Annotated in this window: 54 protein-coding genes and 2 pseudogenes (1 of these 56 running past the window's edge); 33 read left to right on the top strand and 23 right to left on the bottom strand. The window is 40.3% G+C overall.

Annotated features, from left to right (window positions below; translation table 11 throughout):
- The 4 genes in view from CH377_RS16720 to CH377_RS16705 are tightly spaced (at most 39 nt apart) and all read left to right on the top strand, a layout consistent with a single transcriptional unit that may run on beyond the window.
- Positions 1 to 418 carry the end of an aspartate kinase gene (locus tag CH377_RS16720; RefSeq protein WP_100724892.1) on the top strand. It extends 806 nt beyond the left edge of the window, so only the last 418 of its 1,224 coding nucleotides appear in the window; its start codon lies off the left edge, out of view; it ends in the stop codon at positions 416 to 418.
- Positions 419 to 448: 30 nt separating this feature from the next.
- Positions 449 to 1,504: a putative peptidyl-prolyl cis-trans isomerase gene (locus CH377_RS16715; RefSeq protein WP_100724891.1), complete on the top strand. Its 1,056-nt coding sequence runs from the start codon at positions 449 to 451 to the stop codon at positions 1,502 to 1,504.
- 39 nt (positions 1,505 to 1,543) lie between these two features.
- Positions 1,544 to 3,103: a spiro-SPASM protein gene (locus tag CH377_RS16710; RefSeq protein WP_100724890.1), complete on the top strand. Its 1,560-nt coding sequence runs from the start codon at positions 1,544 to 1,546 to the stop codon at positions 3,101 to 3,103.
- Complete coding sequence (locus CH377_RS16705) at positions 3,078 to 4,658, top strand: cytidylyltransferase domain-containing protein (protein WP_100724913.1); 1,581 nt, start codon at positions 3,078 to 3,080, stop codon at positions 4,656 to 4,658. The genes CH377_RS16710 and CH377_RS16705 overlap by 26 nt, the downstream gene beginning before the upstream one ends.
- Positions 4,659 to 4,702: 44 nt before the next feature.
- Here CH377_RS16705 and CH377_RS16700 read toward each other — a convergent pair whose 3' ends face one another.
- Positions 4,703 to 7,045, bottom strand: coding sequence for a S8 family serine peptidase (locus CH377_RS16700; protein WP_100724889.1), 2,343 nt, complete (start codon positions 7,043 to 7,045; stop codon positions 4,703 to 4,705).
- Positions 7,046 to 7,618: 573 nt separating this feature from the next.
- Between CH377_RS16700 and CH377_RS16695 the strand changes: the two genes are divergently transcribed.
- From CH377_RS16695 to prfB, 6 genes are all read left to right on the top strand, one after another.
- Complete coding sequence (locus CH377_RS16695) at positions 7,619 to 8,356, top strand: TetR/AcrR family transcriptional regulator (protein WP_100724888.1); 738 nt, start codon at positions 7,619 to 7,621, stop codon at positions 8,354 to 8,356.
- Between the two features lie 32 nt (positions 8,357 to 8,388).
- The gene (locus CH377_RS16690; protein WP_100724887.1) at positions 8,389 to 8,769 is read left to right on the top strand and encodes an iron chaperone; all 381 of its coding nucleotides are present in this window, start codon (positions 8,389 to 8,391) and stop codon (positions 8,767 to 8,769) included.
- 160 nt (positions 8,770 to 8,929) lie between these two features.
- Positions 8,930 to 11,578, top strand: coding sequence for a valine--tRNA ligase (locus CH377_RS16685; RefSeq protein WP_100724886.1), 2,649 nt, complete (start codon positions 8,930 to 8,932; stop codon positions 11,576 to 11,578).
- Positions 11,579 to 11,607: 29 nt separating this feature from the next.
- A complete protein-coding gene (purD, locus tag CH377_RS16680; protein ID WP_100724885.1) occupies positions 11,608 to 12,879 on the top strand; it encodes a phosphoribosylamine--glycine ligase in 1,272 nt (423 codons plus the stop codon).
- Between the two features lie 4 nt (positions 12,880 to 12,883).
- Complete coding sequence (locus tag CH377_RS16675; protein WP_100706428.1) at positions 12,884 to 13,729, top strand: hypothetical protein; 846 nt, start codon at positions 12,884 to 12,886, stop codon at positions 13,727 to 13,729.
- An 81-nt stretch (positions 13,730 to 13,810) separates the two neighbouring features.
- Entirely contained in the window at positions 13,811 to 14,914 is a 1,104-nt protein-coding gene (gene prfB, locus CH377_RS16670; RefSeq protein WP_086447133.1) for a peptide chain release factor 2, read from the top strand.
- Here prfB and CH377_RS16665 read toward each other — a convergent pair.
- The 4 genes from CH377_RS16665 to CH377_RS16650 are packed head-to-tail and all read right to left on the bottom strand — an operon-like array spanning position 14,911 to position 18,211.
- Complete coding sequence (locus CH377_RS16665) at positions 14,911 to 15,474, bottom strand: TetR/AcrR family transcriptional regulator (protein WP_100724884.1); 564 nt, start codon at positions 15,472 to 15,474, stop codon at positions 14,911 to 14,913. The genes prfB and CH377_RS16665 overlap by 4 nt on opposite strands.
- Positions 15,471 to 16,145 (bottom strand): ABC transporter ATP-binding protein, encoded by a 675-nt coding sequence (locus tag CH377_RS16660; protein WP_100724883.1) that lies wholly within the window; start codon positions 16,143 to 16,145, stop codon positions 15,471 to 15,473. The genes CH377_RS16665 and CH377_RS16660 overlap by 4 nt, the downstream gene beginning before the upstream one ends.
- Positions 16,145 to 17,392 carry an ABC transporter permease gene (locus CH377_RS16655; RefSeq protein ID WP_100724882.1) on the bottom strand — a complete coding sequence of 416 codons (1,248 nt, stop codon included), beginning with the start codon at positions 17,390 to 17,392 and terminating at the stop codon, positions 16,145 to 16,147. Before CH377_RS16655 ends, CH377_RS16660 begins: the two co-directional genes overlap by 1 nt.
- Positions 17,393 to 18,211, bottom strand: coding sequence for an efflux RND transporter periplasmic adaptor subunit (locus CH377_RS16650; RefSeq protein WP_100724881.1), 819 nt, complete (start codon positions 18,209 to 18,211; stop codon positions 17,393 to 17,395).
- A gap of 216 nt (positions 18,212 to 18,427) precedes the next feature.
- Between CH377_RS16650 and CH377_RS16645 the strand changes: the two genes are divergently transcribed.
- A complete protein-coding gene (locus tag CH377_RS16645) occupies positions 18,428 to 18,799 on the top strand; it encodes a DoxX family protein (RefSeq protein ID WP_100724880.1) in 372 nt (123 codons plus the stop codon).
- A 294-nt stretch (positions 18,800 to 19,093) separates the two neighbouring features.
- On the opposite strand, the gene CH377_RS16640 is transcribed toward CH377_RS16645, so the two are convergent.
- The 4 genes from CH377_RS16640 to add form a co-directional block, all read right to left on the bottom strand.
- Positions 19,094 to 20,452, bottom strand: coding sequence for an adenylate/guanylate cyclase domain-containing protein (locus CH377_RS16640; RefSeq protein WP_100724879.1), 1,359 nt, complete (start codon positions 20,450 to 20,452; stop codon positions 19,094 to 19,096).
- Positions 20,453 to 20,540: 88 nt separating this feature from the next.
- Positions 20,541 to 21,902 (bottom strand): SRPBCC family protein, encoded by a 1,362-nt coding sequence (locus tag CH377_RS16635; RefSeq protein ID WP_100724878.1) that lies wholly within the window; start codon positions 21,900 to 21,902, stop codon positions 20,541 to 20,543.
- Positions 21,903 to 21,910: 8 nt separating this feature from the next.
- Positions 21,911 to 22,471 (bottom strand): GyrI-like domain-containing protein, encoded by a 561-nt coding sequence (locus CH377_RS16630; RefSeq protein ID WP_165780487.1) that lies wholly within the window; start codon positions 22,469 to 22,471, stop codon positions 21,911 to 21,913.
- A gap of 63 nt (positions 22,472 to 22,534) precedes the next feature.
- Positions 22,535 to 23,869, bottom strand: a complete 1,335-nt coding sequence (gene add, locus CH377_RS16625; protein WP_100724876.1) for an adenosine deaminase — start codon at positions 23,867 to 23,869, stop codon at positions 22,535 to 22,537.
- Positions 23,870 to 23,988: 119 nt separating this feature from the next.
- On the opposite strand from add, the gene CH377_RS16620 reads away from it, so the two are divergent.
- The 3 genes and pseudogenes from CH377_RS16620 to CH377_RS16610 all read left to right on the top strand — a co-directional run bounded on the left by CH377_RS16620 (position 23,989) and on the right by CH377_RS16610 (position 25,709).
- Positions 23,989 to 25,185, top strand: a complete 1,197-nt coding sequence (locus CH377_RS16620; RefSeq protein WP_100724875.1) for a DegT/DnrJ/EryC1/StrS family aminotransferase — start codon at positions 23,989 to 23,991, stop codon at positions 25,183 to 25,185.
- Positions 25,186 to 25,321: 136 nt separating this feature from the next.
- Positions 25,322 to 25,453 (top strand): annotated as a pseudogene (locus CH377_RS16615) (DUF4160 domain-containing protein); the annotation flags it as partial.
- On the top strand, positions 25,431 to 25,709 hold the full coding sequence (locus CH377_RS16610; protein WP_100724874.1) for a DUF2442 domain-containing protein: 279 nt from the start codon (positions 25,431 to 25,433) through the stop codon (positions 25,707 to 25,709). The pseudogene CH377_RS16615 and the gene CH377_RS16610, both read left to right, overlap by 23 nt.
- Here the strand turns inward: CH377_RS16610 and CH377_RS16605 are convergent.
- Positions 25,702 to 26,301, bottom strand: coding sequence for a hypothetical protein (locus CH377_RS16605; RefSeq protein ID WP_100724873.1), 600 nt, complete (start codon positions 26,299 to 26,301; stop codon positions 25,702 to 25,704). The genes CH377_RS16610 and CH377_RS16605 overlap by 8 nt on opposite strands.
- Positions 26,302 to 26,395: 94 nt before the next feature.
- On the opposite strand from CH377_RS16605, the gene CH377_RS16600 reads away from it, so the two are divergent.
- Entirely contained in the window at positions 26,396 to 27,208 is an 813-nt protein-coding gene (locus CH377_RS16600; protein ID WP_100724872.1) for a carbon-nitrogen hydrolase family protein, read from the top strand.
- A 54-nt stretch (positions 27,209 to 27,262) separates the two neighbouring features.
- Here the strand turns inward: CH377_RS16600 and CH377_RS16595 are convergent, their stop codons facing one another.
- The gene (locus CH377_RS16595; RefSeq protein WP_100724871.1) at positions 27,263 to 28,228 is read right to left on the bottom strand and encodes an MBL fold metallo-hydrolase; all 966 of its coding nucleotides are present in this window, start codon (positions 28,226 to 28,228) and stop codon (positions 27,263 to 27,265) included.
- 2 nt (positions 28,229 to 28,230) lie between these two features.
- Complete coding sequence (locus CH377_RS16590) at positions 28,231 to 28,806, bottom strand: TetR/AcrR family transcriptional regulator (protein ID WP_100724870.1); 576 nt, start codon at positions 28,804 to 28,806, stop codon at positions 28,231 to 28,233.
- A gap of 180 nt (positions 28,807 to 28,986) precedes the next feature.
- Between CH377_RS16590 and CH377_RS16585 the strand changes: the two genes are divergently transcribed.
- Positions 28,987 to 29,523, top strand: a complete 537-nt coding sequence (locus CH377_RS16585) for an inorganic diphosphatase (protein ID WP_024864077.1) — start codon at positions 28,987 to 28,989, stop codon at positions 29,521 to 29,523.
- A gap of 1 nt (position 29,524) precedes the next feature.
- Here the strand turns inward: CH377_RS16585 and CH377_RS16580 are convergent, their stop codons facing one another.
- Complete coding sequence (locus tag CH377_RS16580) at positions 29,525 to 31,432, bottom strand: adenylate/guanylate cyclase domain-containing protein (protein ID WP_100724869.1); 1,908 nt, start codon at positions 31,430 to 31,432, stop codon at positions 29,525 to 29,527.
- A gap of 233 nt (positions 31,433 to 31,665) precedes the next feature.
- Complete coding sequence (locus CH377_RS16575) at positions 31,666 to 32,487, bottom strand: alpha/beta fold hydrolase (protein WP_100724868.1); 822 nt, start codon at positions 32,485 to 32,487, stop codon at positions 31,666 to 31,668.
- Between the two features lie 64 nt (positions 32,488 to 32,551).
- On the opposite strand from CH377_RS16575, the gene CH377_RS16570 reads away from it, so the two are divergent.
- From CH377_RS16570 to CH377_RS16560, 3 genes are all read left to right on the top strand, one after another.
- Complete coding sequence (locus tag CH377_RS16570) at positions 32,552 to 33,502, top strand: helix-turn-helix transcriptional regulator (protein WP_100724867.1); 951 nt, start codon at positions 32,552 to 32,554, stop codon at positions 33,500 to 33,502.
- Between the two features lie 88 nt (positions 33,503 to 33,590).
- On the top strand, positions 33,591 to 34,433 hold the full coding sequence (locus CH377_RS16565; RefSeq protein ID WP_100724866.1) for a GGDEF domain-containing protein: 843 nt from the start codon (positions 33,591 to 33,593) through the stop codon (positions 34,431 to 34,433).
- Positions 34,434 to 35,105: a class I SAM-dependent methyltransferase gene (locus CH377_RS16560; protein ID WP_100724865.1), complete on the top strand. Its 672-nt coding sequence runs from the start codon at positions 34,434 to 34,436 to the stop codon at positions 35,103 to 35,105. It abuts the gene before it with no gap.
- Between the two features lie 7 nt (positions 35,106 to 35,112).
- Here CH377_RS16560 and CH377_RS16555 read toward each other — a convergent pair whose 3' ends face one another.
- Positions 35,113 to 35,652 (bottom strand): DUF4442 domain-containing protein, encoded by a 540-nt coding sequence (locus CH377_RS16555; protein WP_100724864.1) that lies wholly within the window; start codon positions 35,650 to 35,652, stop codon positions 35,113 to 35,115.
- Between the two features lie 284 nt (positions 35,653 to 35,936).
- Between CH377_RS16555 and CH377_RS16550 the strand changes: the two genes are divergently transcribed.
- Positions 35,937 to 37,871 (top strand): ricin-type beta-trefoil lectin domain protein, encoded by a 1,935-nt coding sequence (locus CH377_RS16550; protein ID WP_207797625.1) that lies wholly within the window; start codon positions 35,937 to 35,939, stop codon positions 37,869 to 37,871.
- Between the two features lie 18 nt (positions 37,872 to 37,889).
- Here the strand turns inward: CH377_RS16550 and CH377_RS16545 are convergent, their stop codons facing one another.
- Both CH377_RS16545 and CH377_RS19725 read right to left on the bottom strand, forming a co-directional pair.
- Entirely contained in the window at positions 37,890 to 39,095 is a 1,206-nt protein-coding gene (locus CH377_RS16545; RefSeq protein WP_100724862.1) for an FAD-dependent oxidoreductase, read from the bottom strand.
- A gap of 1 nt (position 39,096) precedes the next feature.
- A complete protein-coding gene (locus CH377_RS19725; protein WP_165780483.1) occupies positions 39,097 to 39,261 on the bottom strand; it encodes a hypothetical protein in 165 nt (54 codons plus the stop codon).
- A 125-nt stretch (positions 39,262 to 39,386) separates the two neighbouring features.
- Between CH377_RS19725 and CH377_RS16540 the strand changes: the two genes are divergently transcribed.
- From CH377_RS16540 to CH377_RS16520, 5 genes are all read left to right on the top strand, one after another.
- Positions 39,387 to 39,830, top strand: coding sequence for a MarR family transcriptional regulator (locus CH377_RS16540; RefSeq protein ID WP_243402064.1), 444 nt, complete (start codon positions 39,387 to 39,389; stop codon positions 39,828 to 39,830).
- 155 nt (positions 39,831 to 39,985) lie between these two features.
- Positions 39,986 to 40,726, top strand: coding sequence for an SDR family NAD(P)-dependent oxidoreductase (locus CH377_RS16535; RefSeq protein ID WP_100724860.1), 741 nt, complete (start codon positions 39,986 to 39,988; stop codon positions 40,724 to 40,726).
- 7 nt (positions 40,727 to 40,733) lie between these two features.
- Positions 40,734 to 41,453 (top strand): MIP/aquaporin family protein, encoded by a 720-nt coding sequence (locus tag CH377_RS16530; protein WP_100724859.1) that lies wholly within the window; start codon positions 40,734 to 40,736, stop codon positions 41,451 to 41,453.
- A 19-nt stretch (positions 41,454 to 41,472) separates the two neighbouring features.
- A complete protein-coding gene (locus CH377_RS16525) occupies positions 41,473 to 42,429 on the top strand; it encodes a glycerophosphodiester phosphodiesterase (protein ID WP_100724858.1) in 957 nt (318 codons plus the stop codon).
- Between the two features lie 33 nt (positions 42,430 to 42,462).
- Positions 42,463 to 44,502: a PP2C family protein-serine/threonine phosphatase gene (locus tag CH377_RS16520; protein WP_100724857.1), complete on the top strand. Its 2,040-nt coding sequence runs from the start codon at positions 42,463 to 42,465 to the stop codon at positions 44,500 to 44,502.
- On the opposite strand, the gene CH377_RS16515 is transcribed toward CH377_RS16520, so the two are convergent.
- A complete protein-coding gene (locus CH377_RS16515) occupies positions 44,503 to 44,964 on the bottom strand; it encodes a GNAT family N-acetyltransferase (protein WP_100724856.1) in 462 nt (153 codons plus the stop codon).
- A 35-nt stretch (positions 44,965 to 44,999) separates the two neighbouring features.
- On the opposite strand from CH377_RS16515, the gene CH377_RS16510 reads away from it, so the two are divergent.
- Positions 45,000 to 46,241: a TCR/Tet family MFS transporter gene (locus CH377_RS16510; protein WP_100724855.1), complete on the top strand. Its 1,242-nt coding sequence runs from the start codon at positions 45,000 to 45,002 to the stop codon at positions 46,239 to 46,241.
- Between the two features lies 1 nt (position 46,242).
- Here CH377_RS16510 and CH377_RS16505 read toward each other — a convergent pair whose 3' ends face one another.
- On the bottom strand, positions 46,243 to 46,890 hold the full coding sequence (locus CH377_RS16505; RefSeq protein WP_100724854.1) for a hypothetical protein: 648 nt from the start codon (positions 46,888 to 46,890) through the stop codon (positions 46,243 to 46,245).
- Between the two features lie 142 nt (positions 46,891 to 47,032).
- Between CH377_RS16505 and CH377_RS16500 the strand changes: the two genes are divergently transcribed.
- The 6 genes from CH377_RS16500 (at position 47,033) to CH377_RS16475 (ending at position 53,889) form a co-directional block, all read left to right on the top strand.
- The gene (locus CH377_RS16500) at positions 47,033 to 48,034 is read left to right on the top strand and encodes a hypothetical protein (protein ID WP_100724853.1); all 1,002 of its coding nucleotides are present in this window, start codon (positions 47,033 to 47,035) and stop codon (positions 48,032 to 48,034) included.
- Between the two features lie 337 nt (positions 48,035 to 48,371).
- Positions 48,372 to 49,679 carry an imelysin family protein gene (locus CH377_RS16495; protein ID WP_100724852.1) on the top strand — a complete coding sequence of 436 codons (1,308 nt, stop codon included), beginning with the start codon at positions 48,372 to 48,374 and terminating at the stop codon, positions 49,677 to 49,679.
- A gap of 52 nt (positions 49,680 to 49,731) precedes the next feature.
- A complete protein-coding gene (locus CH377_RS16490; RefSeq protein WP_100724912.1) occupies positions 49,732 to 51,330 on the top strand; it encodes a di-heme oxidoreductase family protein in 1,599 nt (532 codons plus the stop codon).
- 11 nt (positions 51,331 to 51,341) lie between these two features.
- Positions 51,342 to 52,580 carry an imelysin family protein gene (locus CH377_RS16485; RefSeq protein WP_243402063.1) on the top strand — a complete coding sequence of 413 codons (1,239 nt, stop codon included), beginning with the start codon at positions 51,342 to 51,344 and terminating at the stop codon, positions 52,578 to 52,580.
- Between the two features lie 119 nt (positions 52,581 to 52,699).
- Positions 52,700 to 53,116, top strand: coding sequence for an MAPEG family protein (locus CH377_RS16480; RefSeq protein WP_100724851.1), 417 nt, complete (start codon positions 52,700 to 52,702; stop codon positions 53,114 to 53,116).
- A 53-nt stretch (positions 53,117 to 53,169) separates the two neighbouring features.
- Positions 53,170 to 53,889: a phosphate signaling complex PhoU family protein gene (locus CH377_RS16475; RefSeq protein ID WP_100724850.1), complete on the top strand. Its 720-nt coding sequence runs from the start codon at positions 53,170 to 53,172 to the stop codon at positions 53,887 to 53,889.
- 20 nt (positions 53,890 to 53,909) lie between these two features.
- Here CH377_RS16475 and CH377_RS16470 read toward each other — a convergent pair whose 3' ends face one another.
- The 3 genes from CH377_RS16470 to CH377_RS16460 are packed head-to-tail and all read right to left on the bottom strand — an operon-like array spanning position 53,910 to position 56,262.
- Positions 53,910 to 54,848, bottom strand: a complete 939-nt coding sequence (locus tag CH377_RS16470) for a DUF1554 domain-containing protein (RefSeq protein ID WP_100724849.1) — start codon at positions 54,846 to 54,848, stop codon at positions 53,910 to 53,912.
- Between the two features lie 5 nt (positions 54,849 to 54,853).
- Positions 54,854 to 55,567, bottom strand: coding sequence for a hypothetical protein (locus tag CH377_RS16465; protein ID WP_100724848.1), 714 nt, complete (start codon positions 55,565 to 55,567; stop codon positions 54,854 to 54,856).
- Positions 55,564 to 56,262, bottom strand: coding sequence for an alpha/beta hydrolase (locus tag CH377_RS16460; protein ID WP_165780482.1), 699 nt, complete (start codon positions 56,260 to 56,262; stop codon positions 55,564 to 55,566). Before CH377_RS16460 ends, CH377_RS16465 begins: the two co-directional genes overlap by 4 nt.
- Positions 56,263 to 56,427: 165 nt before the next feature.
- On the opposite strand from CH377_RS16460, the gene CH377_RS16455 reads away from it, so the two are divergent.
- Positions 56,428 to 57,201: a LamG domain-containing protein gene (locus tag CH377_RS16455; RefSeq protein ID WP_100724846.1), complete on the top strand. Its 774-nt coding sequence runs from the start codon at positions 56,428 to 56,430 to the stop codon at positions 57,199 to 57,201.
- Positions 57,202 to 57,245: 44 nt separating this feature from the next.
- Here the strand turns inward: CH377_RS16455 and CH377_RS16450 are convergent.
- Positions 57,246 to 57,671, bottom strand: a pseudogene (locus tag CH377_RS16450) (hydrolase); the annotation flags it as partial.

The raw sequence follows: 57,671 nt of genomic DNA, 5'->3' as shown, positions 1-57,671 counted from the left end.
TGTTCCTGACAAACCAGGACTCGCAGCAGTTCTATTTGGAGACTTAAGCTCTAAAGATATCTTAGTAGATGTGATCGTTCAGTCTTCTCCTTATAATGGAAGAAACACTATCTCTTTCACAGTCCCTAAAAAAGACCTGGTTCAGGCTCTTCCGATCTTGGAATCTTTTTCTAATTCTCAGGGAGCTAAAAAGCCGGAAATCAATGAGGAAATTTCTATCGTTTCTGCGGTAGGGATCGGAATGAAATCCCATGTAGGGGTAGCCGCTCAAATGTTCAAAGCTTTAGCGGAAAAAGAGATCAATATTGAAATGATCTCCACTTCAGAGATCAAAATATCCTGCGTAATCCCAAGAATTCACGCAGAAACTGCCGTAAACAAGATCCACGAAACATTCGGGCTTTCGAAAAACGGTTGAACAAGAGAGGATCGGGAACATCCTTTCCCTGTGTTAGGAATTTTTCCCGAATCCTCAGCCTCATTTTCGCGTAAACTCGCCTTATTCTCCGGTATACTTTCTCTAAGTATATTTACTTCAGAGATCCGTCCCGCCGAGTCCCTAGATAAGATTATCGCTACCGTCGGAAGCCAATCCATTAGCGATTTGGATTTTGATGACGCTCAGGAAAAATACCAAAAACTAACCAAGTACCTCAAAAACGAGGACATGAGAAAATCTCTACGCACTCGTATCATAGATTTTTTGATAGATAGAGCTGTCGTGGATTCAATTGCAGAAGATGAATCCATCCAAGTGAATGAAAAAAGATTAGAGAGTGAGATCGAAAAAAGAATGGAGTTTATGGGGATTACTTCCCGTAAACAATTCGAAAAAGCGGTTGAGTCCAGCTCCGGAATGTCTTACGAACTTTGGTATACGGAACTTCCTTACCAGATCAAAAAAACTCAGTTAATGCAATACAAGGTGCCGAACCATCCGCCTTCCGATAAGGATATCCGCTCCTGGTACGCTCAGAATAGAGAGAAGGTGGGATTCGAAGTTCAATACAGACAGATCGCAATTTCTCCTACTAATGATTCCATCACGGAAGAATCCAGGATCCACAAAGAAGCAACCGAGATCAAAAAGAATGTTCTATCTGATCCAGCATCCTTCAGTTTAATTGCCGGTTCTCCTAGAAATACGGATACAAACTTAAGAGCCAGAAAAGGACTTATGGATTGGGTCTCTTCTTTCGAATTATATAAAACGAATCGTTCCGTTGCTGTGGCATTGTCTAGTGTCCCTGTCGGTTCAGTTTCGGAAGTATTCAGGGACGAAAGAAAACGTTATTGTATCGTTAAGGTAGAAGGTAAAAGGCCGACTCCTTTAGAAAACGTACGCCAAGGGATTATAAATCTTCTTGGTCGTGAAAAAGAAGACGAAAATTTTATAAAATGGGTAAGAGAATCCAGGTCCACTGTGCCGATACAGATCTTCGACGAAGTTTATAAAAAAGAGAATAAGATCCCGGACCAACAAGAAACCTTGAACTTGGATTAAGTCCGGAAATCCAAAACGGAACGGATCCAAGATTAAAATATGAAATATCCTCCCCAAGCTATCGTATTTTATCTAAAAGAAGATCTTATTTCCGTAAAAGGAAATATAGATCAACCGAATCAACTTCGTTATTTAGAACTTACACTTAAGAAACTATCTTCCGTTTTAAAAGGAATCCCTGTATATTCCAATAGAAGAATCTGGACTCCAGAAGAATCCGAAAAGATCGGCACCCAATTAGAATATTCTGATTTTATAATTATAGAATCCGGATCAGAAGCCGAATTTTTCTCCAAGATCTGCGACATTCTTCCTTCTTCCAGAACAGGAGATCCAGAATGGGACGAAACCTGTTTTTTGGTTTTCGATGGATTTGCACCCATGATGGATCCGACACTTACGAAAGAATTGATCCTTCGTCATGAAAAGTATTTGGCCCAGTATTCTTATTCTGAAAATCTTCCTCCTGGTATTGTGCCCAGAGTTCTTTCCAGAGAATTTGTAAGAAGTTTACCTGCAGAATACTCGGGCGGAACCCAAGACTTCTTAGCAAAAAATATAAACCAATTTGATACTGAAATTTTTTATACTTCTCCGGACCTCAGACAATGGAGATTGGACTTCTCTGCAAACAATCCTAGATCTTTCAGACTCTTATCTTCTTTTTTAAAGGAAAAAGAAAACTGGAAGTATGATGAGATCCAATCCTTCCTAATTTCTCGTCCTGAAATATTCCGCTCCGCTCCAAGCTACTACGAGGTAGAATTATACAGAGGTTGCGAATACGAATGTATTTTTTGCCCAAGGCAAAACCTGAAACCGGAAGAAGATAATATAAAATTAGATCCTCAAATTTTAGATAAACTTTTATCTCAGGCGGAAAATCTAGGGCTCCCTTATAGTGTATGTTTTGGTGGATTAGGAGAACCTACACTCCATCCGCAATTTACCGAGCTTGTCCGAAAAACTTTAGCATCCTCCAATCTAAAGGAACTGTTCATAGAATCCGCTTTATACAGTGACCTTTCCGACTTTATCAAATTACTCTCTTCTTTAAAGGAAGAAGAAAAGAAGAAGGTCAGCTTGATCGTAAACCTGACTACCAGAGATAAAAAGGTTTATTCGGCGCTCTATGGAAAGGACAATATGGACAAGGTTTTACAAAATCTGTCGGCGGTTTCCCAAGTATTACCAAAATCATCCATCCATCTTCAATTCCTAAAAATCCAAGAAGTGGATCCTGAATTGGATTCCTGGTACGAGCAGGCCCAAAAAGAGGGATATGAAATCATTTTACAAAAATATAATTCTTATTCGGATGTTCTTCCTCAGCGCAGAGCCTCCGATCTGACACCTTTGGGCAGAGACTTCTGCTGGCATATTTCCAGAGATATATATTTGAACGCAAATGGAGAAGTTTCTATCTGCAAACAAACTCCAGGTTCTAAAAAACATTCCATAGGAAATCTAAACAAGGATTCCTTGGAACAAATTTGGGCAAAAGGAAATCCATTCTTCACTTCTTCCGCGAAAGGAGCACATGAATCTATTCCCGCCCCTTGCCTTTCTTGCGATGAGTGGTATACATTCAACGCCTAATACTAAGATCCGTTCTTTATTCGCTTTTATACAAGCGAGGACTGGATCTACAAGATTCCCTAAAAAAGTAATCCGTCCGATCCCTTATAATTCGGATAGGACGATCTTAGATCATATTCATTCCAGGATTTTGAAGATCCTACCGAATTCCAGGATCATCTATCTGATCCCGGAAGGAGATTCGGAACTGGAATCTTTTTTGAAGAAGAAAGGAATGAATCATTTCTCCGGCCCATTGGAAGATGTTCGCCAAAGATATATTCTTGCTTCTGAAAAATTCGGCGCAGATGCAATCCTAAGACTGACCGGAGACAATCCGTTTTATGATACAACCCACTTGGATCTGCTCATCCAAACATTCATAGAATCAGATTCCGACCTTGCTTATTTTAAGGGATTACCCTTAGGAACAGGAGGAGAAGTTTTTAGAACTTCTGCGCTTCTAAATCTTTCGGACTTACAACAGGAAGAAAGACATAAAGAACATGTAAGCATTCATATCAAAGAAGACCCTAATCAATACAAGATCACTGCAATCCCTAGTTTACTAACAAAGGAAGAAGGGACCAGGTTGTCAAATTTCAGACTGACCGTAGACACTCCCGAAGATTTCGAAACAATCTCAGGTCTACTCTCTAAAAAATCTTTCGAAACCATTGGTAATTTTAATACAAAAGAATTTTTAGAATGGGAAAAGGAAGATCCTACTCTATTCCAAAAAAATCTGGATATTCCTCAGGTAAAATTTAATCTTCCTTCTCCAAACCAAAACACCAAAGGGAAAATCGGAGTATTAGTCGCTCCTGCAAAAGAATTCGGTTCCGGACATTTTTCTAGGACTTCTCTATTATATTCTTTGTTACCATATAGAGGGTGGGAACCTGAATGGATTTCCACATTTCCAAGAGACGGAGAATATGATATTCTTCTAATAGATTATAGAGATATAGGGATCCCGATATCTTACCAAAAAACAAAAGTGCTACTTTTAGATCATTTCGGAGAAGATAAAGAGAAGTATGATTTTTGGGATCTTCTCCCACATCCCCAAAATGATCAGAATTTCCACTGGGAACAGATCTTAATTCCACTCAACTTAATCTCCTCTGCAATCGGCGAAAAAAAAGATCCGGTCAAAGAATATGGGATTTTTTGTTACGCAGGAAACTTAGGAAAAGAAGAATCCGAAAATTTGGATAGATCCTTGATCCAAAATTCTCCTAAAAAAAGAATTAGGATCGGAGGAATCCCTCCGAAAACAAATGAGATAGAATATTTTCCTAGACTTTCAAGAGTTCAATACTTACGGAAATTGAGATCTTCTGAAAAATTTTTGGGGTATTTCGGCCAAAGTGTATTCGAGGCGCTATTCTTAAAAATACCTTCTGCGACTTTTTCTATTTCTCCTATTCACAGAGAACTTTCCTCTATTTTAGAAAAATATAAAATCCCATTCACTGATCTGATTCGAAAAATCGAATTCTCGTTAGGAAGTAAGACTGTCGGAGAAAACGGATATAAACTTTTGTTAGATAAAATAGATTCTATTATTTAATCTATTTTATCTAATTCAACTCAAACCGGAAATTTTACTTAAATCTATAATGTAGATGCAAAGTAGAAACTTCTGATATCCGAATTACCGTTTGCGTCGGTAACTTTCATTTCGAAGGTCCAACCCGGTCCCCACCAATAAGTAGGGGGGCCCCACATATAACCGGAACTATTATATTTCGTAGAGCCGGCAGCACCTGGTAAGCCTCCTTTAACGTAACTCCAAACATAAGGTGGAGTTCCTCCCGTAGCTGTAAATTGATGGCTCCATGGTTGTAAATACATTCCGGCCGAACATGCGGGTTGTCCAGGTGCTCCGCAATTGGATGTGATCTTGGGCGGAGGAAGTTCGGCATTCATCGCAGTTAAGGTGGCGCCTATATTGATCCTTCCACATCCATGCCAATCCGTATTGGTCAGAGCCGTCGCACTATTGCACATTTTTTCTTTCACCATACTAGGATGAAGATCTGGACTTCTAGCCAAGATGATACTCGCAAACGCGGCAACCATAGGAGCCGCCATAGAAGTCCCGTTATAATTTGCATATCCGTTCTCTAAAACGGTGGAATAGACAAAAGTTCCGGGCGCGGAAATATCAACTTTTCCGAAATTTGAGAATGATGCTCTTTGATTATAATTATAGAAGTAATCCAAAGCGCCCACGGAGATTACTTCGTTAAAGCTAGCAGGGTATGCTGCGCGAAACTCCGGAGTGCCCGGATAGGCAGAAATTGATCTGTTTTCGTTCCCGGCGGATGCCACGATCACGATTCGTTTATTATATGCGTAAGAAACTGCATCTCGTTCTGCGGTATTTGTAAACACCTGTAGCTGACAACCTAACATACAATATGTGAAACCTTCTCCACCCAGGCTCATGTTAATCACCTTGGCTCCCCTTCTGGCAGCTTCAAGAATTCCAAGGGCCACTTGTATATCGCTGGTTCTCAAATCGTTTGCTTCCGATGAGTAGGAGAAAACAGGGATAGAAAGAACCTTACTATTCCAATTGATTCCAGCACCTCCAGTGGAATTATTCGCTGTGGCTCCAATAGTCCCCGCAACATGAGTTCCATGAGCCGAACTTCCATAGATTGGTTGTTTCGGAACAAAAATAGGACCATAATCCGGATATGTATAAATGAAAGGCATGGTCCCTACAATTCCTTGGATTTTTATAGGAAGGATAACGGACTTAAAAATTACCGAAGGACCTTGAACAACTCTTCCCTGAAGATCCGGATGCCCGTCGTCCACTCCGGTATCGATTACAGCAATGGTCATATCAGGATCACCTTGGCTAATATCCCAGGCATCATAAGCTCCGATTCGATTTAGATAACGTATCTGCTGCCCGCCATAATTAAGGGAAGCTTCGGGATCATTCGGAGAAGTAACACTGGAATCCACATAATTATTCAAACTAGCCTGTTCCACATTCGGATCAGCGGACAATTGAAACAGAACTTCTAGAATATCCATAGTAGCGCCGAACACCAAAAGATAGGTTCTATCGAATCCTACAGCAGAACTCGCTTCGGGATCCAAATCGCCTAAATTATCGGAAAGAGGATAAATTTCACCGCAGCCATACTTTTTCAGGATCAGATCCGTGGATTCCAATCCGACCCCCATATATCCTTCGGGTTTGAGAATCTTAGTGATTTTAGTTTTGAATTTTACAATGGCAACTCCCTGTGTGAAAGGAAGAGCTAAATTCGATTCTTTTAATGTGATTTGTGGAGCGAAGGCATAACCCGTATCCGGAGAAAATACTAGGGAACTAAAATCGGTTTCCAAAATCAGATTCGTATCCAATCCATTTACCATCTCGAAAGGAGAAGACTGCTTGATGGTAATTTCCTCACTAGATAGAACCACCGGATATTGTTGTCCGGATCGGATCGCAGTACCATTCGTACTTGTAAGTCTCAATTTGATTTGTTTATAAAAGCCGGTTTGCAATCCCATCCGTTTTAAAATCAAAGTAGGACTCTGTTTTGCCTTTAAAAGATCCAATTCGTTAACGAATGTAGTCTGTATCGTGCTAGTTCCCTCAGAGGAAACCAATTCGATTTCTTTCAAAGAGATCTTTAATTGATCCGGTAAAAAATCCACGCGTTCGGAACTTACGGAAAGACTGGCCGAAACCTTGGAAATCGGGCTGGAACCAGAATTGATCTGGTATTCTCCGGATCGGAATTTATCTGCATACATTTCCACAATCTCTGGAGAAGTGCCCGGAAGTTGTGAACCCTGTTGCCCCACGGACAGATTGAATGTTAAAAGGGAATTCAGCCAATTTCCGGAAGATGTCGGCTTATTACAGGAAATAGACAACAACACAGAGGTAAGGATTATTATTCCGATAATTTTTCGATTCATGCTCACCTCGATATTCTAGCCTTCCGATTCCAACAGGGCTTTCTAAGTATATGTATATTAACTATATTTGAGACAAATTCATGGAAGAAAAGACCGTTTTTGAAAGAATGAAGACTAAAAACATACGGTAGACGAAATATTTCGAAATTTTTTTAAAAACCGTATCCCAAATGAGGAACTATGTCTTTATACCGATCGGAAGAGAAAACCCAGATCTAAAAACAAATATTATAATTACGGAATATATATCCTCATATGAATCCAAAATACAACTAAGAATATTTTTAAACTCAGAACATACAAACAATATGTCTGGAGATAGATTTCGTCTAACGTAACTTCGATCACAAAAGAAGAATAAAAAATAATGATACCCAATACTAAATACAGGAGACTCGACCGACTGTCGGTTTTTCCGCCAGAAAGTCAGGAAACATTTTTCATTTTATTTGTTTCCTTTGTTGATTTTTTTGACCGTTGTTTTGAAATATGTTTGACCGACGCATAGTCGGATGTATTGTCAAAACCGACTAATGGTCTATACCGACCGTCGGTTTAGCAGGAGGAACCCCAATGATCCCAGCGAAAATCTCCACAAAAGAAAGAATTCTAAACGAATCCAGAAGGCTATTCTTCGAAAAAGGGTACGAAACCACATCCATTCAGGATATTCTATCCGCTTTAGATATAGCTAAAGGCACCTTTTACCACCATTTTCAATCCAAAGAAGAACTTTTAGAAGAGATAGCAGTGCAATTCGCAAAGGAAGCGCATGCAGCTATGCAAGCAGAGATTGGAGATTTGGGATCAGAAGGCAGCGGCCTGGATAAACTCCGCAGAGCACTCATTGTTGCGAGAAACTGGAAAAAAGGTAAATCGGAAGAAGTTCGCTTCCTTCTGGAATCCCTTTTCTCGGCCAGCAATCTTCAATTGAGAGATAAGATCAGACGCAAATCCGTGGATTTAAGTTTTCCATTATTTGCTTCTTTGATAGTAGAAGGCCAGCAGGACGGATCACTCAGAAGTGCATTGAGAGCAGATCACCTGACTTCCATCATTTTTGACCTAAGCGATGCTTTGGGTGAAAAAGTTGCTTTCTATCTTTTAGGAAGAAGTAAAGAATCCGAGACCGATCTATACGACTTGATGCTTTCTTATCACAAAACGATAGAAGATCTGCTCGGCTGTCCAGATGGCGGATTAGATTATTTTAGCAGAGAAGATTGGAGCGAGCTCGCTCAACTTTTCAAAGGTGGTGCGGTTTCTGCTCCAAGCTTGGAACCTTTACCATTGGTTGCGAACGCAGGTTAAGTGAAATAGGGTCCTGCCCCTAGGACAAATATATGCTACTTTATGCTTTAGTTCCCACACTCCCTAGATTGGATTCAAATTCAAATCCAGATGTGGAGGACTATTTAGAAAGAACTCCTTCCGTAAGGAGTGAAAAATTACAGGATTTGGTGGATTCGATCCGAGAAGAATTTTCGGATCTTAGAGAAAGTCTGAAATACGGTATGCCTACTTTTGAAAGAAATGGGCGATGGGTCGCGTTCTCGAACCATAAAAGCCATCTTTCTATCTATTTCTGTGAAGAATCTTTTGTAAGAGCATTTCGAGCCAAGTTTCCAAAATCGGAAAATGGCAAGAACTGTGTGTTGATCAAGGATAAGGAGAAGTTCCCTTCTTCTTATCTTAAAACATTACTCAAAAAGACCTTACAATAGGAAAAGATACCTCTCTAATATCTCGTTATAAAACAGATCTTTATGTTTTAAGGCCCTGGAATCGCTCTAGGGCCTTTTTTATTCAGTATTCTCTTTTAATTATGGGATCAGTACGACTTGACCTCACCCTCCGACGGAAAATTCTATCCGAACGAAGGCTATGAAGAAACAAATCAGCGATCGCTACGAACCTACCAGCGTAGAACCGAAATGGATCTCTCTCTGGGAGAAGGAAAAAAGTTTTGAGCCAAACCTCAAAGCAAGGGAATCTTTTACCATCGTTCTTCCTCCTCCTAACGTGACCGGAAGCCTTCATATTGGTCACGCACTCAATCATACTATCCAAGATATTCTGACCCGCATTGAACGAAAAAAAGGTAAATCCGCTCTTTGGGTTCCAGGCACCGATCATGCAGGGATCGCGACTCAAGTCGTTGTAGAAAGGGAACTTGCTAAAGAAGGTAAAAAGAGAACCGATTTCACAAGAGAAGAATTCGAAAAAAAAGTTTGGGAATGGAAGGAACACTCAGGTGGAATGATCCAAAACCAGCAAAGGCTTTTGGGAGAATCGGTGGATTGGTCTCGTTCCAGATTCACCATGGACGAAGGATTGTCCAAAGCGGTTTTCAAAGTTTTCAAAACATTATATGATGAAGGTTTAATATACAGAGGAGAAAGGATCATCAACTGGTGTCCTAAAACTCTGACCGCTATTTCCGATCTGGAAGTAGAGCATAGAGAAGTAAAAGGTAAACTTTATCATCTTCGTTATCCTATTGTAGGCCAACCAGGCAAATATTTGATCGTTGCTACAACAAGACCTGAAACTATGTTCGGAGACGTTGCAGTTGCAGCTCATCCTGACGACGAAAGATATAAATCTTTAAAAGGTGCGGAGTTGGAGCTCCCACTAACCGATAGAAAAATCCCACTTCTATTCGATTCTTTCGTAGATAAAGAATTCGGGTCCGGTTTGGTTAAGATCACTCCTGCTCATGATCCGAATGACTTCGAAGCCGGCCAAAGACTAGGACTTAAACCATTATTAGTGATGAATCCGAATGCGACTCTAAACGAGAACGCAGGTAAATACGCAGGATTAGAAAGATTCGTAGCTCGTAAAAAAGTAATCGATGATCTGCAAGATCTAGGACTGGTAGAAAAGATAGAAGAACATACTCATTCTATCGGCCATAACTCCAGAGGTGGAGAAATTATAGAACCTTACTTATCTACACAGTGGTTCTGTAAAATGAAACCTTTGGCTGAACTTGCAATCCAAGCAGTTCAATCCGGAGAAACTGAATTTGTTCCTAAACTTTGGGAAAAAACTTTCTACGAGTGGATGAACAATATTAGAGATTGGTGCATCTCTCGTCAGCTATGGTGGGGACATCGTATCCCTGCATATCATTGCAAAAATTGCAAACATATAGAAGTTTCCGAAACTAAAGTTAATAACTGTCCTAAATGTAATTCTACAGAAGTGGAACAAGATACTGATGTTTTAGATACTTGGTTTTCTTCTCAGCTATGGCCATTCTCTACCTTAGGTTGGCCGGAGAATACGGAAGATCTTAAAAAATTCTATCCGACATCCGTACTCGTTACCGGATTTGATATTATATTTTTCTGGGTAGCCAGAATGATCATGATGGGAAAGAAGTTTTTAGGCAAGGCTCCTTTCCAAAAAATTATCATCCACGGATTAGTAAGAGATAAAGAAGGTAAGAAGTTTTCCAAATCTATAGGAAACGTTATCGATCCTCTGGATATGATGAATAAATACGGAACCGATTCTTTCCGTTTCTTCTTAGCTGCGACTTTACCTGAAGCAAAAGATGTTCTTTTTGATGAGAGCAGGTTAGACGGATATCGATCTTTCTGTAATAAGATCTGGAACTCCAGTCGTTTCATCCTAATGAATATGGATGCAGATTGGAAATTGGAAGATCTAGAATCAAAATACGGTTCTAAATTGGAACCGATGGATAAATGGATCCTTCATAAGTTCAACGAAACTCTTGCCAATTACGAAAAAGCATATTCTAAATTTCTGTTTTTCGAAATGGCTTCTCAAATTTATGATTTTGTTTGGGGAGATTTCTGCGATTGGTATATCGAGTTAGTTAAACCCAGAATTTACGGAAAACTCGGCGAAGAATCTCAAGAGATCGCAAAACAAGTACTTGCAAGTATTCTAATTAAAGCATTGGGACTTCTTCATCCTTTTATGCCTTTCTTAACCGAGGAAATTTACGAAGTATTCAGCGAAGGAGATTTTTTGATCCAAACTCCTTTCCCGATATCTTATAATGTTTCTGCCGGTGACGAAGGTGTTCAGAAAACTATCATTCTGCAAGATGTAGTGACTCAAATTCGTGTTCAAAGAGCGGAGAACGGTGTTCCATTAGATAAAAAATGTAAGGTGATCTTGAAATCCTCCGAGCCTATCGTCGCTTCTGCAGTAAAAGATTTTGAGTTTTCTATCTTACAGTTAGCTCGTTTAGAAAGTATAGAAGTGAATGCAAGCTATGCCGGAGAAAAAACGGACTCAGTAGGAGCATTTCGTTTCGGAGAAGTAATTCTTCCTTTAGCAGGAATGATAGACTTCGAAAAAGAAAGAGCACGTATAGATAAAGAATTACAGAAGTTGATCCAAGAAGAAGAGAAACTCGCATCTAAATTAGGAAACGAGAACTTCATTGCGAAAGCAAATCCGGATGTGATCGAAAAAGAAAAAGAAAAACTGAAGAGTGTCCGTGATAAAAAAGAAGTTCTCCAAAAAGGTTTGGAAAAACTAGGTTAATTTTTCGGATTAAACCGCGGTGAAATATTATGTCTAAGATCCTTCTAATCGGCTCCGGTGGTCGCGAGAGTGCTATTGCTTATAAGCTTCGCCAATCCCCAAAACTCGGTCAATTGCATGTTTTTCCAGGCAACGGAGGTTTTCCTGATTCCGAGGTTTTAGCTCCGAATTCTTTCGATCTAAAGAACAAGTCCTCAGTTCAAAACTTTATTCAAAAAAATGAATATGATTTAGTAGTAGTCGGTCCGGAAGATCCTTTAGTTGACGGGATCGGAGATTGGCTGGCTGAGATAGGAGTTCCGGTTTTCGGACCTTCTGCTTATTGCGCCCAGATAGAAGGCTCGAAGGAATTTGCAAAAGCATTAATGATAGAAGCTGGAGTTCCTACAGCTAAGTATGCTTCTTTTGAAAATTACGAATCAGCCCATTCTTATGTTCAAAAAGAAGGAGCACCGATCGTAATCAAGGCGGATGGCCTCGCTGCAGGTAAAGGTGTGACAGTTTGCACTGAACTTTCTCAAGCTGAACAAGCCTTAAAAGAGATCTTTTTAGATAATAAATTCGGAAAAAGTGGATCTAAAGTTGTTATAGAAGAGTTCATGGAAGGACAAGAAGCTTCTATCTTTGCGATCAGCGATGGAGACACTTATTTCACTCTTCCTGCTGCTCAAGACCATAAGAGAGCTTATGATGGAGACCAAGGACCGAATACAGGCGGAATGGGCGCCTATTGTCCCGCCCCAATCGTCACTAAAGAAACATTAGAAAAAGTGAATACTCTCGTTTTCCAACCGGTATTCGAGATTTTCCGCAAGAAAGGAAATCCTTATAAAGGCCTTTTATATGCTGGATTAATGATAGATACTAAAGGAAATCCTAGAGTAGTAGAGTTCAATTGTAGATTCGGTGACCCTGAGACACAATGTGTATTACCGATGTTAGAAGGTGACTTACTCGAAATTTTCCAGGCATCTGCCAAAGGGGCACTTGGAGAAGTAAAAATAGGTTTGAAACCCGGAGCATCTACCGTGGTCGTTTTGGCCGCGGAAGGTTACCCCGATTCTTATGCAAAGAATATTCCTTTAAATTTACCTGAAACAAATAGTAAAGATCTTGTAGTTTTTCATGCCGGCACTTCAAAAAAGGATGGAAACTTAATATCGACAGGTGGAAGAATTCTAGGAATCTCTTCTTACGGTAAGGACTTAAAAGAATCGGTGGATAAGGTTTATTCTTATCTAAGCGGATTTAAAATTTCCAAAACCTTCTTCCGTAAAGATATCGCGAGTAAAGCTCTTTAAGTTTATGCCTTTTCTAGTTTCTGGAAATATCGATTTAGTCGAAAGGTCGAACCTTCGCAAATTAGAAAAACATCTAGGGATCATCTTATCTCCTCATCAATACCCTTTAGAGCAATATAATTTAATTCGTGCTTCCTTAAAACAAAAATTGGATTCGGATACTCTCATCCGTTCCATGACACGAAGAGAACTATTATCTTTTATTTATATACTTACTCAATTCGGCGATGTGGTCCAAAAGGAAACTCCCGACGAATATCTGGATGTGGAAAATGTTCCGGTCGTAATCGAATGGCAAGCCGGTCACTATATGATTCCATACGAAGTTTTGGATTTTTTAGCTCAATCAAGAGTTTTTCGAAACCAAAACTACTTATTTGCATTGATACCCGCGCTTCCAAGCAAAGAAAAGAAGGCATGGTTAGAATGGATCGGAGCCGGTTACGGCAGAACATTCCCTCGCGAGATCAATCACGAACTATATTTCCAATGCAGACATCTTCAAAAACCTTTTCAAGGTAAAAGTTTAGTCCAAGAGGAATCCATTCGCTTGGAACAACTCTGGGCCCCTGGCAAAAATGAGACTGTAGATTGGTTTTATAAAGGGATCATGCCTTTTTATTCTTCCATGAAGGAACTACAACGTTCCGAAAGAGACCCATTCCTATTGCATGTTTTGGATCTGATCCGCTCCGGAAAACTTGTCCTAAAACGACTCCCGGAAGAATTTGGCAGAAAGGAAGAATACCAGCTTGTCTCCACGGTCGAAGGAAACACTCCTCAACTCAGAGACACCGTATTTAGCTGGGAAGAAGCAAGAGAAGAAAGCGAAGATTTCCTCTTTCGATAACTCTCCTTTAAAGGACGATCTCGGACTAAACATCCGCAAATTTGCAAATTAGATTTATAATATATATTTTATTGGACCGAAATGGAAGTTAAGAACGCCAAGGAACTGAAGCGCCTTTCTAAAGAACTTCAAGAGAACTTTTTAAATCGCTGGAAACTATTGAACCTGGATAAAGACCAGGATCAGCTTAAGTCATATAATGATCGTATCGCAGAACCCACTTTTTGGGATAATCCTGACCAAGCAAAATCGATCAGCCAAAGAAAAACAGAATTAGAAAGAAAACTGGAACCTTGGGTCAATATCAGAAGAGATATATTAGATTTTCCTGATTTAGTTGAACTCACTTTTGACGAAAAAGGAGAAGACGGAGTAGACGAACTCAGCTCCGAATACCAAAGATTAAAATCCGAATTCGAAAGACTGGAACTTTTAGGCGCGTTAAACGAGCCGGAAGATATGAAACCTGCATTCTTAAATATCCATCCAGGTGCAGGTGGAACGGAAAGCCAGGACTGGGCGGAGATGCTTTTCAGAATGTATCTGAAGTATTTCGATAAAAAAGGATACCAGTATAGCGTTGTGGACTTCCAAGAGGGAGACGGTGCCGGGATCAAAAATGCCACCATACACGTGATAGGTGATTTTGCTTACGGATTTATGAAGTGTGAAAATGGAGTGCATCGATTGGTACGAATCTCTCCTTTCGATGCAAACAAACGAAGGCATACATCTTTCGTATCCGTTCACGTGAGTCCAGAGTTGGATGATGACATAGATATCAAGATAGAAGATAAAGATATCCGAGTGGATGTGTATCGTTCTTCCGGAGCTGGGGGACAGCACGTTAACACGACTGACTCTGCAGTTCGTATCACTCATATTCCGAGTGGTATCGTTGTTGCTTGCCAGAACGAAAGATCCCAGATCAAAAACAGGGACACTGCTTTTAAAATGCTAAAAGCAAGACTTTACGAACTGGAGCAAGAAAGACTGAAAGATGATCTGGAAAAAAAATCCGGAGAGAAAAAAGACATCTCTTGGGGAAGTCAGATCCGTTCTTATGTATTCCATCCTTATAATATGGTAAAAGATCATCGGACGGATCAGGAGACCGGGAACGTACAGGCAGTTATGGATGGAGATATAGAGCCGTTCATTATGGCTTACTTAAAGACTCTTTAATGTTTTTCCTGAACCCCTTCTAAGAAGATGGTAACGATCGCATCGAAAGCCATCGTATTTGAGTAAGGACTTTGGAATAAGTAAGTCGGATTCAAAATTCCATCCACTGCGGCTAATAGAATATCGATCGTTAGCTCAGGTGTTACGTCTTTTCGTATCTGTCCCGCTTTCTGTCCTTCGCGGAGAAGGTCCGCTAAACTCAATATCCTTTGTTTTCGGAACTCTCTCATAGTAATAAATAGATCCGGACGAACCATCTCTATGTCCTTGGCAAATGTTTTGGACATCTTAGATCCCAGATCCGAAATGAAGAATAAGATCTCCTTTAAACGATCGATCGGATCCTTTGCCTTATCTTGCAAAACCTTATCAAACTTTGCCTGGACCTTGGACCTCATCAACTCGAAGACAGAATCGATGAGCTTATCCTTAGTATCATAATATTTATATAATGTTCTTTTGCTGATCCCTATATGTTTTGCGATCTGATCCGTATTCGTTTTTGCAAAACCGGAAGACAAAAAAAGAAGAAAGGTTCTTTCTAAAATTCTTTCTATCATTTTTCCCCCTTCCCGTTGGAGATCATACCATCCACAAGTTTGATCTGTCTCTTCGCGGATTTTGCGAAATCAGGATCATGAGTGACCATAATCACTGTAGTACCTTCTGTCTTATTGATATCTTTAAAAATATCCATCACGATCTGTGCATTCGTCGAATCCAATGCGCCCGTAGGTTCGTCTGCAAAAAGATATCTGGGTTTCATCACTAATGCTCTTGCAATGGAAACCCTTTGCATCTGCCCACCGGAAAGTTTAGAAGGAATATGGTCTAACTTGTCTCCCAAATCGAATCGTTTCAAAAGACGGATCGCATCCTCTCTTTTTTCCTTCAGTTTTCCTGCTTTTAAAGCGGGCATCAAAACGTTTTCCAAAGCTGTAAACTCAGGAAGAAGATAATGAAATTGGAATACGAATCCCATATGAAGATTCCTAAAGGAATGCAGATCCGCTTGAGACAAGGAGCTGATCGTTCTTCCGTCTATGCTGATCTTTCCTTGAGAAGGATCATCCAAACTGCTGATCAAATACAAAAGTGTACTTTTACCAGAACCTGATTTTCCGGTTAACGAAACGAATTCATTCTCTCTAATCTCAAGACTGATCCCTTTAATGATATCCGTAGGAGGTTTTCCGAAACTTTTTTTAACGTTTTCTAAAATGATTCCCATTATTCCCCCCGAATGATCTCTATTGGAGAAAGTTTACTTGCGGATCTTGCAGGAAAAATGCTCGCAATCAATGTAGCGATAAATGCAAGCAAGAACGCCTGGAAATAAATAGAAGGTGCAAAGGACACCATCATCATACCGGATTTAGTTTGCATTAGAGGATTTGAAAAAGATACATGCTCCAATCTTCTGCAAATTAGATTGCCTAAAAACATTCCCAAAACGCCTCCAGCTACCCCTAGTATTAAACCTTGGATCAGGAATATTTTCAGAATGTCCCCTGCTTCGTATCCGATAGATCTGAGGATCGCAATCTCCCTTCTCTTTTGTCCGATTACAATATTTAGAATATTATAAATTCCGAATCCTGCTACGAGTAAGATAGTCCCAACCAAAGCGTAGCGGATCGCATCCTGCATTTTAAATAGGGAAATAAATGTGGCATTCACATCTTCCCAACTTTGCACCTTTACATCTCCTGTTTCTGCCCATTCTCTTGCCTTGGAAGTCGCGTTAGAAACATCCTTTAAGCGAATAGCAATGTCGCTAATACGATTAGGAGTTTGATTTAAACTTTGGACATCCGCCAAATTTGCAAATGCAGTACCATCATCGATTGCCTTATTTCCCATTTGGAAAGAAGCTGCTATTTTAAAAGGAATGGGTTCGGACTTTCCGGTGCTGATATAAACCGTATCGGAGATCCTGGCTCCGAGTAATAGTCTTAAGCCCTCTCCGATTACAAGCTTGTTCCCGCTTTCTTTAATCTCCAAAAAATCACCTCGGATAATATTCTCATTAATCCTGGCAACTTTTGCTTGGAACTCCGGCTTAACTCCGATTATCCTTCCTGCTTCTGCAATCTTTCCTTTTCTATATATTACTTTTATCTGAAGTTGCGGAGAACTTGCTTCTACTTCCGGATCGGAAGCGACTTTCTTTTGCCATCCGGCTTGGTTTTCAATCTGTTCAGTATCCCTTCTTCCGGAAGGAGGAACAGACCAAAAAGGGATTTCCTTAGAGTGAAAAAGTATCTGATCTAAATCCTTCTCTCCTATTATTTTTACCTGAGAAGAGATCCGTATATGAGCGTCATTGTTTACAAGTTGGTCAATCAGATATTCTCTTAAACCCAACATGATCCCGGAAATCACTATATAAGCAGTCGCTCCTAATATAATCCCGAGTAAGGTAAGAAAAGTTTGTTTTTTACGGGCAGACATTTGCCTAAGAGCAATAAACAACATTTATTTATCCTCCTGGACAAGCACCTTATCTCCTAAACGTACATCTCCGGAAACGAGCTCAGCGTATTCGCCATTCGTAAGTCCAGTCTCGATCTCTTTAATACGAATTTTACCATTTTCTAATACTTTAATTTTTCCGGACTGGATCCCTTTAATCGGGACTAATATTATGTTTTCTTTACTAGAAGTTTCTATCGCAACATCAGCGGTCATACCCGGAAGTATCTCGGCAGGAATTCCGATCGGAGTAATATGGACTTGGAACTGTCCGTCTGCGGGATATACGGACTTCACCTCTCCTTCGAAATTTTTATCACCCAATGCTTCAAAGCGGATCCGGACCTTCTGCCCTTTTTTGACCTTTACTGCCCCTTTTTCCTCTAAAGATACAGTCAGGTACCTTTTTTTCAGATCCATCACCGTTACAACCGGAGTCTGAGGGACAACAGTCTCCTTGGTCTCGTACGCAACGTTAGTCACCACTCCAGCGAAAGGGGATCTCATGGTCCCAAAACTATCAAACTCAACAAGAGGAGTTCCTTCTTGGACCTGATCTCCTTCTTCCACATAAATTTTTCGAATGGCAGAAGGAATCGCAACCCTGAGATGGTATACTTCCGAAGAGCTGACAGTTGCTAACCCATATACGGATTCAATGATAGAGCCTTGAATAATCTCTGAGGTATCTACGTTGGAATTCCTACCTCTCCAAACAAAAAGAATCAGAAGTAAAATTACCGGAAGAATGCTCCATAAGAGAAGTTTCGGTTTTTCCTTGAGCTGAAGGATCCAACGATCGAATGGAATAGAAATTTTCATGGCCTTGTCCTATAACCACTAGGACGGATAGAATTAAAAAAAGTAAACTATTTTATTGTATTTTAGTTTACATTAAAAAATGTCATTTTGGCATCTATTCTATTTCTCAAAATCGAGTCCTCGTTGAACCTCGGTGCAGGAAATTCTATCTCGATTTATATTTACATCTCAGCATGAATTTATAACTATATCGAATCTCGAAACCAGAGGATCTATATGAACAAAACAGTTATTAAAGTTTTATATTGGGGAACCACAGGCCTTATCGCTGTTGGAAATTTATTTGGAGCTTATGCCTACACAAGCCAAAGCCCACAAGTTTTAGAAGGACTCGCTCATCTAGGCTATCCTGGATACCTAGCTTTAATTTTAGGGCCTGCAAAGGGCTTAAGCGCACTTGCTCTTCTTTATCCTAAATTCCCAAGACTGAAAGAATGGGCTTATGCGGGAGTCACTTTTAACGTGTTAGGTGCCGGACTTTCTCATCTTCTCGCAAAAGATCCAAACTTTGCGACTCCATTTATTTTCTTAGCATTGGTTGCTGTTTCTTATACAACTTGGAGAAAATTGGAAGCTGATAAAGCTTAAGTAACTATCTTTCTGTAGGAGTTCCTACATGTGTCAGAGCTCGCCCCCACCCTGCATTGGGATTGGGGGGAGTGGCTCGTGGGAGAGCTTTCACTCCCATATCACAAATTTCTAATCCTTTCAATCAAATTTTGTTGCTCTCTTGTTGGAGCTCCTACAATACAAATTTACTTGCATTGCGGCTATCTTCACTCCATGAGTCCGCGAGGGATCGAGCCGGGGTCACAAAAATCGCAAAGGCGATTTTTTGACCGAAGGTGAGAGCCCGGTCCGGAGGACGCGGCCAGAATATTTTTAGTATGAAACGATTGGTTCTCTTCTTCCGAATTGTTTACCGTATTCTTCCCAGAATTTTCCGTTTGGGTTTCGTGGATTCTTTCGGTCTCTGAATTCAGGTTTTAATCCTAATAGAAAATACATGGCAGTTTTTTGCTTGTTCTTCACTGGAAGTTTTCCGCGAGACTTGAATTGGAAATACTCGTCTGTTAAGTCCACTATGGATTGGGTTACATTTACTTTGCCCGGTTCACTGTTTGATTCCATTCTGCTTGCGAGATTGACAGTATCACCCCATACATCGTAGGAAAATTTTCTTGCACCGATAACTCCTGCGACCAAGGGGCCTGAGTGGACCCCTATCCTTGCCTTCCAGTTAGGGCCTTTTTTTAATTTGGATAATTCCTCCAAACGTTCCAGCATTTCTAATGCAGCGAGCAAACTATCTACTGCATGTGAAGATCTGTAAGAAGGGACCCCGGCCACACACATATATGCATCTCCGATCGTTTTCAATTTTTCTAATCTGTGTGTTTCCGTAACCGAGTCGAAATGTCTAAAACAAAAATCTAATTCTTTCACCAGATCATTTGGTGTAAGTTTTTCTGCGATGGAAGTGAATCCGTAGAAGTCAGTGAATAAGACTGTCGCTTGTGTAATCAGCCTTGGTTCGGAACTTCCGGTTTTTTTAAGCTCTTCAGCTGTCTCTCGCGGAAGTATATTCAATAATAGTAATTCTGTTTTTGCTTTTTCTTCCTTGAGAGAAAGATCCGCCTCCCAGGCAGCCTGTGCTAATTCTTTGCCGATGAATGAAAACCACGCAACTACGAGGATCAAACTAATAAAATAAAAGTAACTTCTGTATTTTGGATCTAAGCTAAGTATTGGATCGAAAAAATAAGGAATGATATGGACAGCAACGAACAAAAGCGCAAGGGCTGCTTCCATCATATAGATGTATTTTTTTTCTTCGGGAGGAAAGATATAAAAAGGAAATGCAAAACTTGCGATAATGTATAGATCCAATCCTGCTTCTTGGGGCAAGATCCTCGAGATCATCAAAAGCTGCATTGTTCCTACAGCAGCAAGTAATAATCTCGCGGCCTTATGGGAACGAATAAAGTTCAAGAATAGTACGAAAGCATATCCGAAAACATTCGCTGTCCACAGTAGATAGAGCCAGATTGGAAATACTAATCCGAACGTAGTGAATACGATATAATAAACTAATGTAAATATCGCAGTAATCAATACGACTGCATTGGTCGCGACTATGTATCTAGCACCAGGCGCGTCTTCTACTCCGATCGATAATAATTTTTTCCAGATCCTTTCCGGGATCCGGCAATATTCGAATAAGGTTTTGAAAACGCTCATAGGCGACTATTTCGCAGGAATTTTAAGATGTTGGAAATACTTATTTGTCTGGTATTGCAAAATTCGAAACATTCGACTGCTTATCGTTTTACGAAGAAACTTCGACAGAGTTACGCATATGGTCCAAAACTCTATAATGGATCTTATGTAAAATCCAATGGATCCAAACATTCCAGTATGTAGTGGGGCCAAATTTATTTAAAAACCAGGTCCTTCCAATCAGAAGTGTTTCATCCTTTCCCAGTGGAATAAGTTGGAAACTTCCCTTTTTAGATGCAAAGTATCCGTCTAGATGTGTAGGTCTGATATTTTTATAAGGACTCAGCTCTTTCATTGCATCCGGTTGCCGAACAACATCAAACTCCAATGAATTATTCTCTGCCCAGTTGGTGATTTTTTCCACGAACACCCCATTATTAAATTCGCAGTACCGAATTGCGCCGATCCCTTTTCCTTCTACCCTTGCACGAACCGGATAGGAGACTCCCGCATTAAAGATAAGCTCCTTAGGTTCGGGTATATCAGAAAATTCGAATAGACCTTTCCAAACTTTTTCTCTCGACGCGGAAATTTTCAGACTGGTTTCTACCATATACCAATCTGATTTCTCATCCAAATTCGCTTCCAAATAAGCAACCGAAGGTAAGATCAAAAATAAAAATGGCAGAACCGAAGACACAAGTTTGGACTTCGCCTGGAGAAGATACGCAATTCCTCCGCCTAAAAACCCCAGAAAATACGCCAATGGAGCGGCCATCATAAGACAGATAATTCCTTCCAAAGCGACTATTAATGTGAGAATACCCGCTATAGATATAGCCGTAAAAGAAATGAGCATTGCTTGTTTAAAGTCGACTTCCTCCGCTCTGGAATATAATATTACGGAAGTAAATCCTATAATAAATGGCCCGCCTACAAACAAACTCGCTCCGTATGCTTTTAATATATCCGTAGAAAAAATACTGAATAGAAGTGAGATGCTCGTAGCGAAAATGATCGACCAAATAGAGACAATCAGCTTGGACTTCGGAAAGAATTCAGGAGAAGATCCGACTTCTTTATTATTATATAAATTTTCCGGGAGTACAGATAACAAAAAGAACATTAGAAAGTTTAAAAATGGAACAAAAAACAAAAGCACCCAGAAAGAACTTAAGCCTATACTTCTCAACCTCTTGATACAGAATATTGTGCCTAAATAGATGAAAGGCAAAGAAACCAAGAGTAAGGTAAAATAAAATCGGGATTCTTCCGGCTCAAATTTCTGTAAGACGATCTTTCCCGGATCTTTAAAATATTCGGAGATCCACCATAGGCGGTCGAAAAAAGTGTAAGCTATAATTCTATCTATACTATATTTAATGAAGAATAGAATTACTCCTGTGACAAAAAATTTCTTCCGATCGATGGGAACAGAAACATTTAAAAGTTCTTTCAGTTGAGAGAACATCTCTTACCTCAATCGATCCCCGAGGAATCTAAAGGAAACAGATATTTCGTATTTTTTTCCGTGATTGGCTCATAGATCTCCATAGAAGCCTTTCCATTCATATCGCAACCTTTTGTTACACAGGCTTTCATAAGTTCCGGATAAACTTTAAAAATTCCAAGGAAGATAGAAACAAAACTTTTTAGTGGAAAGTCGGCCGTTAGATATCTTTTCTTTTTGATAACTTTGTATTTTAAAGGCAAAGAGAATCCGGAAGGAATTTCAGTGATAGGCTCGGAAAACATAGCTCCTACTTCACATCTTAATTTTTCTTCCGGAACAGTATTCGGGTTATCCTTATAGATCCCGAACAATTTATAGTTCTTAATTCCCTTCTCCGGAAATTCTTTTTGGATGGCTTCGAAAGTTTCCCCTACGTTTCTGTAATTCCCCACTCGATCATGTGATAAAACATAGAATGGTCCTAATGTTTCTTCCTTTATTTGAACGGTATCAAATGCACCCAAATAATAGAAATAACCAATACCTGAAATGATTAAGGTAAGAATAACACCTAAGAAAACTTTCAACTTCATCGTCCACTCCGGAAGGGAATTCTAAACGAAGATTGATAACGATTGCAAGAAAGAAATTTACTTCAAGCTGGGTTCTAAAAGACCGTATTTTTCTTTTACTTTTTTGATCTGGACTTCCATATCCTTCCAAAGTGTTTCCTTTTGAGGATGGAAGGTAGCATATACACCTTGTCTGATCAGATCCACGATCTCATCCAAGGAAAAGTCCAAAAATCTCCAAAGTTTAAAATATTCATAAGTCAGGTTGACATTGAATATTTCAGGGTCATCCGTATTGATACATAGCGGAAGACCTTGGTCGTAATAATAACGAACCGGGTGATTCTGTTCCTTACGCACATATTTCCCGGTAAAAACGTTAGACGTAACACAAATCTCTATCGGGATCTTGTTCTCTCTTAGATAATTTACCAGTTCAGGGTCTTGGATGGCAGAAGTCCCGTGACCAATACGTTCCGCCTTACATAGTTCTACAGCTTCCCAAATCGCCCAAGGACCATCGTCTTCTCCGGAGTGAGCAACTGTTCTGAGTCCTGCTTCTTTAGCTTTTTTGAATACTTCTGCATAATCTCGAGCAGGACCCATAAGCTCTGCTCCGCCTAAACCGATTCCAATGACTTCCTTATGTTTGAGTTTGAGAACTCTGTTTAAGTTGTTCATCGCATTTTCAGGACCGAAGGATCTGGAAACGTCTACAAGAAGTCGGATCTCAATGCCGTCCTTCTCCTTCTCCTCTCTAATACCGTCCACAAGTTGGCTAACCATTTCATCGAAGTCCAAACCGTTTTGGATAAATTTAGAAGGAGCGAAAAACACTTCGGTGTATAGGATCCTATTTGCTCTCATATATTCTGCGAGACTTCCCACAAAATAATAAAGGTCAGCAGGTTCTTTCACCAAACTTTGGATGAAGAAGAATACTTGGATAAAACCGTTTAAGTCTTTAAAATTAAACTTAGCTTCGAATTCCTCGTCACTCAATTGGATCCCGTTTTTAACCATGAGTTTTTTCATGGTGTCCTTATTGACACAGGCTTCTAAGTGAAGATGGATCTCCGTCTTAGGCAATTCTCTGATCAGGTTAATAACATCTTGGTCTTGTAACTTTTTAGAAGAAAGATCCGCGGGTTCTAAAAATGCCGAAGCAGTTCTTTGCCCGGAATCGTATGCATCGGAGTCACCTAAAAGCCAACGAGGTGGATCTGAAATCTCCAGATCCAAAAGTCTGATCCTTTCGTTGAGTAAATTATTGATCTGCTTATCGAAAGAAATTTGAAGAGAGGAAGAATAAGGCCTATCTGCTGGGAGTCTGCTCTTCAGACGGTTTAATTCGGAGACATCCCGGTCTAAGATCCGGATTCTTTCCAAAATTTCTGAGAAGGTCACGCCCACGGGAGCAGGGTAAGTAAAACCCCGTCGGATTTCAATTCAGAAAAAGATTCTGAAGGTTTTCCCCTTATCTTTTCCGGAAATCTTCCGATCCTAAAAGAAGCGCCGGAGGATTTTGTCTCATGATCACAGCAAGAAAAACGTTTTTACCTTTCGCACTCCCCTCGATTTCCGAAAAAGCGATCGAAGAAGTGGCGGCGGTACTGCGCTCCGGCTGGATCACCTCAGGACCAAAAGTAAAAGAATTCGAAGAAGAATTTGCAAAATACACAGGAGCAGAATTTGCCCTGGCTATGAATTCCGCAACAGCAGGACTTCATCTCGCTTTAGAATCTATAGGCCTTTGTTCCGAGGATGCAGTGCTTGTCCCTGCAGTAACATTTACCGCCACCGCTGAGACAGTTTGTTATTTCGGCGCAGAGCCGATCCTTACAGATGTTGACCCAATTTTCAATCTAATGACCGAAGCTACCTTAAAGGAAACCATTGAAAAAGAATGTGTATTTTCCAAAGGGAATCTGGTTCATAAAAAAACCGGAAAGACAGTGCGTGCAGTGATGCCCGTACATCTTGCAGGTGCAGTTTGCGATATGGATTCCATCAATTCACTCGCAAAAGAGTATCATCTTTATGTAATTGAAGATTCTGCTCATGCCTTCCCCGCAGTTCATAAGGGAGAAAGGATAGGAACTCACGGAGATTTTACAGTATTCAGTTTTTACGCAACTAAAGGGATCACTACCGGAGAAGGTGGAATGGTCACCACTCGTCACGCTCATTTTGCAGAAAGAATGAAACTGATGAGACTTCATGGGATCAATAGAGAAACCTACGGACGTCCGGGTTGGTATTATGAAGTAGTTTCTCCAGGTTATAAATATAATATGAGCGATATAGCTGCGGCACTAGGACTTGTCCAACTTGCAGAAGCAGAAGATCTTTGGAGAAGAAGGATCCAAATCGCTGAAATTTACCGCTCTGAATTTGCAGACTTGCCTTTTTTACATCTTCCTTTGCCTGCAATCGATGGGGAACATTCTTGGCATTTATTTAGAGTAGAAGTGGATACCGTTCCAGGAAAGATCAACAGAGACATTCTCTGTTCTGAATTACAAAAACGAAATATAGGCTCCAGCCTTCATTTTATTCCCCTATACGAACATCCTTTCTACCAAAGATTCGGATTCGAAAGAAAAAATTATCCAAACGCGGATGCAATGTATAAAAGAACTCTTTCTCTTCCTCTATTCGCAGGAATGACAGACGGCGATATCGAAGATGTTGTCACTGCAGTGAAAGATATTTTTACAAATCTGTAAGTGTAGAATCCCCTGAAATCTGCCGGAATCAATATTCCGGCGTTCAATCCATTATTAAATTGGTTTTGCATAAGTTTTTAAAACTAGTGGCAAAACCCAATGCCCACGGTTTTAAAAATATTCGGAATGCAAATTCTGGCTAAATACAGTATTATTAGCTGAGAATAAAGGATTTCGAAATCATGAAATTCGAGAAATCGAAAAGCTTGTATTTGAATATAAAGGGAGATTTTTAGAGGCCTATTATGAGTTCCATGGCTGGCAATAATCTAATTTCAAATGTGCCCGCAATCAAGGTATGGGTAGAGCATCGAATGGTCTATTTGGAATTGAGCGATGGTAGAATTTTAGGTTTTCCAGCAGATAGATTTAAATTACTAAAGGCCGCCTCGGATTCACAACTCCAAGAAGTTACATTGGAATTAAAAGGTTACTCCATCCGTTGGGAAAACTTGGACGAAGATCTGACTGTCCAAGGAATTTTAGAAGGGAGATTTCAGCTTCCTATGGAACCTTCTACTTAAAGAAAATATAAAACAAAAACACCTTCACAAAAAGTACAAGAAACCCGTCTTCTAGATCGGAAGCCTCTTCCGCTTTTTCGAAAGAAGAAAGTGCGATGATCCATTCTTCTACTTCTTCTGCTATATCCGAATCATCGAAAGCGGAAAGATCTATCTTTCTATAACCTGCTTTTGGGATCTCTACTCCGCATACCAAACATAAATCTGAGATAATATCCAAGGATTCCTCTCGGACTAGTTCAGAAAATTCTCCCATTTCTTTGGTTTCTATCAGAACGGATTGTCCGAGTTCCAGCACATCTTCCATTACGGATTCGGAACCTTCTTCATCCGCTAAATCTCTCCAAGAACGTAACGCTTCCAAGAGAAGGTCTGCAAGTTCCAAAACTTTTTCTGAAGCTTCTTTCTTATCTTCTTCCGACAAATTTTCCGGAAGACCCTGCAGCCAGGAGGTTTGGACCGCTTGGATGGCTCCTTCTCCGCTACTTAAGTATCTGAGCAAAAGATAAACGAGGGCCCAAACATTCTCCTTATGTTTTTTTCCGGAGTAGAAGTTTTGGATAGATTTGAATTCTTTTAGGGCGAATGCCATACTTCTCCTAAATTTTTCCGGGAACTAGCTTAGACAAGCAGAATGTATAGAATATCATTTTGCATTTTGGCTAAGGATCTGGAATACTGAGCCTATGCACCGTTTTCTTTTAGGACTGATCCAATTAAACAGCGGAACCGATGTGGATCTCAATCTACAAAAATGTGAAAACTTTGTCCGCGAGGGCGCTTCCGAAGGTGCAAAGCTCGTAGGTCTTCCGGAAAATTTTCCTTTTTTAGGATCCGAAAAGGAGAAGTTAGAAAGAGCGGAAGAGATCAAAACTAAAACAGTAACCCTTCTATCGGATATATCAAATAAATTGAATATAACTATTCTCGCAGGAGGATTTCCGAATCCCGCTCCAAACGGAAAAGTATTTAATACTTCTATTATTTTCGGACCGGATGGAAAAGAAAAATTCGAATATCATAAAATCCATTTATTCGACACTGATCCTGGAGACGGAATAGAATATAGGGAATCCAGAACCGTGGAATCGGGTAAAATTATTCCGGAAACTTACAAAAGTCCCGAACTCGGAAATATCTCTTCTGTGATTTGTTATGATCTTCGCTTTCCAGAATTGTTTAGGGAAATTATGAAGAAGGATGCGGATATGATCTTTGTTCCTTCTGCTTTCACCAAAATTACAGGACAAGCGCATTGGGAAATTTTGCTAAGAGCAAGGGCAATCGAAAACCAATGTTTTATATTTGCACCCGCGCAAACTGGAATTCATCTAAAAGGAAGAGAAACTTACGGACATTCTATGGTAATCGATCCCTGGGGAAACATTTTAGGGGACGCGGGAGAAGGCGAAAAATTACTCTTAACGGAGATAGACCTAGAAGAAGTGCAGAAGGTCCGTAAAAAAATACCCGCACTCAAACATAGACAAGATTTATAATTCGGATGATAGATATCGTCTCCGGATATTTTCCGGAGACGATTCATTTAATTCTTATTCAATCCACTTAGGATATAATCCTAAACGATCTATCACTTCTCCATCGTGGGCTGGTACTACTTCCAAGTTCGAATAAACTTTTAAAAGAGAATGTACTCTATATATTTCCTTTCCTACAAGTTCCTGATCCCTGTCCACGATCGATCTAAGCAATCTAGTTCTATGAGATGGAATTTCGAATCCTTCTCTTGCCCAAGTGATATCTCCGGTAAAAAAGAATCTTTTTCCAGATGGTAAATTTAGGAACATCCCGATATCTCCAGCCGTATGGCCTTCCATTGGAACGAATACAACAGATCCATCCCCAAACCAATCCAGACTTTTGGAATAATTTTCATACGGTTTGGAAGAAAAGAACAGATCCTTCCATATTATGTTTTCTGAATCTAATTGTTTTGGAAGATAGCCCTTCTCCACTCCGAATTCTTGCAGATGTTTTCTACCTTCTTGTGTAGACCAGATCCTTGCTTTAGGAAAATCCTCTACTCCACCTGCATGGTCCCAATGCAAATGAGATAGAACGATGTTTCCGATCTTATCCGGATCAATCCCGTTTATTTTTAACTGGGAGACCAAAGGATTCGGATTTTGATAAGTAACCATAGGCTTTACATAAAATCTATGGTCCTTATATTGTTCCTCTATCTGAGTACCAAGACCAGAATCGAATAAAAAAGTCCCTTTGGGATGTTCCACAAAAACAACACTATGATAGATCTGTTTTCTGTGAAATAAAGGCCCGCCTTCGAATATGAATGCGGAAGATGCTTTCTTCTCCCCTGTTTTAAAGATCGTGAACTTGAGTTTGGTTAGTCCAGAAGGATTTTCCAATCTGGGATCCTTGGATAATTTTTCCAATTCCGGAACTTCTGAAATTGCTAGTTTAGGAATTCCTAATGTAGTACAAAATACTAAAAGTAAAAAGGCGAGTATCGCCGAAAAAGTGATTTTAAGTTTCATAATTATCTCTCCGAAACGAGAAGTTTTGCCGTTTTAGAAGCGGATCGTATCGCATTCGTATTTCGGCTTGTCCTGGAAATCAGGATGGCCCCTTCCAATAAGGAAAGAATACCTATTGCGAGTTCTCCAGATCTGCTCTCCTCAAATCCGTTTTTCCGGAAAAACGAATCCAATATGGAAATCCAATCTTGGAAAACTGCAGCGCAAGTTGAGTTCACTAAAGAAGGTTCCGAGGCGGTCTCGGAAGCAGTTGTCATGATCGGGCAACCCTTGGAAAAACCGGAAGATACAAGCCTATATTCTAAGGCGGAAAATATCCTTTGGATCCCGGCCGGAACAGATTTGGCGGAATCCAAAACCGCCTTCAGCTCCTTGGCCAATTCGTTACCAGATACCAGAAGAGCTAAGGAGGCCAATTCCTCCTTTCCACCAGGAAAATGGAAATAGATAGATCCTTTAGGGGCTTTTGCATCTTCTACAATATCATTTAGCCCAGTTCCCGCATATCCCCCGATTTCCAAACGTTCCGCCATGGCACGGACCATCTTTTCTTTAGCGATTTCTCCCTTCTGACCCATAGGATCTTTAAATCAGATAAAAATAGACCGGTCAACATATTTTCTAAATCGAAAATCGAATTTCTGAGCCGAAAAAGGAAAAATAGGCAATGGTTGATTGGCCCGAACCTTTAACTTCTAACCCTTTCTTACCTGAAACTCCTTGCTCAGACCCGGCTTCAGCCCAAAATATGGCCCATGATACAACATCCTTGGCACGAGGCCAGTCCCGGCCCAAATCCTCCACACGAAGTTCATGCACTTGTAGAAATTCCTTCCGGAAGTAAGGCCAAGTTCGAAGTGGATAAAGACTCAGGGCTTATCAAATTGGATCGGGTACTTTTCGCTTCTGCACATTATCCTGCCCATTACGGTTTTATTCCCCAGACTTTGGGAGATGATAAGGATCCTTTGGACATTTTAGTTCTTTGTTCGGAAGAAGTTCCCCCACTTTGTTTGGTGCCTGCAAGAGTTGTCGGGGTAATGAGAATGATAGATAGAGGAGAAGGTGACGAAAAGATCCTGGCCGTTGCCTCCGGTGACAGAAGTTTTGATGGAATAGAACATGTATCTCAACTACCGAACTCTTTCAGGGCGGAACTGACTCACTTCTTCTCCGTATATAAACAATTGGAAAAAAAAGAAGTTAGGGTAGAAGAGCCGGAAGGCCCCGAGGTAGCAAAAGAGCTGATCCTCAGAGCATTAGATTTTTATAAACAGAAGTTCCCTAAAAAGTGAATTAGCCCAGTACCTCGTATACTTCACTTGATTTGGATTTTCCTTTTACTTTCACTTTGCCTAATTTTTTAAAGGAATACTTTCTGCGATTCTTCAACTTACGGTATGTGCTTTCGCTAACTAGAAGATTCGCATGAAACTCCTTAGTAAGTCCCTCGATACGAGAAGCAAGATTGACTGCGTCTGAGATCACTGTCCCGTCCATTCTTTCTTCTTCTCCGATCGTTCCAAGCATCAATGTCCCTGTATGAAGTCCGATACCGATTTGGATCGGTTCATAATGTCGATCCGCTCTAGATTGATTTAAACTCTCTAACTCTCGGAGCATTTCCATTGCAGCATCCAGTGCTTGGTCAGGAAGGCTTGGAAAAAGAGCCATAATTCCATCCCCAAGATACTTATCGATGAAACCTCCGTGTTTTCGGATAATCGGCCCCATTTTTCTCATATAAGAATTTAAGAAGTCGAAATTGTCTTTGGGAGTCATCTTCTCCGAAAGTTGGGTAAAGGATCTGATATCCGAAAATAGGATTGTCATCTCTCTTTGAACCTGATCACCCAAACCGATCTCGGTAATATCGCTCTTATTCAGAAATTTCAAGAATGCCAAAGGAACAAATCTACTATAGGCCTTGTTCACTTCCAACAAGTTGTCTGATAAACGTTCTATATATAAGAATGCTTGAGAAAACCGGAAGGAAAGCAGATACGACTGCACGAATATGAAAACGAATAATCCTAAAGGTAGATAATATCCGGTATTGATCACTGCCTGGGAATATAAACTATCATTGATAGCTGCTGCAGTTAATGCGATCACACCTCCGAGTGCCATTAAAGAGCCTTCTGCGCCAGTCTTAACTAAACGAACTAAAACAAAGAAGATCCATAATATTATAAAAATCAAACATACTTGAAAAGGGATTAAAGTATGGGTATAGATACTAGCTGGAGTAACCACCACGATGGCTGATACGATTAGGTTAAATCCTATGAAGAGTCTTTTTAACTTTGCAGAGAGTGAGTGAGGATACAAAGCATCCAGATAATAAACAAAAAATGGAACCGCCAAGTAGAAGGAGATATATTCCAGCTTATTAAAAAATTCCCAAGGTAGATGAGGAAATTTTAGGATTAGGAATCTTTCTCCGGTTACAAAAATCCTAAGGCAGATGCTCGCGCAGAATGCTCCAAAAAACAATCCGGTCATGTCCCTTCTTCTTAAAGAATACAAACCGAAATGGTATAAAGCCATGATGATGATACTTCCGAACAAGAACATCTCGCTAAAAGAGCTATTATCTCTGAAGTTCAGAAGATCCACTTCTGTTCCCATCCTAAGAGATTCCCAAAGTCCTCCCTTATAATGATCGAAGTTAGAGATCTCTACTTGTAATAACATCTCCTTGTTCGGTTGCCCGATCGAAACATAAAGCGGAAGATACTGAGGACGAGATGAGTTTGCATCAGGACCCACCACTCCATTTCCCATGATCTTCTTCCCATCCAAATAGATGGAAGCGGCAGTTCCAGCGCCCTGGAAGTGCATCATTAGCCTTCCTTGATTTTGGCCTGGAATTATTTTTAAAGTGTAAGTCCCATATCCGAAAGCCATCAAAGGATTCATCCCTTCTAACTTCGGAATTTGGTTCCAGTTACCTGGAATATTCACTATATGAGTCTGAACATCCTTGGATCCAAGTTCTGGCCTGGAAACTGCAAGTTTCATCCATTGGAATTTCCACTCTCCATCCAATTTAACGATACCGTCTTCCGCAAAGTTCCATTCTCTCAGATCCAAAACCCCGTTTTCTGCAAGTGGAGAAATTTTAGAGGAATTTTTGCTTCGACAGGAGAATAACGTTAAGGCCAGAAATAGAATGAGTGGAATTGCTTTGAGAAATTTCATATAATGTCGATTTGAAATTGGACGAAGAAGGTCCTTGTTTTCCTCGGATCGGAAGATGAATTTCCCGGCCCTTCTACAGAAAGCGGGAGCAATACTAATAAAATTTCGAAATCAATTAAATCAGAAATTTAGAAATTCTGAGAAATTTTGGAAAATTTTTTCGGTGAGAATCTATAACTCTCGTTCGATGAAAATCAAGAGGTCTCCCGGACAACACATCCGGGAGTTTTATGTTAGAATTTTTGTAAGAAGGTTTCCAGAATATTACGGAATTCTTCCGGCTGGTCCAATTGTAACCAATGCCCCGCATTTACAACCACAGCATGAGGAAATCCTAAATGTAGTCTATGTAATGCAAATTGATCATCGTTTTCCGGAGTGACTATCGCAAGTTTTGGGCCTACATATCTTTTTAAAGAATGGTTAGGATCATAATCCAATAGCTCTGAGGTGATCTTGATCACGGTATCCTTTGGAGTTCTGGTTAATTCTCCCATTAATCTTTCTTTTATTTCAGGTTTAGAATTGGCCAATAATTGCTCCCAGTAAGCCTCAGTAGTTTGCACATACGTATCCGAATATAATGCATTCTTGATCTGATCGCGAACTACTTCAGGTAATTTTTTTGGATCGCCATTGGAATCCACAAGAACGAGTCCAGCAACTCTACTTGGATTTTCTCCCGCATATTGTAATGCTACACTTCCCCCCATGCTATGACCTACTAATACGAATCTTTGTAGGCCCAGGAGATTTACAACTGTAGCCAGATCCTGTGCCATAGAAGAAATCCTATAATCTCCATCTTTAGGAAATTCAGAATCCCCATGACCCCTCAGTTCAATACGCACTACCCTTCTGTTCGGAACAAGGGATTCCTTGATCTCTTCCCAATGGGAAACATTTCCGCCGAAAGAATGGATGAAAACTACCGGCATTCCGCCAAAACCTTCGTCCTTATAGGAAATTTTTCCTGTGGGGCCATGGACAGAGGTTTTGATAATTTCACCTTTACAAAGAACAATGCCAAAAACGGAAGTTGCTAACGTAATCATAAAAACAAGTATAGAAGAATATACATGACAAGTTCTGTCATATTTAGAGATTTATACTAAAATTATGAGAGCTGATAGGCTTCTAAATATTCTACTGCATCTACAGGCGAAAGGAAGGACCACCGCTAAGGAACTTTCCAAAAAATTAGAAATTTCAGAACGAACGGTTCATAGGGATATGGAAGCTCTTTCTTCCGCAGGTATTCCTATCTATGCGGAACGAGGGATCGGTGGGGGATGGAGTTTAAGCGAAGGTTATAGGACAAACCTTACCGGTTTTAAAAAAGAAGAAGTGATCTCTCTATTATTGGTCCATTCTTCTCGAGTTTTGGAGGATTTAGGAAAGAAGAAGGACTTCGATTCCGCTTTCGTCAAACTTATGGCCTCTCTCCCCCCTGCATATAGAAAGGATGCGGAAACCGCGAGGCAAAGAATTCATATAGATGGTTTAGGTTGGGGCAGAGCGATTAGAGAACTTCCACTTCTTCCGATACTACAAGACGCTGTTTGGGAAGAAAAAAAAGTAAAGATCGTCTATGAGAAAGAAGGCGGAAAACCCGAACCAAGAACGATAGAACCTTACGGACTTGTAGCAAAGGACACGATCTGGTACGTAGTTGCAAAACGTGGAAAAGAAATGAGAGTCTATCGGATCTCTCGCATCAAAGAAGCTTCGGTAACTACCGAAAGATTTGAAAGACCTAAAAAATTCGATCTAAGCAAATATTGGGAAGAATGGATCAAAGAATTCAAATCAAGAGTCCCTAAATATCTGATCAAAATTAAAGTCACAGACGCCACTGCAGAACATATCAAAAGTATTCCTTATATGAAATGCCTAAGTCATAAACCTATGACAAAAGGTTTTACCGAAATGGTAATCGATATGGAAACCAAAGAATGGGCATTAGGAAGTATGCTTCAATACTGTGATTCCGTTTTTGTTCTAGAACCTCTGGAATTACAGGAAGCAATTCGACATAAGGCCAGAGAAATCCTAAAAATTTACGAATAGAAACTTATTATAGATCTAATTCCTAGGGAGTCAGAAGAAGATTGATTTTCCCGTCAGATCCAAGATAATTTTTCAAATAAAAATTTGTATGTCTTCTTCTCCTAAAAACTATTGGATCCGAAACCCGAACTTCCTGGAAAACCAGGAAGACGCCATTCTCATCTCAGATAATAAAGGAAAACTTTTGGATTCGAATTCTCAGGCAAAAGAACTTGGGCTTATTCCGGAAAAAAATGATCTAAAACATTCTTCTTGGTATGCGGAGCTTTCAAAAGCGGATTCAAAAGACCATTCTCATTTAACGTTACATCTTTCTTCCGGCAAAAAAAGATTCATATGTAGGACAATTCCAATCTTAGTAGATGAAAAAGAACCTGCAAAGGCATTCTATTTTAGAGACATCACAGAAAGATCTTTTACGGAAGCAAAGGCAAAAAGATACGAAACCCTTTTCAGAAGAAGGGAAAACAAAATTAAAGAATTAGAAATTCGAGATAAACTCACAGGTCTTTTTAATAGAGAATACACAATCGAATCCTTCCAAGCAGAACTCTATAGGGCAGAAAGAAGCGGAACCTCGATCGGCGTGGTTTATTTGGACATAGACGGATTAAAAGAGATCAACGAAATATTCGGGAATAGCGGAGGCGACCTTCTGCTTAAAGAAATGGGAAGAATACTTTTGGAAAATTCCAGAAGGAGCGATATTTCTTCGCGGTTCGGAGGCGAAAAATTCTTACTTCTTCTTCCAGGAGCACATAAGAATATAGTGTTGGAAAGAGCGGAGAAGATCAAAAGATTATTTTCGGAATCCAGCTCCAGCGGTTCTTGGGGAGAAGTGAAAGTCACTTTGTCCTTAGGTGTTGCGATGTATCCGGAAGATGGTTCCACATACGATGTTCTTCTACAAAAAGTCCAAACAGGAAATTAAATGACCCACGTAGAAAAGTTCGAAGGTGAAAGAGCTCAGGTTTACGAGAGAAGGATTGGCAAAATGATCCCATTCTATTCAGGGATCATGGAATTAGTAGCGATCTATCTTTTAGAAAATACTCCTGAAAATGGTAAGATCTTATCCGTAGGCTGTGGAACCGGCGCAGATTTTTCTAAATTACTAAAAATCTCTCCCAATCGATTTTCAATTACCGGCATAGATCCGTCTCCGGAAATGATCGAGCAGGCTCAGAAAAAATTCCCTCAACTTACATTTATCTGTAGAACTACGGGAGAACTCCCACTTACAGAAGAATACGATTCAGCCACTTTACTATTTGTTTTACATTTTCTTCCGGATACTGGAGACAAACTCTCTCTATTAAAGGAGATTCACTCTAGATTGAAAAAAGGAGGAAGTTTGATCTTATTCGATCTATTTGATTCCGAACCGAATGGATCTGAGATCTTATTCCAAAATATAAAATCTTATCTTATCAATTTCCAAGGCTGGGAAGAAGAAGCAGTCCAAATCTATCTTAAAAGAGTATTTGAACTACACCGTATTCCAAGCACCAGATACGCTGAACTTTTACAAGAAGCAGGATTTTCGGTCAGTTCTCAAAAATTCAGATCCTTACATGTAGGCGGATGGATCGCGACTAAATAATCTAAAATTAACTTCTTTTGCTTGGTTTAAATGCAGATACCATATTTTTAGAAGCTAACTTTTTCTCATAAAACTCCTTAGAAGCAGCATAGATCGTTTTCTCGAAGGTGGCATATACCGCTCCTTCTTCATCTTCGTATTTTGCAGGAAGATCGAAAACGATTTCACCTTTTTCTAATATATCTTGTTTTGTTTTTTCGATCAATTCTTCCGTGATTAAAAATCGGATCTTAACTTTATCCAAGATCGGGCGGACAAATTTTACTTTCGCTGCTTTGTCCCAAACCACATAATCGGGCCCAAGTATCCACATCATCATCAACATATAGTATGGATCCACCGAACTATAGATACTTCCCCCATAAATTGTTCCGACTCGATTTAATGTACGAAGATTTTTTTTCAAACTCACATGAAGTTCTCTCATATCAGAGGAGATAAATTGTATTTTTCCTCCTGTGCACCACAGACAAGGCCAATGGTTTAAACGAAAACGTAACCACCAAGAAGATAGAGATTCTTTTTTATCGCTAGTATATAATTTCATAACGGATTCTTTGCTGTCAGATTGGAAGTTCTACTCTTCTATGCAAGGCGATTTCCCTTATGTTCATTCTTGAAAACCTCCCCTTATATTCCGATTATATTAAGATAACAAATCTCGAACCGTTGGATTCTTTAAAAAACAACCGTTATGTTAACTTTTAAAAAATATTCGAAAGGACGTTGACAGGGGAAAAGTTCCAGTTATTTCTTTTTTTACTCCATATATCGGAGAGAAGCATTAAACTTTTATAATGCATAAAAATAGATCATTTGAATGGTGAAAAAATGAAAAGTTCCACGGTGTTTTCTTCTCGAATCGTCGCAATCGCATTTATTTGCGCTTTGTCCCTGATCGGAGTAGGATGTAAAGATTCCTCCTCAAACTACGATTCTTTGTTATTTTTAGTCCAATCCAACGGTAAATCCGGAGGAAATCTCCCAGCAGACATAAATTATAAAGCAGAATACCTAACTCCTGCTCCTTTGGACCAGCCAAGCGGAATTCCTTTCGAGGGGGGCGGAACCAAGGGAAAGGATGGAAGAAGCCCAAGACCAGTATATGCTCCAAAATTACAGATAGATCCACAGGGTTGGATGAGTAGCGGATACCAATCCAGATCTAATACTCAGCTCAGAAACATTTGTATCCCAGGAACACATGACTCCGGAACTTATGGCATCCAAGGAATCGACGAGAATATTTCCCAAACGCAAGAATACAATGTGGGAGAACAATTGGCTCTCGGATATCGTTACTTCGATCTAAGGATCAAAAAGATAAGCGGACAATTTAAAATCCACCACGGATCCAGTGTTTCTGTTTCTGCTCAGGAAGTGTTCCAACATATCTCCAGCTTCGTGAATAATCGTAAAAAAGAGATCGTATTCGTTCATATCCAAAACGTGGACAGCATGAGCGATGCTGAACATTACGAACTGAAAGACCAACTGGTTCTTCCTTATTTAGGTTCCAGAATGGCTCCTCGGAATTTAGGAAATTCAGTTAACTTTGGTCAACTTTGGGATCTAGATAAAAATGTAATTTTGATCTGGGGCGGTGGAAATTACGCAGACTTATCTCAATTGTATTGGAACCAGGGCCAAACAATGAAGAGTGATTGGCAAAACACAGGAAACGAATCTGATCTAGTGAGCGCACTTAGAGATCGTATCAAGGACAATAGAGAAGGTAAATTTTACGTAGCTCAAATGATCCTGACTCCGAATGCGGCTCAGATTATTTTTCCACCTTATTGGGGAAGTATTCAAGATCTTACCAATGATAAATTGGATCATGCAAGTTTTGTTTACGACTTAGATAGAGAAGCAAAAAAATCCGGACAGCGTATAAACATCGCGATGGTGGATTTTGCGGGCCCTCAATTCTCTCAATACGCATTCGAAGCATGTATGGACGTGAACGATCTGGAGCCTAGATACTTCACTTTAAAAAGTAAACAATCTAATCTATGTTTAGATGTGAGCAACAGCGGAACTGACAACGGCACTCGTGTCCAAGTTTGGAATTGCAACAACACTAATGCTCAGAAATGGTTCTACGAACATTCCACAAGTCATCTTCGAAGCAAATTGAATAATGATAAATGTTTGGATAACGGCGCCGAGAATTGGAACGGAGGAAAGATAGTCCTCTGGGATTGTAGAGACAATATAGATAATATGAGATTCGATTTTTATGATGATTCTATGCGAGTTAGACAAAACGAATCTATCGCAGTAGATGCTAACGGTTCTACAAGCGGTTCTTTAGTAAGTCAATGGACTTGGCATGGTGGAAACAACCAACGTTGGGAGAAAAATTATGAAACTCCTTACTTTGCCCTGGTCAACCAAGCTTCTAGTCGTTGTTTGGATGTGAGTAATAGTAGCACTGCAAACGGAGCAAGGATCCAAATATACAACTGTAACGGGACCGACGCTCAAAAATGGTATTACGATGCAGGCAATGGTTTCTTAAGAAGCAAACTGAATCCATATAAGTGTATGGATAACGGTGGAGAAACTCGTAACGGAGGAAAAATCGCTCTTTGGGATTGTAAGGACATGAACAATATGAGATTCGATTTTGTGGGAGATAGTATCCGAAATCGGATCAATTCATTGTATGCTGTGGATGCTTCCGCTAATGGTAATGGCTCTGTCGTTCACCAATGGGAATTTCTCAACGCCAGCAACCAACTCTGGAAAAAATCATATTAAGTTCGAAAGCAGGGAATCTTATTTGATTCCCTCGTAACGATACATCCAATCCTGGCCTTTCTTAGCGAAACTAGGCAAGGCCAGAGTAAGGAATACATCTCTGATCCAACAACCTATTGGACTTAGTTTTTTCTTTCTATTTCCGTTCCTTCTGGATTCCTCGATGATCCTTTCCACTCTAGGTCTTCTGATCGTTTCAAAATCCCTGAAAGCCTCCGGAACCGAATTGGCCCTTTCTAAAAGTAAAAATAAAGTATGAGAATCTTCCAGAGCCATAGAAGCTCCTTGGCCGGTATGAGGACTCATCACATGAGCCGCATCTCCAGTTAGTAATACCTTATCGTTTCCCCATTTAGGAAGACTCCTCAAATCATGAACGTTCCCTTTAAGGATTACTGGAGAAGCTTGGATGATTCTTTCGACAGGATCATGCCATCCTTTATGTATTTCTAATATTTTATTTCTCCAGAATTCGTTGCTCATAGAGTCCATCTCCTCCCTTGTAAGCTCTTTTTCAGAAGGAATATTGCTCCACCACATCCAAGAAGTATCCGCAGTGTTTCCACAGGCTGCGAAACCGAAAAAACCTTCCGGCCCGAAAACGAAATGGATCGGTCCTCTTTTGGAATATTTTTCCGGAATCACTTCCGAAGGAACAAATCCTCCCGCGTTTAGAATTCCGGTATATTCAGGTTTTGGAAAATTAGGAAAAAGAAAATTACGGACTTTGGAATGATTTCCGTCGGCTCCGATTAGAAAATCCGCTTCTACAGAACTTCCATCCTCGAATTTTGCGATCACTCCCCCATCCAAAGGAAACTCAGCATGAGAGAATTTTTTTCCGTATTCAGTCGGAATTCCTTCCTTCTCCGCGGCTTCTAATAGCATAAGATGGAATCTTGCGCGAGAAACTACAATCGCGGATTCTCCGAATTGGGAAACGGAACCGTTCGGGATCATCGCAAGAATTCTTCCGGTATGATTCCTAAAAATCATCTCATCCGAAACCGTTCCTATCTCTAACATCTCCGAAGTCAGACCTAATTCTCTAATCACCTTCATTCCATTAGGTGATATCTGTAAAGCTCCGCCGATGTCTTCTGCCGGGCGAGAATAGGATTCCATCAAACGAACTCCGTACCCTGCCCTTTTCAAAAATAATGCAAGAGAAGGCCCTGAAATTCCGGAGCCTACGATTATAAAATTGGGCTTCTCCCGTTTCATATTATCCTCCGAAGGCAGCTTTGATTGCAACGAAAGCGGAAGCTAAAGAATAAGAAGTCACTGCAAAAGAAATGGAAAGAGAGATCATACCCACCCCTAGACCGATTGGAGAGCCCCAAGAATACCAAGGGTAATCCGGAATTTCGTTCTTGCTATTTTCTGCCATGTTTGTTCCCCTTAAATCGAATTAACTCGATGATTAATTATCTTGATTATCGAGATATTTGACGGTCAAAATAATTGCAAGACAAAAAAATCCCGAAAACTAAGCCCGAATTGATGGAATCCATTATGACCGATTCCAAAAACCTAAGCACTTTAACTATTTTGTTCCACCAAACCATCGCGGATCGGCTTGGGCTTCATATCACTGATCATAAATGTGTGGACTTTCTATTTACCCAAGGTCCTCAAACTGCAGGAGAGATCGCCAAAAGTATGGGGCTCAGCACCGGTGCTGTAACTTCTCTCATCGATCGTTTGGAGAAGAAGGGACTCGTAGAACGCAAGAATGATCCGAACGATAGGAGAAAGGTGAGAATTTTTCTAACCCAGGATATGGCCGCTATGCAAAAGATAGGAAGCTTATTCGAAAGTTTAGCCAAAGCAGTTTGGGAACAACTCTCCGGTTATACAGCCGAAGAACTAAAAATCATTTTGGATTTCACCCGTAAATCGATCAAGATGATGGAAGAAGAAAGAGAAAAACTTCTGCAGAACCGACCGAACGTATAAAGGAGCAGCCGGACATAACTCTTTTAGAAAGATTCTACTATTCTGTTCGTATTTTTAAGCTTGCTCAACTAGGCGATCTTGCGGAACAATTCTGCGAAAACTTTTAGAACTAAATGAATTCCAGGTTTTTCCGGAATTTTTAGGGGAGGAAAGGAATGAAAGCTTTAGTCACAGGAGCAAGCGAAGGGATCGGAAGAGAATTCGCTAAACAACTAGCTGCAAAAGGTTACAAGATCACTGCAGTTGCACGAAACGAAGCAAGACTCAAACAACTAATAGATGAATTAGGAAAAGGGCATACATTCATCATCGCAGACTTATCAGATCCAAAATCAACCGCAAAGATCCAAAAAGAATTAGAAGATAACCATTACGATTTATTAATAAATAATGCAGGGTTCGGAGTATACGGACCGTTTAATAAAGCAGATCTTTCTAGGTTACAGGCAATGACCCGTTTGAATATAGATTCTCTCGTTTCTTTGTCTTATTCTTTCTTAAAAAATTCCCAATCGGGAGATTCTTTAATGAATATCTCCTCTACCTTGGGTCTTGTTCCAATGCCTTCTTCCGGAGTGTATTCTGCAACTAAGGCTTTTGTAACTTCTTTCAGCGAGTCCTTATGGTATGAGCAAAGAAAAAGAGGAGTTTATGTTATGGGACTTTGTCCAGGAGTGACAGTTTCTAATTTTTTCGAAAGAGCAGGAGGAGATCCTAAAGATTTTCCAAAAGCAATCGCTCAATCTGCGGAAACTCTGGTGGAATATGCTTTGACAGCTTTGAAAAAAAGAAGTTCTCCTACAGTGGTTTCGGGACTTCCGAATAAAGTTTTAGTAAAAGTTTCTAAGCTGATCGGAAGAAAAGCAACAGTCAAATTGATGGGAAAAATGAGGTAATATATAAATGACGTCCCCTTTTTTTGGAGAATTTTTAGGCACATTTGTGCTCATACTTTTAGGAGACGGAGTAGTAGCCGGAGTTTTATTAGAAAAATCTAAAGCAAAAGATTCCGGTTGGATAGTGATCACTGCAGCTTGGGCGTTCGCGGTCATTTTAGGAGTTTTCACTGCAAAAGCATTTGGAAGTGCAGACGCCCATTTAAATCCTGCAGTCACTTTGGCATTTGCAGTTCAATCTGGAGAATATTCTAAAATCCCAATATACCTTCCTGCACAATTTCTGGGAGCTTTCTTGGGCGCTATTGCAGTATATCTTCATTATCTTCCTCATTGGAAAGAAACAAAGGACTCAGGAAAAATTTTATCTGTATTCTCTACGGACCCGGCCATCTCAAATCCGCCTTCTAACTTCTTTAGTGAGTTTTTGGGAACATTCGTTTTGATCTTAGGAATACATTCTATCTTCTCAGCTCAAATCGCAGATGTGACTACGCCTATGGGAGTTTTTTTCGTAGGTATTTTAGTTTGGGTGATAGGACTTTCTATGGGGGGAACTACCGGATATGCGATCAACCCTGCGAGAGATCTTGGACCTAGGTTAGCACATTACATCCTTCCTATCACAAACAAAGGTAACTCTGGATGGAAATATGCCTGGCTTCCAATTCTTGCACCTTTAGCAGGCGGAACATTCGCAGGAATATTCCTGAAGGTCATATTATAATCAGCGGATCCGTGACATTATGAAATCATTCTACATCAAACAAACATTCTTAATATTCTTTTTGATCCATATCTCTTGCTCCGGAGAGCAGATCAGAAACAAACCTATCGAAGGAAATTTGGATCTACAAGGTCATAGAGGAGCCAGAGGGCTCAAGCCGGAAAATACTTGGCCTGCATTCGAAGAAGCACTTTCCCAAGGAATGACTACGATTGAGTTGGATACTGTTCTCACCAAAGATCAGAAAATTATAATACATCATGATTCTGAATCTAATCCAACATTATGTACTAAAAAAGATGGATCCGAGATTATCTCTAAATCCATCTATGAGCTAACTCTTGCAGAATTGAAAGAGCTGGATTGTGGAACGAAGAAAAATCCTAAATTCCCAGAACAGATCCCCGTTCCTGGAACGGAACTTTTAACTATCCAAGAATTTTTTGAAAAAGTTCAGACCTGGGAAAGAACAGGAAAAAGAAAAGTTATCCCTAAATTTAATATCGAGACCAAATTCCCACAAGATGCGGAATCCCAGGTCTCTAATGAAATATTAGAAGGACATGTAAATCTGCTGATCAAAGCGATCGAAACTGCTAAGGTAGTAGACCGCGCAACCATCCAATCTTTTTATCTTCCCGCAATTTCCTTGGTGAAAAAGAAAAATCCTAAGATCAAAACTTCTGCGTTATTTTCTCTCACCTATCCCCAGGGAGCCGCAATGAAATTCGGGTTCGGTAATTCCAGAAGAGAACTTGTTTTAAATCAAACTAAAGAATTAAAAGCGGATATTATTTCTCCTTATTTCTTATATGTAACGGATGAATTCGTTTCCAAAGCTCATTCTTTAGGAATTAAAGTGATCCCTTGGACAGTAAACGATACAAAAGAAATGGAAAGATTGATCGAAGTAGGTGTAGACGGAATTATTACAGATTATCCGGATCGACTGAATTCTGTTCTCAAAAAACATTAGACAGGCCTTGGGTTCTGCTTATCCTAACGGGAAGTGAAGCGGTCTCTATTACTTCTTTCTAGTTTTTGGTTTTGTTTCTCTTTAGAAGCAGCACCTATCCAAGACGGAGTGTTACAAATTTCCTCTCAGGACCTTGTAGAACACTCCGAACTTATTCCATTAAATGGGAACTGGCAATTTTTATATGGAGAATTTGTTTCTCCTGAAAAAAGCCAGACTGCCAACTGGGACAAACTATCTGTTCCTCATTCTTGGCAGGATACTAAAAAGGGAGACCAAGTACTTCCGAGAGAAGGAGCAGCAAGTTTTCGTTTATCCGTCATCTTCCCGGAAGAAGATCTAAAAAAAGAGATCGGGTTGCTGATGCCGGACTTTGCATCCGCCTACAAATTATATTATAATGGAAGATTAATATATTCTTCGGGCACTCCTAGTTTAGATCCCTCTGCTGAAATTCCTAAGATCAAATCCGTTTATCTGCCTCTAAGAGTGGAAAAAACAAATACGGAAATCTTAGTACAAGGCTCTAATTGGATCAATAATTTCGGAGGTTTCTGGCAGGTTCCTAAACTGGGAACCTTAGAAGCGATCTATAGAGAAAAGTTAATCACTCAATCCAGAGAATCTTTTTTATTCGGCGGACTTCTTCTTATAGGTCTTTACCACACGGGACTTTTTCTTTTTAGAAGAAAGGAAAAGTCTGCATTCTATTTTGCATTATTTACGTTTTTATTAACTTTGAGAGTAGCGTTAATCGGTAATAGACTCGTTCTGGAAATTTTTCCAGACTTTCCTTGGGAGTCCGTTTTTAGATTAGAATTTTTCTCTTTCTATACTGCGGTTCCTATCTTTTTAATGTTCCATCGTTCTTTGTTCCCGGAAGATACATTTTCATGGGTGCCTGCCGCCGCTTGGGTATTAGCGATCGCTTACGATATAACCCTATTATTCCCAATCGGATTTTTTACTAAGATAGTAGGCCCATTCCAGATAGTAACGGGAATCGGCCTACTCTATGTTCTATTCACTGTATGTTTGGGGGTTTGGAAAAAAAGAGAAGACTCTCTCCTATTCCTCACAGGATTTTTTGCATTCGGGATCACGGTAGGAATCGATCTACTTTGGGACAAATTAAATCTAAGAGGGATCAATCTTTCTCCTTACGGTCTTTTAGTATTCACTCTTTCCCAATCTTTAGTGCTTTCGAGAAGAATCGCAAGAGCATTCAGAAAATCTGAAATACTGAGTGAAAACTTAAGGATTACGAATAGCGCGTTAAACATTCTAAAAGATAATTTAGAAGTTTTAGTTCGAGAAAAAACCTCAGAGTTGAATCATTCTTTGGAAAGGATAAGAAAAGATCTACTTGTTGCTCAAAGGATCCAGAAAAAACTTTTTCCGGAAAATGTAGAAGCGTACAAAGAATTAAAATACGCGGTTAAATATCTTCCAAGAGACGAAGTAGGCGGGGATTTTTACGATATTTTCGAAGTTTCTCCGGGGGTCTATCGAATCTTTCTTGCAGATGCTACCGGTCATGGAGTCCAAGCCGCGTTAGTTACGATGGCAATCAAAGCGGAATACGAAGGCATCAAATTCGGAGCGAAAGATCCTGGATTCTGTTTGGATCTTTTAGATGATAAGTTCCAAAGAAAATTCTCCTCGTTAGGAACCATATTCTCCTCTATCATCGTGGATATTTATGCCAGAGAAAATAGATTGGTTTACGCATCTGCAGGACATCCGGATCAGATTTTGGTACATTCTTCTAATCTTATGAACTTAAGAAGAACGGGAGCTATCATCGGTTTGAAAAACAAAAAGAGTTATGAGAACCAAGAATTAGATTTTTCAAATGGGGACAGAATGTTCCTCTTTTCCGATGGTGTATTCGAACAATTCAATTCTAAAAGGGAAGCCTGGGGAGAATCCAGACTTAGAAGTCGGATCTCTGAACTTTCGGAAGAACCTATCGAAAATATCCCAGATATTGTGATGAAAGATTTGGATCTTTGGCTAGGATATTCCCAACCACAAGATGATATAAGTCTGATCGCTATAGAAAGAGTCTAACTAAATCAGTTTTTCGTAACACCAAGCGGTTTCGTCCGAAGCCCATTTTCCGAAAGAATCGATACGTGAATATCCATGTTTTTCATAAAAACGTAATGCTTCTGGTTGAGGTGCGCCGGCCCTCAATCGAATAGAAGTAAATCCGTTTTGTTTTGCAAATAATTCCAATCCGTTAATAAGCTCGGAAGCAAGTCCGGTTCCCCTAAATTCAGGATCTACATACATTACATCCAACTCTGCAATCGAATCATTCCAAGGTGTGATCGCGATACTTCCAATAGGTCGATTATCAATTTCCGCGATCCAAAATCCATATTTCGGACCCTTGAAATATTCACCCTTCATCGGATTAGGAGCCTGAAAACCGTATCTGTTTTGTATTTCTTCCCACAAAGAATTCATCATCAAGATTGCAGAATTTGTTTCAGGGTCTTGGAGTTTGATTTGTATTTTAGGATTCATTTTATTTAAATATACAAAACCTGAAAATACGAAATATGACAGTTCAAAAAAAGTCCGCACTTCAATTTTTACTTTTTACATTACTCATCGATTTTATCGGTTTCGGGATCATTATTCCCGTAGTTCCCAATCTTTTAAAAGATATGTTACAAGGGAATTTGAGCACCGCAGCGGTTTACGGGGGACTTCTATCCTTTACTTATGCGATCACTCAATTTTTCTGCGCTCCTATCATCGGAGGTTTAAGCGATAGGTTCGGAAGAAGACCTGTCTTACTCGCATCTTTGTTTGGATTAGGTATCGACTATGCATTCTTAGCATTGGCTCCAAATGTATTTTGGTTATTCGTAGGAAGGATCATAGCTGGGATCACTGGAGCGAGTTATGGAGTCGCAGGTGCGATCATCGCAGACATCAGCCCTCCTGAAAAAAGATCCCAAAACTTGGGATTAGTCGGAATGGCATTCGGGATGGGATTCATTATAGGCCCGATCATCGGTGGTTTGTTTTCCGAGTTCGGCCCAAGAGCTCCGTTCTGGGTGGCGTCTTCTCTTTCTCTTCTGAACTGGGTATATGGATACTTTGTTTTGCCTGAAACTCTTGTAGAAGAGAACAGAAGAAAATTTAACTGGGTAATGGCGAATCCATTCGGTTCAGTCGTTGCATTTTTCCGTTATCCTGGGCCTCTAAGCGGTTTAGTATTTTCTTTATTTCTAATATTCGTAGCGAACCATTGTATGGAAACCAGTTGGTCCTATTTTACAATGAACAAATTCCAGTGGACCGCCACTAAGATTGGATTCTCTTTAGCAGTGGTAGGCGCCTCTCTTGCGGTAGTACAAGGTGGATTACTTAGGCTCATCATCCCTAAGCTGGGACAAAAAAATTCTGCTTATATAGGAATTTTAGCAAGGGTTATCATGAGTGCGTTGTTTGCATTCGCTTGGGAAGAATGGATGCTTTATGTACTACTTGTGCCCTTCGCCTTTTGTTTTATCGCAACTCCTGCGATCCAAGGTTACATTTCCAATCACGTCTCTCCTACACAACAAGGAGAGTTCCAAGGAATTATGGGAAGTATGATGAGCCTAAGTTCTATTTTAGGCCCATTACTTATGAGTTTTGTTTTTTCTTATTTTACGAGAGAAGGTATGCAGCCTTATTTCCCGGGTGCACCGTTTATAGTAAGCTCTTTACTTGCGATCCTGAGTTTAGTGATCGCGATCATTTCTTTTAGAAAGGAAAAGTCGAGAGTGGGCGAAAAGTCAGGTGAATGATCTATTCTTCGTCTTCTTCCAGTCCCAGATAAAACAGAGCCCATAAAGTATCGAATAAGATCTGCATTAAAAGTGCGAACCTTTCTTCTCTATCTTCTACCGTTTTGAAATCATCGATCAAGAAGGTAACGAAAGGTTCTAAGATCCTTCTTTCTTCCAGATCCGAGATAGAACTCAGACTTTTGATAGAAAAGTTAGCTTCGACAGGAACATTATGAAAATTTAATCTGCTATTCAACACCAGAACTGCTATTTCCAGAAGTTCCGCATCCGACATGGTTTTTACACCCGCGTCGTTTAATCCGGAAAGTAAACCTGAAATAGCTTCGTCAGTGATCTCCTCACTTCTATCCTCATCTTCGTCACTGTATGCTTCTGAAATTGCAATGAGAACTGCAGTGGCTTGGTCCCAGAAGGAAGATAATGCCTCGTCTAAACGAGCCTCATCTTCTTCAGTTAATTCCCTTTTGAAACCCGAGTCAAGATCATCATAAAAAGGTTCCGGATCGTCAGTCTCGCATGCCGCAGAAACAAATGTACGAACAGTGATCCAAAATGGGGATTTTTCGTGGCCAATACGAAGAATTTCCTCAGCATATTTGGCAACTGTGGCTCTCCAAGTAGAAGGGGAATAGGAAGGAATCTCCATATTCAAATATTCTTCACTCTCGCCAAACTCGTCGACACTATAAATCATTTCACATTATTTTTTAAGAAGAATTTAAGCGGGATCTTTAGGTGACTTGCGGATTATAGTTGCTCCGAACTGAGAAGGATCGAATATTTTCCGCATGAGTATTGACGAAGATTATGATTTCCCCAGATTTCGTTCCGATTCGAATGCAGGTCATTATGAAAGTTGGTTCGTAAGAGGAAATCATCCGACTCGTCCATTAGCAATTTGGATCCGTTATACTATTTTTTCTCCGAAACATTCTACCCATGATTCGATAGGAGAATTATGGGCGATCTATTTCGACGGCGAGAACGGAAAACATTATGTTTCCAAATCTGAATACCCTATCGGAGAATGTGAATTTTCCGGAGATCCATTCAAAGTCCGGATCGGCTCCTCTGTCCAAGATCATAAAGGGTTAAAAGGTAAGTCAGGGAATAAACAAGGTTCCACAAATATAGAATGGGACCTCGGTTTCTCCGGAGGAGATAAACCTCTTTTTCTTTTCCCAAAAGATCTATATTCAGGGGGTTTTCCAAAGGCAAAAGTTTTGGTCGGGAAACCTTCTTTACTACTTAATGGATTTATAAAATTAGAAAATAATAAAATAGAAATAGAAAATTGGAAAGGAAGCCAAAATCATAATTGGGGTCCAAAACACACCGATCAATACGCATGGGGACAAGTAGCGGGTTTCGACGGGGAACAAGGTTCCTTTCTGGAATTGGCAACCGCAAAGATCAAAATAGGTCCACTCTGGACTCCTGCAATTACTCCAATTGTTTTACGTTTACATGGGGAAGAATACGCGCTAAACAGTTTATTCTCCTCATTCGGAAGAGCGAGCTATCGGTATTTCGATTGGAAGTTTCAAGCTTCTTCCCCTGAAATAAAAATAGAAGGAAGGATTCATGCGGATAAAAAAGATTTCGCCTGCCTACGTTATGCGAATCCTCCAGGCGGTTGGAAGTTTTGTCTGAACAGTAAAATTGCTCGAGCAGAAGTTTTGGTCCAAAGAAAAGGAGAAACTTCTCCACTCCGTTTAAGATCTGCCAGAAATGCAGCATTTGAAATACTTACTGAAGATACTTCTCACGGTTTATTGACTGAAGTTTAAGAATCTTAAACTCCCGACCTTTTTCGGATTGACCAGGTTCCCTTTCTCGAAAATTTTGAGAGTCAGCCTCAGTTTCTCTTAATCCAAAAGGATTATTCTCTTTGGATAAACCGGAGCGAATCGGGATTTTAGATAAAAATTCCCCGAGGTGGCCTGAGATGGAATGTAGAATGAGGAAAAAAACCTTATTGACTTTTTTTGAGACTTATTCTCACTTGCAAAATCAAGCCGGTCCCTGTCCCAGGAGCCGGAGGGAGTCATCCCCACAGTTCATCTCTGGCCCCGGCCGGATTTTATCCGGACCGGGGATTTTTCCCAAATTTTAAGGAGATTTCCCATGCGGAACATCCACACAAAAATATTTTCAATTCTGTTCAGTATAACTCTGTTCGGTTCTCTGATTTCTTGCGGGGGTCCAGGCAGCGATAACTCAGCCGCAGCGCTTTTAGGTTTGGATATTCCTGCCAGCGCAACTAAAACCGAAGCGCTCACACGTTATGCTGATCTTGCTTATGAATCCTATAACCAAGCAGCAACGGATGCAACAAGCTTACTTACCGCTCTTACAACTTTCACTACTACTCCGAACGAAACGAATCTGACTGCGGCCAGAAACGCATGGGTCGTAGCAAGATCCAGTTACTTAGTAACGGAAGCTTTCCGTTTCAGCGATGGTCCAATCGACGGAACTACAGGTCATTGTGGAGCTCCGGGCGGTTCCGTTTACTCCGGAACTGACGACTGTGAAGGAGCAATCAACGCATGGCCATTGGATGAAGTAGTCATAGACAATTATATCAGCAGCTTATCTTCTACTCCTACTTTTGCAAATATCTACGCTAAAAATGGAGATTCTACCTTAGCTTCCGGTAGTGAAGGCGACACTGAAAAAGTGGTCATGACCGGTTATCATGCAATCGAATATCTTCTTTGGGGACAAGACAATACAAACAGCGGAGACAACACCGTTCCAGGACAAAGACCAGCAACCGATTTTTCAGGAAGTGGAATACCTAGTTACAGAAGAGCTTATATTTTGGCGGTTACCCAAGGTTTGATCGGTCATTTACAGCAAGTTAGAGACCAATGGGATCCGGCAGTTACTTCAGGCACTTATAGAACGGATACTTTCTTAACTTCCGGAAATACTGACACTTCTTTAGGATTAGTATTCACTGGTCTTACTTCATTCATGGTTCAGGAATGGGGAGGAGATCGTTTATCAGGTGTAGATAGCGAACTTCAAGAAGACGAACATTCCTGTTTCAGCGACACAACTAAAGCGGACTTTTATTATGATGCGCAAGGCGTTTATAATATCTGGACTGGAAATTATAGCATCAAGAAAGGTGTAAATATCAGCACAGGTGCCGGACTAGTCAATCTTCTAAGTAGCAAAAACCAAGGCTCGGTCACTTCCCAAATTGAAAGCGCAAGAGATACTTTCTGTATCAATCTTGATGATGAGACTACAGATCCCAACTACACCGCTTCTTGTCCAGGCGGAAGCTTATCTCACCGTTACGATCAAGTGATTATGCATCCTGCGGATAGCCAACATAGCGTTTTAGAAAATGTAGGCCTACTGATCAACACTACATTGGCTCAAAACGTAGTCAGGGCGAAGAATGTTTTAGGGCTCTAAGCGATTAAACCGTATGAGAGTCGGACTCATATTTTCCGGCATAAATATAAAAATGAACTGTGATAAAAACAAAGGTCTCCGCAGAAACGGGGACCATAAAAAACACCAAATCGGTCTAAAAGGATCGATCTTATTTCTTATAACCGCGTTACTCTCACTTGGATGCGATCCTTCCGGCGGAAATAACGCGATGGCTTTGTTAGCCGCTTTAAATTCTTCTAATGGTTCAGTGGATCCAGGTGAAGAATATTCCGGCGGTTACACCACGAACTTCGTTTCAAATGCGTTTTCATTCGATATTCGTGCCGCAAATTTAAGATCCGGAGGAGCTACCAAGTTCAATAAAGGAAACTCCTTCTTCAATATCCCTTGGGTTTCAGAAGGAAGCAGCTCACCCGCAGGTCTCGGACCTACCTTTAATACCAACTCTTGTCAAAATTGTCACCAAGGCGACGGTAGAGGAGCACCTCCTTCTTCCGGTTCTTTAAATAATTTCCCGGGAATTTTAGTTCGTCTTTCTCAAAACGGTTCCAATCCCACTACCGGCGGCCCTATAGGTCTGGACAATTACGGTCTTCAATTGAATCATAAAGGTTTGGGCTGTAATCCGGCGGTTTACGATTCCAATTTCAATTGTGATACAGGAAGCGGTAGTATCACTGGCTCTAATTTCACTCCTCCAGAAGGAGCTGCCTCGGTATCTTATGGCTCTATCGCTGCTCCCAATTATCCTAGCGGAAGCTCGACTTATCCGGAAGGAACTAACGTAACTCTAAGCCAACCCACTTACACTTTTACTTGGAACCCTTTGTTCGGAGATCCGACTTCTTCTGCGAGCGGTTTTAATTTCTCTCCAAGAACCGCTCCTATGATCCCAGGCTTAGGTCTTTTACAAGCGATCCCTGAAAGCACTATACTAAGCTGGGCGGACCCAAGCGATTCGGATGGAGATGGTATATCAGGAAAAGTGAATATGGTTTGGGAAGTATCTACTAACTCCAAAGTCCTGGGAAGATTCGGCTGGAAAGCAAATGAACCTAGTTTGTTCCAACAGAATCAAGGAGCATTTTTGGGTGATATGGGAATCACTAGTCCTTTATTCCCTACGGACAATTGCCCTTCAACTCAAACAGCATGTATTACGAATTCTGCAGGAACTACCGGCATCGAAATTTCCGAGAATCTTGCGGATGCAGTCGTATTCTACAGTATGTTAGTTGGAGTTCCTTCCAGAAGAAATATTACTGATACTAATGTAGTCGCAGGAAAAGCTCTTTTTACGAGTGTAGGTTGTGCAGGTTGTCATAAGCCTTATGTTCAAACAGGATATGTTTCCGGATTTCCGGAAATTTCCTACCAGCATATCAAACCGTATACTGATCTATTACTTCACGATATGGGCCCCGGGTTAGCGGACGGGAGACCAGATTTCGATGCAAGTGGCCAGGAATGGAGAACTCCCCCTCTTTGGGGGTTAGGCCTGATCCAAACCGTAAATGGACATTTAAGACTTCTGCATGATGGAAGAGCGAATGGGATTGAAGAAGCGATCCTATGGCATGGTGGAGAAGCGGATACAGCTCGTGGAAATTTCCAAAGCCTGTCTGCGGCTCAGAGACAACAACTGATTACATTCTTAGAATCCCTATAAGAGAGGAAAATATGAATCTCAAATCTACGACAAAACATTATAAAAATATAATTATCCTATCATTAATCTCCTGTTTTTCCTTGGTCGGTTGCGAAGGAGGATCAAGCTCTAATATGGGAGCGATGGCCTTTTTATTTTCCTCAAGTGCGGATTATACTAAAGTGCTAAATTATTCCGGGACGAATGTAGTTCTTCCGAGTTTACTCGCTCTCAAGAATGACACGGCTACCTTAGAAACCAAAGCTTTAGCTTATTATATCACTCAGAACGCCACAACTTTGGGAGAATTGCAAGACGCCTGGAAAACCGCTCATGTTTCCTTGAAAAGAGTGGAAGTTTTCTATTTTGGACCGGGGACCTATCCTTCTACCAAGAACTATTACGTTAAAATGGATGCTTTCGAGACCATTTCCGCGAGACCTTTATGGACTTACGTGAATAAAATTATCACGAATACGGCGACTTGTGCGACAACAGATCCGATCACGAGTACGGATTTAGCTGCATGTTCTGTGATATATAAGGGATTTGAATCCTTGGAAATGCTTATCTTCTCTTCCGACGGTCTTGCGAGCACGATCGACAATGCAACTTCGATTAATTCGGTCAACACTGCAGGTTCTAGAAGATTAGAATATCTTAAATCGCTCGCCCAATTGATCAACCAGGATGCGAATAGTTTGTATACTTCTTGGGATCCTTCCGGAGGAAATTTCTTAGGAAATTTTATCGCAGGAAACGGATCTTATTTTTCCAACCAAGGAGTCGCGTTCGATACGTATGTTCAATCTTTAGGAAATATGGCGTACCAAATCTGGGACGGGAAATTAGGAGGACCGGCTTGTTTAACACCGGGATGTTCTACCAACCCGAATCCTAAATCAACAGAGGCCACCTTCTCAAGGAATGCATACCAGGATCTATACGACAATCTTTTAGGTTTCGAACTAGGATACCAGGGAAACCCAGCGGATACGGATGCAGTTACTCTTTCAACGATGATCCAAGCTCAAAATTCCCAATTGGATACGGATATCAAGGCTGCAATTGCTGCTTTAAAATCTGCGATCAATACCTCAAACGATTTGTATGCTCAAATAGATACTGACGGAACTTCGGTAGGGACAAGTATCAATACGAATGTAAAACCGATATACAACCTTGCTACCACACTAAAAGTCCTTTTTAATGTGGACGCTTTCTCCGCATTAGGCGTTCCGAGTCTTCCCCCGGCAGCAGACGGAGACTAATCCTTTTATAAAATACTAATATATATTGTTTGAGATAAAAACGATATATATTAGTATTCCATTCCAACTTACCAAATTTTTCTTGCCAATTGTTCCGTTAGACTTTTCTCTATCGGACTATGTTTAGTTCTCTATTCCCATTAATCGCTTTTACTGCCTGGACCATTCTGCTCGTACTCATAGTAGTATCTTTTAGAACAGCACAGGTATTGGCAGGTACCAAAAAATCAAATGAGTTTCCAGCATGGATACAACACGGTTCCGATCTGTATTGGAGGATCCACCGTGCTCACTTAAACTGTGTCGAAGGCCTTCCGGTTTTTGCAGTTTTAGTTTTAACCTTTATACTTTCAGGATACCAAAACGATACTTTCGATCTTCTCGCCTGGATCGTATTTGGAGCAAGAGTCCTACAAACAAGTGCTCATCTAAGCGGTGGCGGCGTCTGGAATGTGAATGTAAGATTTACCGGATTTATAATCCAATATCTTTGTTTCACCGCAATGTTAGTAATACTAGTGCGTTCCATTCTATAATTTTAAAAACATCTTGACCGCCGTGTATATTTGAGGTTAATCTTCGGAGATACATGGCATCCAAGTTCGACTATCTCCGTAAAAATCTATATGCAATGGCGGAGCTATGTTTGGAACAAGTCCTGATCCTAGATGACGCAATCGAACAGGAAAATCCTGATCTAGCTAAACAAGTTATCGAAAGGGACGATCTGATCGATAGTTTGGAAAAACAAAACGATAACCTCTCTCAAAATGCAATCTTAGAAGCGATTGCAAACCGTAACTTACTCGGGATGGACCAAATCGATGGGGAAGTTATACTCAAAAAAGATCCACTTAGATTTGCACTTTCTTCCATTCGTATCAACCGAAGTTTAGAAAGAATGGGGGACCAGATCGTAAACTGTGCCACCTGTTATAGAAGAGGACTTCTTCCTAAAGGATTTTTTAGACAGGAAGAAATTTTAGACAAGATGCTCTCCAGAGTAGTGACTCTTGTGGGAATGGCTGTAGAATCCTTAGTAGAAGAGAAAAATAGATTTTATGGTTCAGTTCATACAGTAGAGGAAGAACTGAATAATCTATGTCATGCAGCATTCTTAAAATTTGTATTAGATCCGAGATTGGATAAAAATCAGTTCGCGGACTTATACAGAATGATCTTAGGGATAGAAAGAGCCGGAGACTATGCGGTAAACATCGCAGAAGAGCTTGTACGACTGAATACAGGTATGGATATTCGCCATCTTTCAGATCCGGTTCAGGTCACCGAAAAGACGAAAGTTTCTTAATCTATATTAAGAAATTCGAATTATTGCTGAACACATACTACTGATTTTGCCAAATTACAGAAGTCCGGAGTTCCTGCGGATATTCCGCCTACGCTTGGATCGGCAGAACTGGCAAAATTTCCTTGGTCAATAGAGCCGTTAGAAGTCCAACCCTGACAGGTATTTGCAGTAGACCAATCGGTTTGTAAACCTGTCCAATATCCTGCAGCAGTGGCACTTATCCCACTTCCAGTACCGAATGAAAATAACGCATTCGCATCCGTTGCAAATGCCTTCACAAAAGTTCCGCCAGCAAAATCTATATAATCTTTATTCGGTAGCAAAACCCAATCAATCTTAGAAGGTATCGCCCTTCTCCAAGTCCCTGCAACTGCAAAAGTTTTGTAGGTTCCGGTAGGGAGCCCGCTGCTAAACAAATTATTCGCTTCATTCTGACAAACAAAATCCGCAAAACCGCCGGATCCAAAATTCCCGGCATAGGTTGCATTTGTAGCAAATAGGAATTTATCATTATCCTTTTGTAATACTGAATATGGAATTGTCTCCGAGTTTGGAGTAAGGATGGAGATCACAATGGAATTATCCGTAGAATCTGAATCGTCCGAACCTCCCGTTATAGTCAATGTCTGAGAAGTAGTATAATTAGAAGGAGTAAACATCAAGCTTGATGGAGAAACGGAAGCTATTGCAGGGTTACTACTGGAAAAATTATAAGTCACGGAAGTATCAGGCTTGTGGACTAAAGAAATAGATAAAACTAAAGAACCTCCCTCAGGCAGAGAGTTTCCTCCAGTAATAATGAGTTCTTTATCACATCCGCTGATAAAACAATTGATAATCGCATTTTCATAATATTCTTGCGTGTTTGGGTCACCGGAATTTTCGGATTTGATCGCACAAGAAACAAGAGAGATCGAAAAGCAGATCGTAAATAATAAAGAAACCCGCTTGGTACGCATAAAACCTAAACCGGATCCTTAAAATGAGAGGACTCGGCTCCGTTATTGGATTCAAGACCTTCTCCCTGCTCCAAATAACTTTCTAATTCTTCTTTTAAACCGTGAGGGAGTTGAAGGCCGGAACTTTCTATCCTTTCGTTATACTTACTAAAAGAAAATCTATGTCTTGAAGTCCCAAGATAAACACTTAAAGCTTCCGAGCCCCATTCCAAAATGTCTCGGATATATTCTTCATTCTCCTCTAACTTCTCCGCGTAAGGAATAAAGAGAGGTCTATTTACAGGTCGACCAATAGTTCTATAAAATAAAAGCCTTCGAAGAACTTCGTGATCTTTCCAATTACCCGTATCAAGCGCCCGCTCTACCATTCTAAGATTGATACAATCTAAAAATTCAATCTTTAGATTTTCGTTTTTTAACCTTCTACGAAGACTGGCTTTGATCTCTTCGGACTCATATAAAAAATTAGGACAATATTCAGGACATTCTTGGTCCTTATGTAAATCACAATAATGTAATAGAATACAATCGATATCTGAAGAAGGTTCTACGATCCCAAAATTGATCGAACCTAAAATTTCAACACCGGTGCGAAAACCTTTGTCTTCTAATTCCTTTAAAGCAATGCGGCATGCCTGCATTCTTCGCAAAGCTTCTTTGGTATCGTAGTTGCGGTATTTGTTTTTGAGGGCTACGTATTTTTCTATCAGATAGGTCATTCGAACAGTTCTCGCAAATAGCGGTTCATACCGTGTAATACTATCTCCGGGATTTCATGTCCACCCGGAAATGCCAATAGCTCGCCTACCCAACCAGCGTCTTTTAACACTGTTTCTAATCTTTTTGCGGCGGGATAACCAAGCACAGGATCCATTCTACCATGACTTTGAAAAAATTTATAGCCCGGAGTTTGTTTTGCATATTGGGACCAATTAGTTTCGTTCAACAAAGTTCCCGACAGAATGACAAGACCTTTGGGCTTTTTCTCTGCCTTCAGGGTAATCTCGGTCGCAAGCATGGACCCTTGTGAAAAACCACCCAAGATAATACGATCCATTGGGACATCCAAGGCCTGGATCATCTCTTCTACCTTTTGTTTCGCCTCTGCCAGACCAGCCGGATAACGTTCGAAAAGTTCTCTGGAACCTCCCGCTACCATTGCCCTTTGTAATGCTTCCATATCGATAGGGAACCAGGCCTTACCATTATAACCTGGTGCGATCGGGACTTCTAAGATCCCGTCCGGAAAAATAAAATTCGTGCCCTCAGGAACGTCCATATATGAATACAAAGGAAGAAGGTCGAACGCGTTTGCACCGTAACCATGCATAAAAATGACATAGGGCCCTTGCGGATCGCCGGGAATGCGAGCTGCTTTAACGGGACCTAATTGGACGAGTGGGATATCATACATGGTTTCCTTGTAATGAATGAGTTCTAATTTGGCAATATCATATTCGGATCAAACAAGATCGAATCGTATATTAAACGAATCGAATTTATGACAATTTACCTTAAATTGGATCGACCGTTTGAAAAAATCTTTACCGATGCAGGTTAAATAGAATAAGAATAGCTAATGCGAATTTTGCTCCTTGTCTTCTTTATTCCCTTTTACTTCTCAAATTGCGGAACTTATCTACTTCTTGAAAATCTGAATGCGAAAAACGACAGGGTTTTCGAAAACTTTATCCAATTATCATTATTGGATTCCGCGATCGGCCTAGTACACTATTGGCCGTTAGACGGAGATACTCGAGATATAATAGGCGGTTTGGATCTAACAGCCACAAGTGGAACCCCCACACTAACTTCGGATCGATTCGGATTTCCTGGAGGAGCATATTACTATGATGGCGCAGGAGGCTATCACCAATCCTCAGCGCAAGGTCCTCTCTTTTTCAACGGGACAATTTCCTCATTCACGGTCAGCGCTTGGGTAAAGGGGAAATATCCTCCCGGAAACAACGGGAACGAATTCATGTTTTTAAGCCAAGGTGCAGGATTCGGCCTTCAATTATATGCGCTGACCGCAAGTTCTTGCAGCGGAAGACTAAGAGCATTCACGAATAACGGAAGTTCAGGGGATGTGGATGTCGGCACTGATTGCGGAAAATATCCGGAAGATGTTTGGTATCATATGGTCTTCACTTGGGATATCCAAACATTAACCGCTTCTTTATATGTGAATAACGTCCTAGTAAACTCCGGAACTTTCGGAGTAAATCGTCCTTGGGCTACAAACAGTTTTTTCCAATTGGGTCTATCCAACATATCTTCTCAACTTTTTGAAGGAAGTATAGACGATGTGAGGATTTATAATAGAGTGGTCTTTCCAGTTTCTAGTTTATAGAGGGAAGACATTCTCCGGACTTTTAAAAGAAGCTCCACTTGGAACTAACGCTTTTTTGCAGACTTAGTTTTTAACTTCTTTTTCTTTTTAGGCAATTGGCCTTGGACAGCTTTAAAATATTCACAAACAAGTTGATCCGACCAAGATATCGCTTTCCAGCCTTCATAATATGCGATATGGCTTCCTCTTTTTGTATAAACATGGATAGAATTAGGAAGAGTTTCCAACCAATGTAGATTTTCTAAAACATTCTGGTTTACGCAGATGGGATCATCCTTTGCATTCAAGATCATGATCGGAGTTCGGATATTTTTCATCACCACTGCAGGATTCGAATGCAGATAATATTCTTCTTTATCGCTAAACCCGGAGAGCCTATGTAAACGATCCTGGAATTCGCCTAAAGTTTTAGATTCCATCACTTCTTGAAATCCTCCTAAAGAAGATAAGGTTTCGTAGTGACGTTTCAA

It is taken from the genome of Leptospira haakeii (assembly GCF_002812045.1).
Classification (GTDB): Bacteria; Spirochaetota; Leptospiria; order Leptospirales; family Leptospiraceae; genus Leptospira_B; species Leptospira_B haakeii.
Note: the sequence above shows the minus strand (reverse complement) of the source record. Positions and strands in the feature narration are given on the sequence as shown.

Excerpts from the sequence above, each read along its gene's own strand:
- CH377_RS16710 (WP_100724890.1), top strand. The coding sequence starts at position 1,544 with ATGAAATATCCTCCCCAAGCTATCGTATTTTATCTAAAAGAAGATCTT.
- CH377_RS16705 (WP_100724913.1), top strand. The coding sequence starts at position 3,078 with ATGAGTGGTATACATTCAACGCCTAATACTAAGATCCGTTCTTTATTC.
- CH377_RS16700 (WP_100724889.1), bottom strand. The coding sequence starts at position 7,045 with ATGAATCGAAAAATTATCGGAATAATAATCCTTACCTCTGTGTTGTTG.
- CH377_RS16695 (WP_100724888.1), top strand. The coding sequence starts at position 7,619 with ATGATCCCAGCGAAAATCTCCACAAAAGAAAGAATTCTAAACGAATCC.
- CH377_RS16690 (WP_100724887.1), top strand. The coding sequence starts at position 8,389 with ATGCTACTTTATGCTTTAGTTCCCACACTCCCTAGATTGGATTCAAAT.
- CH377_RS16685 (WP_100724886.1), top strand. The coding sequence starts at position 8,930 with ATGAAGAAACAAATCAGCGATCGCTACGAACCTACCAGCGTAGAACCG.
- purD (WP_100724885.1), top strand. The coding sequence starts at position 11,608 with ATGTCTAAGATCCTTCTAATCGGCTCCGGTGGTCGCGAGAGTGCTATT.
- CH377_RS16675 (WP_100706428.1), top strand. The coding sequence starts at position 12,884 with ATGCCTTTTCTAGTTTCTGGAAATATCGATTTAGTCGAAAGGTCGAAC.
- prfB (WP_086447133.1), top strand. The coding sequence starts at position 13,811 with ATGGAAGTTAAGAACGCCAAGGAACTGAAGCGCCTTTCTAAAGAACTT.
- CH377_RS16665 (WP_100724884.1), bottom strand. The coding sequence starts at position 15,474 with ATGATAGAAAGAATTTTAGAAAGAACCTTTCTTCTTTTTTTGTCTTCC.
- CH377_RS16660 (WP_100724883.1), bottom strand. The coding sequence starts at position 16,145 with ATGGGAATCATTTTAGAAAACGTTAAAAAAAGTTTCGGAAAACCTCCT.
- CH377_RS16655 (WP_100724882.1), bottom strand. The coding sequence starts at position 17,392 with ATGTTGTTTATTGCTCTTAGGCAAATGTCTGCCCGTAAAAAACAAACT.
- CH377_RS16650 (WP_100724881.1), bottom strand. The coding sequence starts at position 18,211 with ATGAAAATTTCTATTCCATTCGATCGTTGGATCCTTCAGCTCAAGGAA.
- CH377_RS16645 (WP_100724880.1), top strand. The coding sequence starts at position 18,428 with ATGAACAAAACAGTTATTAAAGTTTTATATTGGGGAACCACAGGCCTT.
- CH377_RS16640 (WP_100724879.1), bottom strand. The coding sequence starts at position 20,452 with ATGAGCGTTTTCAAAACCTTATTCGAATATTGCCGGATCCCGGAAAGG.
- CH377_RS16635 (WP_100724878.1), bottom strand. The coding sequence starts at position 21,902 with ATGTTCTCTCAACTGAAAGAACTTTTAAATGTTTCTGTTCCCATCGAT.
- CH377_RS16620 (WP_100724875.1), top strand. The coding sequence starts at position 23,989 with ATGATCACAGCAAGAAAAACGTTTTTACCTTTCGCACTCCCCTCGATT.
- CH377_RS16610 (WP_100724874.1), top strand. The coding sequence starts at position 25,431 with ATGAGTTCCATGGCTGGCAATAATCTAATTTCAAATGTGCCCGCAATC.
- CH377_RS16605 (WP_100724873.1), bottom strand. The coding sequence starts at position 26,301 with ATGGCATTCGCCCTAAAAGAATTCAAATCTATCCAAAACTTCTACTCC.
- CH377_RS16600 (WP_100724872.1), top strand. The coding sequence starts at position 26,396 with ATGCACCGTTTTCTTTTAGGACTGATCCAATTAAACAGCGGAACCGAT.
- CH377_RS16595 (WP_100724871.1), bottom strand. The coding sequence starts at position 28,228 with ATGAAACTTAAAATCACTTTTTCGGCGATACTCGCCTTTTTACTTTTA.
- CH377_RS16590 (WP_100724870.1), bottom strand. The coding sequence starts at position 28,806 with ATGGGTCAGAAGGGAGAAATCGCTAAAGAAAAGATGGTCCGTGCCATG.
- CH377_RS16580 (WP_100724869.1), bottom strand. The coding sequence starts at position 31,432 with ATGAAATTTCTCAAAGCAATTCCACTCATTCTATTTCTGGCCTTAACG.
- CH377_RS16575 (WP_100724868.1), bottom strand. The coding sequence starts at position 32,487 with ATGATTACGTTAGCAACTTCCGTTTTTGGCATTGTTCTTTGTAAAGGT.
- CH377_RS16570 (WP_100724867.1), top strand. The coding sequence starts at position 32,552 with ATGAGAGCTGATAGGCTTCTAAATATTCTACTGCATCTACAGGCGAAA.
- CH377_RS16565 (WP_100724866.1), top strand. The coding sequence starts at position 33,591 with ATGTCTTCTTCTCCTAAAAACTATTGGATCCGAAACCCGAACTTCCTG.
- CH377_RS16560 (WP_100724865.1), top strand. The coding sequence starts at position 34,434 with ATGACCCACGTAGAAAAGTTCGAAGGTGAAAGAGCTCAGGTTTACGAG.
- CH377_RS16555 (WP_100724864.1), bottom strand. The coding sequence starts at position 35,652 with ATGAAATTATATACTAGCGATAAAAAAGAATCTCTATCTTCTTGGTGG.
- CH377_RS16550 (WP_207797625.1), top strand. The coding sequence starts at position 35,937 with ATGAAAAGTTCCACGGTGTTTTCTTCTCGAATCGTCGCAATCGCATTT.
- CH377_RS16545 (WP_100724862.1), bottom strand. The coding sequence starts at position 39,095 with ATGAAACGGGAGAAGCCCAATTTTATAATCGTAGGCTCCGGAATTTCA.
- CH377_RS19725 (WP_165780483.1), bottom strand. The coding sequence starts at position 39,261 with ATGGCAGAAAATAGCAAGAACGAAATTCCGGATTACCCTTGGTATTCT.
- CH377_RS16540 (WP_243402064.1), top strand. The coding sequence starts at position 39,387 with ATGACCGATTCCAAAAACCTAAGCACTTTAACTATTTTGTTCCACCAA.
- CH377_RS16535 (WP_100724860.1), top strand. The coding sequence starts at position 39,986 with ATGAAAGCTTTAGTCACAGGAGCAAGCGAAGGGATCGGAAGAGAATTC.
- CH377_RS16530 (WP_100724859.1), top strand. The coding sequence starts at position 40,734 with ATGACGTCCCCTTTTTTTGGAGAATTTTTAGGCACATTTGTGCTCATA.
- CH377_RS16525 (WP_100724858.1), top strand. The coding sequence starts at position 41,473 with ATGAAATCATTCTACATCAAACAAACATTCTTAATATTCTTTTTGATC.
- CH377_RS16515 (WP_100724856.1), bottom strand. The coding sequence starts at position 44,964 with ATGAATCCTAAAATACAAATCAAACTCCAAGACCCTGAAACAAATTCT.
- CH377_RS16510 (WP_100724855.1), top strand. The coding sequence starts at position 45,000 with ATGACAGTTCAAAAAAAGTCCGCACTTCAATTTTTACTTTTTACATTA.
- CH377_RS16505 (WP_100724854.1), bottom strand. The coding sequence starts at position 46,890 with ATGGAGATTCCTTCCTATTCCCCTTCTACTTGGAGAGCCACAGTTGCC.
- CH377_RS16500 (WP_100724853.1), top strand. The coding sequence starts at position 47,033 with ATGAGTATTGACGAAGATTATGATTTCCCCAGATTTCGTTCCGATTCG.
- CH377_RS16495 (WP_100724852.1), top strand. The coding sequence starts at position 48,372 with ATGCGGAACATCCACACAAAAATATTTTCAATTCTGTTCAGTATAACT.
- CH377_RS16490 (WP_100724912.1), top strand. The coding sequence starts at position 49,732 with ATGAACTGTGATAAAAACAAAGGTCTCCGCAGAAACGGGGACCATAAA.
- CH377_RS16485 (WP_243402063.1), top strand. The coding sequence starts at position 51,342 with ATGAATCTCAAATCTACGACAAAACATTATAAAAATATAATTATCCTA.
- CH377_RS16480 (WP_100724851.1), top strand. The coding sequence starts at position 52,700 with ATGTTTAGTTCTCTATTCCCATTAATCGCTTTTACTGCCTGGACCATT.
- CH377_RS16475 (WP_100724850.1), top strand. The coding sequence starts at position 53,170 with ATGGCATCCAAGTTCGACTATCTCCGTAAAAATCTATATGCAATGGCG.
- CH377_RS16470 (WP_100724849.1), bottom strand. The coding sequence starts at position 54,848 with ATGCGTACCAAGCGGGTTTCTTTATTATTTACGATCTGCTTTTCGATC.
- CH377_RS16465 (WP_100724848.1), bottom strand. The coding sequence starts at position 55,567 with ATGACCTATCTGATAGAAAAATACGTAGCCCTCAAAAACAAATACCGC.
- CH377_RS16460 (WP_165780482.1), bottom strand. The coding sequence starts at position 56,262 with ATGTATGATATCCCACTCGTCCAATTAGGTCCCGTTAAAGCAGCTCGC.
- CH377_RS16455 (WP_100724846.1), top strand. The coding sequence starts at position 56,428 with ATGCGAATTTTGCTCCTTGTCTTCTTTATTCCCTTTTACTTCTCAAAT.